53 protein-coding genes (2 of these 53 running past the window's edge) are annotated in these 57,671 nt (G+C 56.0%); 32 read left to right on the top strand and 21 right to left on the bottom strand.

Features of this window, described 5'->3' with window-relative positions; all coding sequences use genetic code 11:
- The 4 genes from VGE55_RS09545 to VGE55_RS09530 all read left to right on the top strand — a co-directional run.
- On the top strand, positions 1-707 hold the 3' portion of the coding sequence (locus VGE55_RS09545; protein WP_331131457.1) for an acetyl-CoA carboxylase carboxyltransferase subunit alpha. The gene continues 262 nt to the left of window position 1, outside the view; the window shows 707 of its 969 coding nt (coding positions 263-969); its start codon lies off the left edge, out of view; the stop codon is at positions 705-707.
- Positions 704-1,705, top strand: coding sequence for a tRNA lysidine(34) synthetase TilS (gene tilS / locus VGE55_RS09540; RefSeq protein WP_331131456.1), 1,002 nt, complete (start codon positions 704-706; stop codon positions 1,703-1,705). Before VGE55_RS09545 ends, tilS begins: the two co-directional genes overlap by 4 nt.
- Positions 1,706-1,805: 100 nt before the next feature.
- A complete protein-coding gene (locus tag VGE55_RS09535; RefSeq protein WP_331131455.1) occupies positions 1,806-2,735 on the top strand; it encodes a 3'-5' exonuclease in 930 nt (309 codons plus the stop codon).
- 3 nt (positions 2,736-2,738) lie between these two features.
- A complete protein-coding gene (locus VGE55_RS09530) occupies positions 2,739-4,439 on the top strand; it encodes an ATP-binding domain-containing protein (RefSeq protein ID WP_331131454.1) in 1,701 nt (566 codons plus the stop codon).
- A gap of 20 nt (positions 4,440-4,459) precedes the next feature.
- Here the strand turns inward: VGE55_RS09530 and VGE55_RS09525 are convergent, their stop codons facing one another.
- Both VGE55_RS09525 and VGE55_RS09520 read right to left on the bottom strand, forming a co-directional pair.
- On the bottom strand, positions 4,460-5,113 hold the full coding sequence (locus VGE55_RS09525) for a DUF3501 family protein (protein WP_331131453.1): 654 nt from the start codon (positions 5,111-5,113) through the stop codon (positions 4,460-4,462).
- Positions 5,067-5,558 (bottom strand): hypothetical protein, encoded by a 492-nt coding sequence (locus VGE55_RS09520; protein WP_331131452.1) that lies wholly within the window; start codon positions 5,556-5,558, stop codon positions 5,067-5,069. Before VGE55_RS09520 ends, VGE55_RS09525 begins: the two co-directional genes overlap by 47 nt.
- A gap of 129 nt (positions 5,559-5,687) precedes the next feature.
- On the opposite strand from VGE55_RS09520, the gene VGE55_RS09515 reads away from it, so the two are divergent.
- Positions 5,688-7,454 (top strand): long-chain-acyl-CoA synthetase, encoded by a 1,767-nt coding sequence (locus tag VGE55_RS09515; protein ID WP_331131451.1) that lies wholly within the window; start codon positions 5,688-5,690, stop codon positions 7,452-7,454.
- Positions 7,455-7,461: 7 nt separating this feature from the next.
- Here VGE55_RS09515 and VGE55_RS09510 read toward each other — a convergent pair whose 3' ends face one another.
- On the bottom strand, positions 7,462-8,310 hold the full coding sequence (locus tag VGE55_RS09510; protein WP_331131450.1) for an esterase/lipase family protein: 849 nt from the start codon (positions 8,308-8,310) through the stop codon (positions 7,462-7,464).
- Between the two features lie 125 nt (positions 8,311-8,435).
- Between VGE55_RS09510 and VGE55_RS09505 the strand changes: the two genes are divergently transcribed.
- Positions 8,436-8,561, top strand: coding sequence for a hypothetical protein (locus VGE55_RS09505; RefSeq protein WP_331131449.1), 126 nt, complete (start codon positions 8,436-8,438; stop codon positions 8,559-8,561).
- A 99-nt stretch (positions 8,562-8,660) separates the two neighbouring features.
- On the opposite strand, the gene VGE55_RS09500 is transcribed toward VGE55_RS09505, so the two are convergent.
- Positions 8,661-9,230, bottom strand: a complete 570-nt coding sequence (locus VGE55_RS09500; protein ID WP_331131448.1) for a hypothetical protein — start codon at positions 9,228-9,230, stop codon at positions 8,661-8,663.
- Positions 9,231-9,481: 251 nt separating this feature from the next.
- On the opposite strand from VGE55_RS09500, the gene VGE55_RS09495 reads away from it, so the two are divergent.
- Positions 9,482-11,083, top strand: a complete 1,602-nt coding sequence (locus VGE55_RS09495; RefSeq protein ID WP_331131447.1) for a peptide chain release factor 3 — start codon at positions 9,482-9,484, stop codon at positions 11,081-11,083.
- Between the two features lie 72 nt (positions 11,084-11,155).
- Entirely contained in the window at positions 11,156-11,506 is a 351-nt protein-coding gene (locus tag VGE55_RS09490) for a metalloregulator ArsR/SmtB family transcription factor (protein ID WP_331131446.1), read from the top strand.
- 64 nt (positions 11,507-11,570) lie between these two features.
- Here VGE55_RS09490 and VGE55_RS09485 read toward each other — a convergent pair whose 3' ends face one another.
- The 4 genes from VGE55_RS09485 to VGE55_RS09470 all read right to left on the bottom strand — a co-directional run bounded on the left by VGE55_RS09485 (position 11,571) and on the right by VGE55_RS09470 (position 14,469).
- Entirely contained in the window at positions 11,571-11,825 is a 255-nt protein-coding gene (locus VGE55_RS09485) for an acyl-CoA-binding protein (RefSeq protein WP_331131445.1), read from the bottom strand.
- Between the two features lie 20 nt (positions 11,826-11,845).
- A complete protein-coding gene (locus VGE55_RS09480) occupies positions 11,846-12,514 on the bottom strand; it encodes a TetR/AcrR family transcriptional regulator (protein ID WP_256764972.1) in 669 nt (222 codons plus the stop codon).
- A gap of 142 nt (positions 12,515-12,656) precedes the next feature.
- On the bottom strand, positions 12,657-13,910 hold the full coding sequence (locus VGE55_RS09475) for a patatin-like phospholipase family protein (protein WP_331131444.1): 1,254 nt from the start codon (positions 13,908-13,910) through the stop codon (positions 12,657-12,659).
- Between the two features lie 103 nt (positions 13,911-14,013).
- Positions 14,014-14,469, bottom strand: a complete 456-nt coding sequence (locus tag VGE55_RS09470) for a phasin family protein (RefSeq protein ID WP_331131443.1) — start codon at positions 14,467-14,469, stop codon at positions 14,014-14,016.
- Positions 14,470-14,624: 155 nt separating this feature from the next.
- On the opposite strand from VGE55_RS09470, the gene VGE55_RS09465 reads away from it, so the two are divergent.
- The gene (locus VGE55_RS09465) at positions 14,625-16,610 is read left to right on the top strand and encodes an SDR family oxidoreductase (protein WP_331131442.1); all 1,986 of its coding nucleotides are present in this window, start codon (positions 14,625-14,627) and stop codon (positions 16,608-16,610) included.
- Here the strand turns inward: VGE55_RS09465 and VGE55_RS09460 are convergent.
- Both VGE55_RS09460 and VGE55_RS09455 read right to left on the bottom strand, forming a co-directional pair.
- Positions 16,601-17,599, bottom strand: coding sequence for a hypothetical protein (locus VGE55_RS09460; protein ID WP_331131441.1), 999 nt, complete (start codon positions 17,597-17,599; stop codon positions 16,601-16,603). The two genes, VGE55_RS09465 and VGE55_RS09460, sit on opposite strands and share 10 nt — an antisense overlap.
- Before the next feature lie 48 nt (positions 17,600-17,647).
- Positions 17,648-19,099 (bottom strand): coniferyl aldehyde dehydrogenase, encoded by a 1,452-nt coding sequence (locus VGE55_RS09455; protein WP_331131440.1) that lies wholly within the window; start codon positions 19,097-19,099, stop codon positions 17,648-17,650.
- Between the two features lie 132 nt (positions 19,100-19,231).
- Between VGE55_RS09455 and VGE55_RS09450 the strand changes: the two genes are divergently transcribed.
- The 7 genes from VGE55_RS09450 to VGE55_RS09420 all read left to right on the top strand — a co-directional run bounded on the left by VGE55_RS09450 (position 19,232) and on the right by VGE55_RS09420 (position 24,972).
- On the top strand, positions 19,232-19,957 hold the full coding sequence (locus tag VGE55_RS09450) for an FFLEELY motif protein (protein ID WP_331131439.1): 726 nt from the start codon (positions 19,232-19,234) through the stop codon (positions 19,955-19,957).
- A gap of 88 nt (positions 19,958-20,045) precedes the next feature.
- The gene (locus tag VGE55_RS09445) at positions 20,046-21,728 is read left to right on the top strand and encodes an AMP-binding protein (protein ID WP_331131438.1); all 1,683 of its coding nucleotides are present in this window, start codon (positions 20,046-20,048) and stop codon (positions 21,726-21,728) included.
- 156 nt (positions 21,729-21,884) lie between these two features.
- The gene (rpsF, locus tag VGE55_RS09440; RefSeq protein ID WP_331131437.1) at positions 21,885-22,295 is read left to right on the top strand and encodes a 30S ribosomal protein S6; all 411 of its coding nucleotides are present in this window, start codon (positions 21,885-21,887) and stop codon (positions 22,293-22,295) included.
- A gap of 23 nt (positions 22,296-22,318) precedes the next feature.
- Entirely contained in the window at positions 22,319-22,648 is a 330-nt protein-coding gene (gene priB, locus VGE55_RS09435) for a primosomal replication protein N (protein ID WP_331131436.1), read from the top strand.
- A gap of 27 nt (positions 22,649-22,675) precedes the next feature.
- Positions 22,676-22,945, top strand: coding sequence for a 30S ribosomal protein S18 (rpsR, locus tag VGE55_RS09430; protein ID WP_256764962.1), 270 nt, complete (start codon positions 22,676-22,678; stop codon positions 22,943-22,945).
- An 18-nt stretch (positions 22,946-22,963) separates the two neighbouring features.
- Positions 22,964-23,416 (top strand): 50S ribosomal protein L9, encoded by a 453-nt coding sequence (rplI, locus tag VGE55_RS09425; protein ID WP_331131435.1) that lies wholly within the window; start codon positions 22,964-22,966, stop codon positions 23,414-23,416.
- Positions 23,417-23,562: 146 nt separating this feature from the next.
- On the top strand, positions 23,563-24,972 hold the full coding sequence (locus VGE55_RS09420; protein ID WP_331131434.1) for a replicative DNA helicase: 1,410 nt from the start codon (positions 23,563-23,565) through the stop codon (positions 24,970-24,972).
- 80 nt (positions 24,973-25,052) lie between these two features.
- Here VGE55_RS09420 and VGE55_RS09415 read toward each other — a convergent pair whose 3' ends face one another.
- The 4 genes from VGE55_RS09415 to VGE55_RS09400 all read right to left on the bottom strand — a co-directional run bounded on the left by VGE55_RS09415 (position 25,053) and on the right by VGE55_RS09400 (position 28,148).
- On the bottom strand, positions 25,053-26,735 hold the full coding sequence (locus tag VGE55_RS09415; RefSeq protein WP_331131433.1) for a PhoH family protein: 1,683 nt from the start codon (positions 26,733-26,735) through the stop codon (positions 25,053-25,055).
- Between the two features lie 66 nt (positions 26,736-26,801).
- Positions 26,802-27,269, bottom strand: a complete 468-nt coding sequence (locus VGE55_RS09410) for a peroxiredoxin (RefSeq protein WP_331131432.1) — start codon at positions 27,267-27,269, stop codon at positions 26,802-26,804.
- Between the two features lie 121 nt (positions 27,270-27,390).
- Positions 27,391-27,762, bottom strand: coding sequence for an SMR family transporter (locus VGE55_RS09405; RefSeq protein WP_331131431.1), 372 nt, complete (start codon positions 27,760-27,762; stop codon positions 27,391-27,393).
- Positions 27,763-27,770: 8 nt separating this feature from the next.
- Entirely contained in the window at positions 27,771-28,148 is a 378-nt protein-coding gene (locus VGE55_RS09400) for an Mth938-like domain-containing protein (RefSeq protein ID WP_331131430.1), read from the bottom strand.
- Between the two features lie 133 nt (positions 28,149-28,281).
- Between VGE55_RS09400 and VGE55_RS09395 the strand changes: the two genes are divergently transcribed.
- The 9 genes from VGE55_RS09395 (at position 28,282) to VGE55_RS09355 (ending at position 38,375) form a co-directional block, all read left to right on the top strand.
- Positions 28,282-29,508: a pyridoxal phosphate-dependent aminotransferase gene (locus tag VGE55_RS09395; protein ID WP_331131429.1), complete on the top strand. Its 1,227-nt coding sequence runs from the start codon at positions 28,282-28,284 to the stop codon at positions 29,506-29,508.
- Positions 29,509-29,513: 5 nt separating this feature from the next.
- A complete protein-coding gene (locus tag VGE55_RS09390) occupies positions 29,514-30,827 on the top strand; it encodes a homoserine dehydrogenase (RefSeq protein WP_331131428.1) in 1,314 nt (437 codons plus the stop codon).
- Position 30,828: 1 nt separating this feature from the next.
- Positions 30,829-32,244, top strand: a complete 1,416-nt coding sequence (gene thrC, locus VGE55_RS09385; protein ID WP_331131427.1) for a threonine synthase — start codon at positions 30,829-30,831, stop codon at positions 32,242-32,244.
- Between the two features lie 111 nt (positions 32,245-32,355).
- Positions 32,356-33,771, top strand: a complete 1,416-nt coding sequence (locus VGE55_RS09380) for a sigma-54 dependent transcriptional regulator (RefSeq protein WP_331131426.1) — start codon at positions 32,356-32,358, stop codon at positions 33,769-33,771.
- Positions 33,756-35,906 carry a sensor histidine kinase gene (locus tag VGE55_RS09375; protein ID WP_331131425.1) on the top strand — a complete coding sequence of 717 codons (2,151 nt, stop codon included), beginning with the start codon at positions 33,756-33,758 and terminating at the stop codon, positions 35,904-35,906. The genes VGE55_RS09380 and VGE55_RS09375 overlap by 16 nt, the downstream gene beginning before the upstream one ends.
- A gap of 11 nt (positions 35,907-35,917) precedes the next feature.
- On the top strand, positions 35,918-36,427 hold the full coding sequence (gene mobB, locus VGE55_RS09370; protein WP_331131424.1) for a molybdopterin-guanine dinucleotide biosynthesis protein B: 510 nt from the start codon (positions 35,918-35,920) through the stop codon (positions 36,425-36,427).
- Complete coding sequence (locus VGE55_RS09365) at positions 36,420-37,640, top strand: molybdopterin molybdotransferase MoeA (RefSeq protein WP_331131423.1); 1,221 nt, start codon at positions 36,420-36,422, stop codon at positions 37,638-37,640. The genes mobB and VGE55_RS09365 overlap by 8 nt, the downstream gene beginning before the upstream one ends.
- On the top strand, positions 37,637-37,894 hold the full coding sequence (gene moaD / locus VGE55_RS09360) for a molybdopterin converting factor subunit 1 (protein ID WP_331131422.1): 258 nt from the start codon (positions 37,637-37,639) through the stop codon (positions 37,892-37,894). Before VGE55_RS09365 ends, moaD begins: the two co-directional genes overlap by 4 nt.
- 1 nt (position 37,895) lies before the next feature.
- Complete coding sequence (locus VGE55_RS09355) at positions 37,896-38,375, top strand: molybdenum cofactor biosynthesis protein MoaE (RefSeq protein ID WP_331131421.1); 480 nt, start codon at positions 37,896-37,898, stop codon at positions 38,373-38,375.
- On the opposite strand, the gene VGE55_RS09350 is transcribed toward VGE55_RS09355, so the two are convergent.
- A complete protein-coding gene (locus VGE55_RS09350) occupies positions 38,372-38,839 on the bottom strand; it encodes a rhodanese-like domain-containing protein (RefSeq protein ID WP_331131420.1) in 468 nt (155 codons plus the stop codon). The genes VGE55_RS09355 and VGE55_RS09350 overlap by 4 nt on opposite strands.
- 330 nt (positions 38,840-39,169) lie before the next feature.
- Between VGE55_RS09350 and glnA the strand changes: the two genes are divergently transcribed.
- The 4 genes from glnA to ntrC all read left to right on the top strand — a co-directional run bounded on the left by glnA (position 39,170) and on the right by ntrC (position 43,982).
- Positions 39,170-40,582, top strand: coding sequence for a type I glutamate--ammonia ligase (gene glnA, locus VGE55_RS09345; RefSeq protein ID WP_256764945.1), 1,413 nt, complete (start codon positions 39,170-39,172; stop codon positions 40,580-40,582).
- 187 nt (positions 40,583-40,769) lie between these two features.
- Positions 40,770-41,288, top strand: coding sequence for a DUF4124 domain-containing protein (locus tag VGE55_RS09340; RefSeq protein ID WP_331131419.1), 519 nt, complete (start codon positions 40,770-40,772; stop codon positions 41,286-41,288).
- 15 nt (positions 41,289-41,303) lie between these two features.
- Complete coding sequence (gene glnL / locus VGE55_RS09335; RefSeq protein ID WP_331131418.1) at positions 41,304-42,380, top strand: nitrogen regulation protein NR(II); 1,077 nt, start codon at positions 41,304-41,306, stop codon at positions 42,378-42,380.
- A 24-nt stretch (positions 42,381-42,404) separates the two neighbouring features.
- Positions 42,405-43,982, top strand: coding sequence for a nitrogen regulation protein NR(I) (gene ntrC, locus VGE55_RS09330; protein WP_331131417.1), 1,578 nt, complete (start codon positions 42,405-42,407; stop codon positions 43,980-43,982).
- Positions 43,983-44,001: 19 nt separating this feature from the next.
- Here the strand turns inward: ntrC and VGE55_RS09325 are convergent, their stop codons facing one another.
- The 6 genes from VGE55_RS09325 to VGE55_RS09300 form a co-directional block, all read right to left on the bottom strand.
- Positions 44,002-46,077 (bottom strand): methyl-accepting chemotaxis protein, encoded by a 2,076-nt coding sequence (locus VGE55_RS09325; RefSeq protein ID WP_331131416.1) that lies wholly within the window; start codon positions 46,075-46,077, stop codon positions 44,002-44,004.
- A gap of 108 nt (positions 46,078-46,185) precedes the next feature.
- The gene (xth, locus tag VGE55_RS09320; protein WP_331131415.1) at positions 46,186-46,974 is read right to left on the bottom strand and encodes an exodeoxyribonuclease III; all 789 of its coding nucleotides are present in this window, start codon (positions 46,972-46,974) and stop codon (positions 46,186-46,188) included.
- 10 nt (positions 46,975-46,984) lie between these two features.
- Positions 46,985-49,030 carry a M3 family metallopeptidase gene (locus VGE55_RS09315; protein WP_331131414.1) on the bottom strand — a complete coding sequence of 682 codons (2,046 nt, stop codon included), beginning with the start codon at positions 49,028-49,030 and terminating at the stop codon, positions 46,985-46,987.
- A gap of 60 nt (positions 49,031-49,090) precedes the next feature.
- Positions 49,091-49,948: a bifunctional methylenetetrahydrofolate dehydrogenase/methenyltetrahydrofolate cyclohydrolase FolD gene (gene folD / locus VGE55_RS09310; protein ID WP_331131413.1), complete on the bottom strand. Its 858-nt coding sequence runs from the start codon at positions 49,946-49,948 to the stop codon at positions 49,091-49,093.
- 98 nt (positions 49,949-50,046) lie between these two features.
- Positions 50,047-50,694, bottom strand: coding sequence for a response regulator transcription factor (locus VGE55_RS09305; RefSeq protein WP_331131412.1), 648 nt, complete (start codon positions 50,692-50,694; stop codon positions 50,047-50,049).
- Positions 50,694-53,033, bottom strand: a complete 2,340-nt coding sequence (locus VGE55_RS09300; RefSeq protein WP_331131411.1) for a PAS domain S-box protein — start codon at positions 53,031-53,033, stop codon at positions 50,694-50,696. The genes VGE55_RS09305 and VGE55_RS09300 overlap by 1 nt, the downstream gene beginning before the upstream one ends.
- Positions 53,034-53,244: 211 nt before the next feature.
- Between VGE55_RS09300 and aceE the strand changes: the two genes are divergently transcribed.
- The 3 genes in view from aceE to lpdA are tightly spaced (at most 31 nt apart) and all read left to right on the top strand, a layout consistent with a single transcriptional unit that may run on beyond the window.
- Complete coding sequence (gene aceE, locus VGE55_RS09295) at positions 53,245-55,944, top strand: pyruvate dehydrogenase (acetyl-transferring), homodimeric type (RefSeq protein ID WP_331131410.1); 2,700 nt, start codon at positions 53,245-53,247, stop codon at positions 55,942-55,944.
- 31 nt (positions 55,945-55,975) lie between these two features.
- On the top strand, positions 55,976-57,331 hold the full coding sequence (aceF, locus tag VGE55_RS09290; protein WP_331131409.1) for a dihydrolipoyllysine-residue acetyltransferase: 1,356 nt from the start codon (positions 55,976-55,978) through the stop codon (positions 57,329-57,331).
- Positions 57,332-57,342: 11 nt separating this feature from the next.
- A protein-coding gene (gene lpdA, locus VGE55_RS09285) for a dihydrolipoyl dehydrogenase (RefSeq protein ID WP_331131408.1) crosses the window boundary here: on the top strand, positions 57,343-57,671 show its start. It continues 1,438 nt past the right edge of the window; 329 of the gene's 1,767 nt are visible here — the first part of the coding sequence; the start codon lies at positions 57,343-57,345; the stop codon falls past the right edge of the window.

Genomic DNA, 57,671 nt, shown 5'->3' with positions numbered 1-57,671 from the left:
GTGATCGCCATTTTGCAGACGACCCATCCATTGTGGGCGGCTTGGCCCGGCTGGATGGCCAATCGGTGATGGTGATTGGTCACCAGAAGGGCCGTGATGTCAAAGAGCGCACCCACCGAAACTTCGGCATGTCACGCCCGGAGGGTTACCGCAAAGCCTTGCGCCTGATGAAAACTGCTGAAAAATTCGGCATTCCGATTGTGACCTTGGTGGATACCCCGGGCGCATACCCCGGCATTGATGCAGAGGAACGTGGGCAGTCGGAGGCCATCGGTCGGAATTTGATTGAAATGGCACAAATTGAAGTCCCGATTGTCAGTGCCATCATTGGTGAAGGCGGCTCGGGCGGTGCTTTGGCCTTGGCAGTGGCCGACCATGTCATCATGCTGGAATACGCCACCTACTCGGTGATTTCGCCCGAAGGATGTGCGTCCATTTTGTGGCGCAGTGCCGAGCGTGCGCCCGATGCAGCCGAGGCTTTGGGTATTACGGCCAAGCGCCTGCGTGACCTCAGCCTGATTCAGGAAATCGTGAAAGAGAGTTTTGGTGGTGCGCACCGTGACCACAAGGAAACGGCGCAAAACCTGAAGGCCTCAATCAAGGCAGCCCTGAATTTGCTCACCACCTACCAAACCAAAACCTTGTTGGATGCCCGGCACGACCGCTTGATGAGTTATGGCCACTTCAAGGTGGTTCAGACATCTTGAGCCAAGCACCGTCGGACACGGCCCACCCGGTTCAACAGGCTGTACAGCGGTTCTTCCTGCTGTATGGTGAGCAACCCGCACTTCGAGAACGCATTGCGGTGGCTTTTTCGGGTGGGCTGGACTCCACCGTGTTGTTGCACGCCCTGCATGCCACGGGCCGACCGTTGCAGGCGCTGCATGTCAACCACGGTTTGCAAGCCGCAGCGCAGGCCTGGCCTGGCCACTGCGCCAATGTATGCAACGCCTGGAATATTCCGTTTGAATGCCTGACCGTGGCGGTTGAAAGCACAGGCCTCGGTTTGGAGGCCGATGCCCGGCAGGCGCGATACGCTTGCCTGCAAGCCTGGATGAGTGCCCATGGTCTGCCTGTGCTGGCCACTGCCCACCACCGGGATGACCAAATCGAAACAGTGTTGCTTCAATTGTTTCGGGGGTCTGGTGTTAAAGGCTTGGCGGGCATGCGGGCTTATGGTCCCATGGGCGTCAACCGTATTCAGGCTCAAGGGTTGAGCCTGATCCGCCCGTTGCTGGACTGCACCCGGGAAGAACTTGAATCGTATGCTGTACAGCATCGGTTGACATGGATTGAAGACCCCAGCAATGCAGACCCCTCTATACGGCGAAACTGGGTGCGGCGGGATTTGCTGCCTGCGTTGCGCACGCATTTTCCGCAGGTGGACCATGGGGTGTTGCAGTTGGCGCGCCACATTGCCGAGGAGGTTCAGGCCGAGGCCGTGGCCCAACAAGCCTTGGTGTTGACTTTGTGCGATGCGTCGCTGCAATTGAAACTGGCACCCTGGCGTCAAGAGACCCAAGCCACTCGGCTTGCGTTCCTCAAGCACTGGTTGGAGCAGGGGGGCGTGCGTTGCGGGCGTGAACCCTTGATTGAACTGGAACGCCAATTGATGGCCACTACACATGGGGGTGTGCGCCAAGTCACCTCTGGTTGGTCTGTGAAGGTGAATCGCGGCTTGGCACGGGTGCAGCGCGCAGCGTAAACCCGCTCAGCGGTGTGCTGCTGTCAGTTATGATGGAGTCATCGCTGGTCTGTCGATCAGGCCCTTTCGCACTTCGCTCCAACGCACGCAGGCTTTTACCATGACTGACCCAGTCGACTGGTCCAACATTGATCCAGAAACCATCGCCCAGTGGCTGGAAAGCACAGGGCAGTACAAAATCCTCCGCCGCATTGCCATGCGCGACACGTTCGGTGGCCTTGTCGAGCACCCGGTGCCTGTGTTGATTGTGGACACCGAGACCACAGGCCTGGAATTGAATAGCGCCGAGTTGATTGAGGTGGGTGCCTTGCTGATTGAGGTGGACCGCGACACCGGTGCCTTGGGCCGGTTGCTGGGCCAGTATGGCGGGTTGGAAGAGCCAGAACAGCCCATCACAGAAGAAAGCACCGCCATTCATGGCATCACCAACGACATGGTCAAAGGCCAGCGCTTTGACGATGGCGCGTTTGCCCGCTTGGTGAAGCAAGCCAGCCTGTGTGTGGCGCACAATGCCGCATTCGACAAACCCTTCCTGATGCGGCGCTTTGATTGCCTGAGCGACACGGTGTGGGCCTGCACCTTCAAAGAGTTGCCTTGGACCCAAGAAGGCTACTCGGGCCGCAAGCTGGAATACCTGTTGTCCGATTGTGGCTACTTTCACGGAGCGCACCGCGCTGTGGAAGACTGCAACGCCTTGGCCCACGTGCTGGCCCAACCGCTGAAAACATCCCACCGCCTGCCGTTTCAGGTGCTGTTTGAAAGTGCCAACGAGTCGATTTATCAAATTGCTGCGTTAAAAGCCCCGTTTGAAAAAAAGGATTTGCTGAAAAACCGGGGCTTTCGCTGGAATGCCGAGGACCGGGTGTGGGAATACCAAGCGCTCGGTTTCGCCGAGGGAAAGGAAATCATTGAGTGGCTGAGGACCCAGGTCTATTCAACCACGCAGAAAATCATGTTGGGTTTTCGGATTGAAAGCGGCACCGAGCGTTATTCCGGCAACACCCTGAAACAGCAATTCAAGGAAGTGTAAGCCGTGACGGCGCGTGTATACCCAAGCGAGTCAGCGCCCGAGCCCGCCAGTGGCTTGCAGGTGCGCGAGCAGGAAGTGTTGCGGCAACTGGAAACCCGCCTGCCCGATGGTTTTGTGGTGTACCACGGTTTGCACTGGACTCGCATAGAGCATGGGCTGACTGTCTTGGGGCAGATTCAGTTTTTGGTGTTGGGCCCCAGTGGATTGCTGGTTGGCCTGGTGATGCGCACTGGCCTGATGAAGTTGCAGGAAGGTCGTTTGCTCAAACAGTTGGGCACTGTGCAGGATGACCCGGTGAATGCTTTGCACAGCCAACTGGCGCAACTGCAAAACAAGTTTTCCCGAAGTCACCCAAAGCAAACCCTGCGAACCGATTGGTTGCTGTACTGTCCGGACTTCTCGGTGCCCAATCCACACGGCCTGGCGGTTGAAAGCAGCCGTGTGGTGGACGCTGCACAGAAAGACACACTGGTGGCCAAACTGCTTGCACTGAATGAATCGTGGGCATCGTCAGGCGCATTGCTTGAGCCCGACCGTGCTGACCCGGCAACCGTGCATCGGTTTTTGTGCAATACCTTGGACTTGGTTCCCGAGGTGGGGGCTCTGTCTGAAGCAGCGGACACCGTGGTGACCCGGCTCGCCCAGGGGCTGGAGCAGTGGGTGGCCCGTCTGGAGTTTGAGCCGTTTCGGTTGCGTGTGGTGGGCACGGCGGGTTGTGGCAAATCCCTCTTGGCGCTGCGCGAGTTGGGGCAGGCTGCACAGGCCAAGTCCCGTGCTTTGTACCTGTGCTACAACCGCCCCTTGGCCGCCCACATGGGTGCTTTGGTGCGACAGGCTCAGCACATGGGCATACAGGTGTTTAACTTTCATGCCCTCTGCGACCGAATGCTGCGGGACGCCGGACGGGAGCCTGATTACAGCCATTCTGGTGCGTTCGCCAAACTACCCCAGGCTGTGTTGGATTTGCCGCCAGACCTGCGTTGGCAATTCGACACAATTGTGGTGGATGAAGGGCAAGACTTTGACCCGGATTGGTGGCCCGTGTTGCAACGCCTGGCCCACCCGAAGACCCGATGGCTTTGGCTGGAAGACCCCGAACAAAACCTGTACGACAAACCCGCCATGGTGCTTCAGGATTGGATCAAGCTGACCGTGCCGGTCAACTACCGCAACCCGCGCCGCATTGTGGACACCTTGCTCACCCTGCAATCGAAATTCGACGGTTTGCAGGACAGCCCGCTGACCATTGAGCCTGCTTGCCCGCTGGATGGCGTGCCAGTGGAGTGTTTGCCCTATGCCAATGACGCTGAATTGCTCACCCAAACGGCCAAGGCCATTACCCATTGTTTGAAGCAGGGTTTTTCCCGCGACCGAATTGTGGTGCTCACCATGCGGGGGCATGAAAAGTCGCTGGTGTTAAAGCAGCATCAGCTTGGGCCATACAGCCTTCGCCATTTTACAGGCCAGTACGACGAGCACGGTGGGCAGGTATTCACACAAGGTGGAGTGCTGGCCGAGTCTGTTTATCGTTTCAAAGGGCAGTCTGCACAGGCGGTGGTGATCACCGAGTTGGTGCTGCAAGCGTATTCCCGGCAGGACTTCCGAAAACTGCTGGTGGCCATGACGCGTGCCACCGTCAGTTTGACCTTGGTGGGTGAACTCGACACCTTGCAGCGACTGGGTTTGATGGCAGATGTCGGCTAGCAACCAGCCAGGTGGCCGACTTAGTTCAGCTTCAAGTCTTCCATCAACACCGATTGGGTTTCCGGTGAAATTTCATCGACGCTGTGGCGGTAGGCTGGATGGTCAATGCCCATGGCCACCGCCTCGCCACAGATGAAGTCTCGCGCAGCCTCAGGACTGAGTTGAAAGCTCAGGAAATAGACCGATGAGGCCCTGTCGGTGTTGCGCTCATCCAGACCCGGTATGGGGCGGCCATGCACCGGTGGGTGACCATCCACTTTCAGCCACACGGCTTGTTCAATGCCCTGGAGTTGCGCCAGCTTGGCATCGCGAATGTCAGCGTCCACAAACTCCAGCATCAGGGTGGCTTTCAGTGCCTGGTTCGTGGGGATCAAGGCGTTGTATACAGCCAGCTCATGCGCCAAGTCGTCCGTTTCCATGGATTTGTCGACCCGAATCATTTCCTGAAGCTGGTAGCGCACAGTGAATTCGTTTTCGAACAACACGGTTGCTTGCTTCCCGATGTGCACTGTGCGCAATTTCTTGAAGGGAATGACACGCTCGCGCCATTCTGCCCGCTGTGCAGCATAGGTGGCGGGTTTCAGTAGGCTGTCTCGGGAAATTTTGGCCATCGCAGTGTTGGCGTGGTCAGGGCTGGATTTTCCAGACCCCGGGTGACGGGGAGCAGGCTTCACCCCTGAATTTGCTTTTTTGACCGCTGCTGGCCAAGACACCAAGGTAACTGCGGCAGGTGTCGGATTTGGCACCAGGTGACAAGTAAACACCGTTGCCAGTGAGCGGGTTGACCCAGCGAACGGCTTGCCCGGTGGGCACCAATTCCAGCGTATGGCCGAAACACTGCGCGTCGAGTTGACGGGCCACGTCATTTTTACCACTGGGCAACAAGGTATCGAATGCAGGGTCTTGTTCAACCACCGCCATCTGGGCGGGCAGGGGTTTCTTGTTTGGTCCAATCAGCGCCTGCACGGTGCATTCGCCTTTCAGCACACCGTAGTCAGACACCCAGCCTTTGCCGGTGTAACCAATAAAATTGCGCGCCAAGGCAATCCCGGTGGCGCTGGCCAGGGCAAGTCCCAACAACAGGGACAGGCAACGGTTTCGACCGAACAGGGATACCATGGATAAATTCGCGTGCGTGCTGCCTGAGGACATTGATAAAAACGGCATCGAGTCGTTAATCGTTGACTCAATGAGTGTATCTTTTTCTCTGAACAAAATGAGCCATCAGAGCCGGAGACAAGACACAAAATGGTTTCTCACACGAAAACCGTATCGCCCCTGGACATTGCTCGCGGGGCCTTGGCCTATTTGCCGGATGTTCCAAGGTTGTTGCCAGGTCTGCTGGGTTTGGCCACGCTGAGACCAAGTGCCCGGCGCTCCATGGGGCTGGTGTTCCAAAATCAGGCCGCCCGCCATGCTGCCCGATGCTTCGTCAACGACGGTCGAACCCGGCTGACCTATGCGCAGGCCAATGCCATGGCCAACCAGATGGCCCGGGGTTTGCAGGGCCTGGGGGTTCAGGCGGGTGACGCAGTCGGCCTTTTGTCGCGCAACCGTGCCGAGTTGTTGGTGGCCGTGATCGCCGTGGCCAAGCTGGGAGCGGTGTCGGCCTTGCTCAATACCAACCAGACCGGCGCAACGCAGGCACACAGCATTGGCCTGGTGAAGCCCAAGGTGATTGTGGCCTGTGAGCATGGCCTTCAAGTGTTGAAAGCCTTGGGCGAGAACGATCCTGGCCTGTTCAAGGGCATCGAACTGCTGGGTTTTGAGGTGGAGTCCAACCACTTGGCCTTCAGCAGTTTCCGTCCGGTGTGGGAAGCACAGGCCAGCCACAACTTGATCCAGACGACTGAGATTGTGGCCAAGTCACCCTGTTTTTACATTTTCACCTCAGGCACCACCGGTTTGCCCAAGGCCTCTGTGATGAGCCACTACCGTTGGTTGCAGGCCATGTGCGGCATGAATTCGGCCACACGCCTGCGCGAAACCGATGTGTTTTATTGCTGCCTGCCGCTGTATCACAACAACGCCTTAACAGTGTCGCTGGGCATGGTGGTGGCTGCGGGCGCTTGCTTTGCCATGGACGAAAAATTCAGCGCGTCCCGTTTTTGGGGTCGCATTCGGCACTATCAAGCAACCGCCTTCTGCTACATCGGCGAGTTGTTGAGGTACCTGATCAATCAGCCTGGCAGTTGCGAAGACCAAAATCACGAGGTTCGGTTTATTGTCGGCAATGGACTCAGGCCCGAGATTTGGCGTCACTTTGAAGACCGCTTTGGCATTCATCAAATTTTTGAGTTTTATGGGGCCAGCGAATCCAATTTGGGCTTTATGAATGCCTTTGGCTTGCGCGAAACGGTGGGCTTTTCGCCCATGCCCTATCAGATTGTGGCTTGCGACACCGACACCGAGCAGGTTGTTCGGAACAGCAAGGGCCGGTGCCTGAAGGTTGGCCTCGGTGAGGTTGGTTTGCTCATCAGTGAGGTGACCACCTTGCGCCCCTTTGACGGTTACACAGACCCCAAAGCCAATGAAGCGAAATTGTTGCGGGATGTCTTTCGCAAAGGCGATTGCTGGTTCAACTCGGGCGATTTGGTTCGTCGACAGGGCTTCCACCACATTCAGTTTGTGGACCGTTTGGGCGACACATTCCGCTGGAAAGGTGAAAACGTGGCGACCTCGGAAGTTGAGGGGGTGTTGGCCAAATACCCTGCTTTGGCCCATGCGGTGGTGTACGGTGTCCAAGTGCCCGGTGCCGATGGTCGGGCTGGCATGGCGGCCATTTCATTCAAGGACGGTGTGGAACCAGACTGGTCGGCACTGGCCGAGTTTTTAAGGGCCGAGTTGCCCGCCTATGCGGTGCCGCAATACATTCGGGTGGTGCAACAACCCGAGACCACCGGGACATTCAAATACCAAAAGTCCGCGTTGAAGAAAGCAGGTTTTGATCAAAGCCAGGTTGCCGACCCACTGTTTCGACTGGACAGTGCAACCTGCACTTACCTGCCCCTGTGATGCCAGCCTATCGACGGCCCAGAACCAAGTTTGTGATCAGGTTCAGGCTGTCGTCGTCATACAACATGCCGCTGTGGCTCACGGTTTTGCCGGGATACACATCCTGGATGTACAGGTTTTGTACACCAGGTTCTCGAACAAATTGCGACTCCACCGGCAGCACCACCACATCATTTTTGCTGGCCAGCACCGTGTAGTGAACGCCGGGTACGGTAATCCCGCCTTGTTTCAAGGATTGGACAATGTCGGATTTGGGATGCTGATCTGCACAGGCCAAACAGTAGTCCACCTGTGCTCGATTGGGTGTTTTGGCAATCCGGGTGCCCTGAACGCTGGGTGCCAGTGCCACAAAACGGTCGACGTCCTGTGCAGCGCCTAAAAACTTCAGGCTGTAGAAACCCACCAACCCCCCTTGTGAATGCCCAACCAAGGTGACCTTTTGGGCACCCGTGGCCGCTTTCACCAAGCCGATAAAGCGCGTGACTTCTAGCGCCGATTGATCCACCGCTGCAACGCCTTGAAACCAGTCTGAGTCGGCCTTTCCACCGTAATTCAGGGTGAATACGCACGCGCCAGTGTTGGCCAGCCTGGGGGCCAATGCACCAAACGACAATGCACTGCTCGAAAATGTGCCGTGAACCAGCACCACCGGGTTTTGTTCAGGTTCGGGCCGGCAAGACCATTGATTCACACCAGCCGGCAAGGTTTTCCCACCCAACATTCTGGACAGCAGCGATCGTGTCCACGATCCCGATTCCTCGTAGCGGGGTCGAGCACTGTCGGGGGTGTTTTGTGCGTCTGCAGAACTGGCCAGCAAGGCCATCAACAGGCCCATCCAACGTACAAACGGTCGCATGGAGTTCCTTCAAATAGGTGGGGGCACCCTTTTCCAGTGGCCCCATTCGCGGGAAAGACAACAGCCGCAGCGCTGCCTACACTTCAACCCAATGCCCACTGGAATAGATGCACAGGAGCACTCTCATGGACCATTCCAACAACGCAATGTTTTCCCTGCCACAATTGACTGAACTTCAAGCCAAACGCGAATGGCTGGTGGGTTTGGTGGGTGGTGGCGTGTGTTACGGCCTCATTCTGTGGTTGTGTTAACACTGCAGCGTAACCCATGAAAAAAGCCCTCGGCCACAGTGTGGCGAGGGCTTTTTTTACCGCCCGACGATTGCTGGGCGGGCGGTACGGGCGCTGTAATTAAACAGAGGCCTTGGGCGCAGCTGCGGCCTTCTTGGCGCGGGGAGCAGCCTTCTTGGCAGCAGGCTTTTTGGCAGCCTTGGCGCTTACTTCACCTTTCACACCGATTTTCTTGAACAGTTGCTCGGCGATTTGCTCTGCTTGCTCAATGGCGGGCTTCAGGGTTTCGTTTTTTTTGGCTTGTTCAAGGGCAGACACGCTCAGGGTCACCACGTTTTCAGTCACGGACTCAACTTGTGACAGGGCCAGCGCAGCGTAAGAAAAACCTTTGTCGATCACAACGGGCAGTTGTGTTTCGAACAGTTCAACGCCTTTCTGTGTGTAAGCCTGGCTAACGCCAACCACTTTTTCCAGACCTTGCTTCAGTTCTGTGCGAGTGGAGGCCACCAGGGGCTTGTCGGCCAGGGGCAGCTTTTCAGCAGCGGTGAATGCAGTGCCCAGGCCTTGGGACAACAGGCTGAATTGGGACTCAACCAGGCTGTTCAGGGCTTTGGCAGCCACTTGGTGCTGGGCTTTCAGTTCAGAATTGGTTTTGCTCAACAGCTCAGCAGTTTTTTCGAATGCGTACATAGTGATCTCCTTGGGTAGCGGTGGTCTGTAGTCGTGACAGGTGCCACTATAGGCAAATCAATTTGTCATTGAAAGGGTTTGAACCTGAGGCTCTATACTAAAAAAGGCTGTGGAAGGCCGGTGGACGGGGCTTTTGACACACCCTTGTCACAGACAACGATGGAAGTGACCCAAGCGATTACTTGAATTGCCTGAATCGATTTGCAACGCCGTAAGCGTGTAAAATCGCAGGTTTTGTTGCGGGGCAAGCTGTGTCCATTCCATCCGAAGTCAAACGCCGCAGAACGTTTGCAATCATCTCCCACCCCGATGCCGGTAAAACAACGCTCACGGAAAAGCTGTTGCTGTTTGCGGGTGCCATTCAAATTGCCGGCAGTGTGAAGGCCCGAAAGGCCTCGCGCCATGCCACGTCTGACTGGATGGAAATCGAAAAGCAACGGGGCATTTCGGTGGCTTCCTCGGTGATGCAGATGGAGTACCGTGATTGCGTCATTAACCTGCTCGACACCCCAGGCCACCAAGACTTTTCCGAAGACACTTACCGTGTGTTGACGGCCGTGGACGCCGCATTGATGGTGATTGATGCGGCCAATGGTGTGGAACCCCAAACCTTGCGCCTGATTGAAGTGTGCCGCGCCCGCAACACGCCCATCATTACCTTTGTGAACAAGCTGGACCGTGAGGTGCGCGAGCCCCTGGTGCTGATGGATGAAATTGAAAGCACGCTGGGCATTCCTTGTGTGCCTTTTGCCTGGCCCGTGGGGCAGGGCAAGTTGTTCCATGGCATTTTTGACATCCGAAAAAACCACATGCGCGTGTTTACGCCGGGCGAAGACCGCCGCCGGGAAGATGATGAGGTGATTGCTGGCGACAACCGCCCGCTGTTGCGCGAGCGTTTTGGTGCAGAGTTTCAGGTGGCCGAGCAGGAAATCGACCTCGTGACCACCGCGGCCCCAGCGTTTGATCACGATGCTTTCCTGGCTGGTCAGCAAACCCCGATGTTCTTCGGTTCCGCCGTGAACAACTTCGGCGTGCAAGAGGTGCTGGACGCGCTGGTGGACGTGGCCCCCAGCCCTGGTCCGCGCAAGGCCCTGGAGCGCGAGGTTCAGCCCGATGAGAACAAGTTCACGGGCGTGGTGTTCAAGATTCAGGCCAACATGGACCCATCACACCGCGACCGCATTGCCTTTGTGCGTGTGCTGTCTGGCAAGTTTGAGCAGGGCATGCGCTTCAAGGTGCTGCGCACGGGCAAAGACTTTCGACCCACCAGTGTGGTGACGTTTTTGTCCCAACGGCGCGATCGGGTTGATGAAGCCTTTGCCGGCGACATCATCGGCCTGACCACGCATGGTGGTTTGCAATTGGGCGACTCATTGAGTGAGGGCGAGTCCTTGCAGTTCACGGGTTTGCCGTTTTTTGCGCCCGAGCTGTTTGCCGCTGTGGAATTGAAAGACCCGATGCGCAGCAAGCAACTGCAGAAAGGTTTGACCGAGTTGGGCGAGGAGGGCGCCATCCAGGTGTTTAAACCCATGGTGGGTTCTGACATGTTGCTGGGTGCTGTGGGCCAGCTTCAGTTCGAAGTGGTGCAGGCCCGTTTGAAGGCGGAATACGGTGTGGATGTGCGTCTGGCCCCCAGCCGTTACAGCTGCGCCCGTTGGGTCACCAGCAAGAATCCGACCGATTTGCGGCGTTTCATGGACGCCAATGTGGGTCGAATGGTGACGGACGCGGCCGACACAGTGGCTTTTTTGGCCACCTCTCGGTTTGACCTGGATGTGATGCAAAAGCGCTGGGAAAGCATTGAATTTCACCCAATGCGGGAGCATGCAGGCCTCTTGCTTGCCAAGCATTGAAGCTTCCGATTTAATGAAGGCACTGTTGATGCAACATGCGCTGCCTTGAACGGCACCCTTTGGAACAGATTTATGAGCGAATTGGATTCCCTGCTGGAGCAAGTGTCTGGTTATTTCTCGGTGTTGTCCGAGCCAACCCGGTTAAAAATCATCCGAGTGTTGTGCGACGGTGAAAAGTCCGTCAACGACATTGTGGAGGGTGTGGAGTCCACGCAGTCCAATGTGTCCCGTCATTTGAACCTGATGTACCGGGCTGGCGTGTTGTCCCGCCGCAAAGAGGGCACGCTGGTGATGTATCACGTCAAAGAACCTACGGTGGTCGAGCTTTGCCGCACGGTGTGCGTGCATGTCGCGGCCAAAATGGACAGCGCACCTGTTGAGACAGCGCATGCTGCTGCAGTGTTTCGACAGGGTGGTGCGTAAGTGCAAACGGGCTCACTGTGTGAGCCCGCTCTGTTTGATCAAGTCAGTGACTTATTTCAGTGACTTATTTCAGTGATTCAATCAAATCGATGTAGTTCTGCATCGCCTGGTCTTTGCTCGTACCCTCCAGCCCCTTCCATGCATCGTATTTCGCACGGCCGACAATGTCTGTAAAGCCTGGGCGTTTTCCGGTGTTGTCGCCTTCAGATGCCTGCTTGAACAAGGCATAAATCTTCAACAGGGTCTGGTTGTCGGGCCGCGAGGGCAGGGACTTTGATTCGGCAACAGCTTTTTCAAAACGGGCTTTCAAATCGCTCATTGGGGTCTCTCTCCATGTTGTTATGTGTTGTCTTCAGTCAAGAATGACTGGGCAAGGCTTTCAAACAATTCCTTGGCATTGCCTTGCAGGTAAGGGGCCAGCAGGCACATCACCTGGTAAACGCCATTGGCCAATGCGGCACTCATGGTTGCTTCGTCGTTGAAGTGGCGTGGGTCGCGCACATATTCGTAGCTCAGCCAGTAGGTGGCGACCACCACCATGTTGGTGGCCAGTGCGTTGATTTGTGTCTGGCTGGCCATCATGTCGCCACTTTCAACCAAGCCTTCGCACAGGCGGCGGGCCACATCCACCTTGTGTTTCAGGATGCGCTTGAAGTGAATTTCAAGGGTGCGGTTGCGCGACAGCAAGTCGTTCAGGTCCCGGTACAAAAACCGGTAGCGCCAGATGAGCTCAAAGGAGACTTGCAAGTACAGCCATGCATCCTCGATGTTGGCTTGCCGGTTGCCAGGCACATCGAGCAAGCCATCGATTTCCTTCTCGAAGCCCGCGAAAATGCTGTTGACAATGTCGTCTTTGTTTCGGAAATGGTAATAGAGGTTGCCCGGGCTAATGTTCATTTCATCGGCAATCACCGTGGTGGTGATGTTCGGTTCGCCGAATTCATTGAACAGCCGCAGCGACAAATCGAGAATTCGTTCTCTTGTTCTTCTTGGAGGCTTGCGTTCCATTCTCAGGTCGTCTCCTGTCGAGCCCGGCGACCACACGTGTTTAAGCCGGGTGGGCAGTTTTTATTGGTTTTATTCAAGCTGTAAGCATACGTGGTTTTCGCAGCGCCGACAAAAGGGAATCCGCAAAAACCCTGCGATTGTGTCATGCAACTTGACGTGTTTTTGCAATTCGAAGGTAACGGTCGAGCTCGTTGAGCGAATCTTCGAGCTGATCGAACTTGGCAACCACGGAACCAGCGCGGGCAGGGCGTTTGGCGGGTTTGTTGGCCAACCGCATGGTGGGGTCTTTTAACACCTCCAGGTTCAGTTCAAGCCCGTGGCGAGCCAGTTTTTCTGACAGGTCATGGCGGCGGTTCCAGAGCTCTTCGCGTGTGCGCTGGTAGGCATGCTCGCACAGACGCCGGCGACTGGCATAACTGAACGGGTTGGTGAAGAAAAACTCGCCATCCCCATGCTGCGGTTCAAAGAGCACAATGTCGGCGTTGGGGTACAGGTGTGCATACCGCTCCATGCCGATGTCCATTCGGGAATGGATGATGGAGCGGAACGTTTGCGACAGGACCAGCGGCAGACCCCCTTCATACAGCCGTGAACCAGGCTGGAAAGCCTTGCCCTTGGCCCTGCGGCGATGGTTGCGCGGGTTCATGCGGTCATCATAGGGCACCAGCGGGTTGAGGCAAATCAGCAGCTCAACGCCTTCTTTGAGCGCGGTCGATGCATGCAAAGTTTTCTTCAAGGCACCGTCCACATAGTGCCGGTTGCCAATTCGCACAGGCGGAAACAGCCCAGGCAGTGAAGCCGACGCCTGAACCGCTTTTGAAATGGGCACATCGTCGTGCCCGGGCATGCCAAAGGGAATGGACTCACCGGAATCCAGGTCGGTGGCCACCAAAATGAGCCTGTTTTTCAGGCTGCGGAAGTCGTTGGTGCCGCCACCTTTGGCAATCAAGTCAGCCATCCACTCGTGCAGTTCGTCGCCGTTGAACAGGCCTGTGGGGATGGCTGCACCCAAACGTTCAATGCAGCTGACCCATGTGGCATCGTCTCGCAGAAAATAATCGGACACGGCGGTGGCCAGAAGACTGGGGATTTTCCGCAAGCGGGTCCAGTATTCCTTGAAGGCAGGCTTGAGCAAAATCGATGGGTCGAATGCAAAGTCCGCTGGCTCGCCTTCGATGAACAACTTGTAGATCTGGATGGGTGTCAGGTTGTGGGCCAAACCGGTGGCCACAATACCGCCAGCCGATACGCCGACGTACACCCGCATGTCGTTCAGGTCCAGGCCTTCAATGGCTTCCGACAATGCCACCAAAGCGCCCACTTCATAAATGGCACCCAGTGGTCCGCCACCGGCCAGCGCCAGTCCGATCTTCGGTTGTTTGGGTTCGTTCGTCATGGAGAGGGCACCGGTGGAAGAGGTGTTGCAGGTTCAAAAAAACCGGCCCTTCGTGGGCCGGTTTTGTTCGAAACCGGGGGTGTTCGACACGTGTGCCGGGCGCTTATTCGCCCTTTTTGCCCTTGGCGGGTTTTTTGGCGGCAGCCTCAGGCTTTTGGCCAGTCAGTTGTGCAATGGCGGCAGACAGTTGCTCAATGCGGTCAGACAACTGCTGAACATCTTTGTTGGTGGGTACACCCAAGCGGCCCAGCGCGCGAGCAACGCGTTCTTCGAAGACTTGCTCCAGCTTGTCCCAGTGTTGAGTGGCTTTGCTGGACACGGAGCCGGCGAGCTTGCTGACCTTGCCGGTGACTTCACCGGTGACTTCAACCACTTTTTGATTGGCAAATTTCACTGTGCGCTCCTGAATTTCCTGCCCTTCCTTGACCAGGTTTTCCAACACCCGATTGCTTTCTTCCTGTGCCTTGGTGATGGCACCCAGGCCCGCGTTCAGCAATTGTTGTGCGCTGTCCACGGCACCTTTGATCGGGTTTTCAATGGATTTTTTCTTGCCGGTCATTGTTTGTCTCTCCTGGTGGTGTGTTCGCCGCTTTCTCAGCGAACCCTTTCATTTTTGTCTATTCTAATAGTTTATTCATGCGGGACTAGAGAAGGCATACTAAACCCCACGAGAGTTTTCACCCACAAACCACCAGAACAGCGAGGGATTCCACCATGAACTATTTCGTAACCGGCGCAACCGGTTTCATCGGGAAACGCTTGGTCAAACGCCTTGTTCACAACAAGCGGAAAGGCACCATCTATTTCTTGATTCGGGAAGGTAGTCTCGACAAGGTGCCCGAACTGCAAAAATACTGGGGTGCCAAAAAAGGCCAGTGTGTTCCGGTGGTGGGTGATTTGAATCAGCCCAAGCTTGGGTTGAAGGCAGCAGATGTCAAGGCATTGACCAAACAAGTGGAGCATTTCTTTCACCTGGCAGCCATTTACGATTTGGCTGCCGATGCCGAAAGCCAAATCCAGACCAACATCCAAGGCACCAAAAATGCGATTGACCTGGCCAATGCGCTGGGCGTCGGTTGTTTCCAGCATGTCTCCTCGATTGCCGCAGCAGGCCTGTACGAGGGTATTTTCCGAGAGGACATGTTTGAAGAGGCCGAGAACCTTGATCACCCGTATTTCCGCACCAAGCACGATGCGGAGGCCTTGGTTCGCAAGCACTGCAAAGGGGCCTGGCGTGTGTATCGCCCATCCTTTGTGGTGGGCGATTCCAAAACCGGCGAGATGGACAAAATTGATGGCCCATACTACTTCTTCAAATTGATCCAGAAAATGCGCAAGTTGTTGCCGGCCTGGGTGCCCACCATTGGGCTGGAAGGGGGGCGCATCAACCTGGTGCCTGTGGATTTTGTGGTGAATGCGATGGATCACATTGCACACAAACCGGGTTTGGACGGCAAGGCATTCCATTTGGTGGACCCCAATGCCAAGCGCATCGGCGATGTCATGAATATTTTTGCCAAGGCAGCCCATGCACCGAAAATGGAATTGCGGGTCAATGCGGCCATGTTTGGTTTTATCCCGGGCGCGGTGAAGAAGGGCTTGATGAGCCTGACGCCGGTGCGTCGCATTCGCAATGCAGTGCTGAAAGACCTGGCTTTGCCCGAGGAGGTTTTTGGCTACATCAACTGGCCAACCCGCTACGATTGCCGCGATACCCTGGCTGCGCTGGAAGGCAGCGGCATTGAATGCCCGAAGCTGGAGGACTACGCCTGGGTGATTTGGGATTACTGGGAGCGCAACCTGGATCCCGATTTGTTTGTGGACCGCAGCTTGAGCGGAACCGTGAAGGACAAAGTGGTATTGATCACGGGTGGTTCATCGGGCATTGGTTTGGCCACGGCGCAAAAATTTGCTGCAGCGGGCGCCATCACCATCATATGCGGTCGTGACGCCGACAAGCTCGCCGAGGCCAAGGCGCTGATCGAAGGGGAGGGCAACAAGGTCCACACCTATGCGGTGGACATTGCGGACATGGACGACTGCGACCGCTTTGTCGCCCTGCTGTTGAAAGACTTTGGCCACGTGGACGTGCTGGTGAACAACGCAGGCCGCTCCATTCGCCGGGGCATTGAAAACAGTTTTGACCGCTTCCATGACCTTGAGCGCACCATGCAGCTGAATTACTTTGGCGCCTTGCGGGTGACTTACGGTTTGCTGCCCAAAATGATGGAGCGACGCAAAGGCCATGTGGTGAATATTTCATCGATTGGTGTGCTGACCAACGCGCCCCGCTTTTCAGCCTATGTGGCCTCCAAGGGCGCGCTGGATGCCTGGACCCGCTGTGCCGCGTCCGAGTTTGCCGACCTGAACATTCATTTCACCACCATCAACATGCCGCTGGTGCGCACACCCATGATTGCACCGACCAAGCTGTACAACAATGTGCCCACGTTGACACCGGAGCAAGCGGCCGACATGGTGGCCAAGGCGGTTATTCACAGACCCGTGCGCATTGCGACCCGGCTGGGTGTTCTTGGGCAAGTGATGCATGCCCTGGTGCCGCGCCCAGCGCAAATCCTGATGAACACCTCATTCAGGATGTTCCCTGACTCGGAGTCGGCTGCCAAGGGCAAGAAGAGCGGTGGGCCCACAGCAGACCAGGTGGCTTTCACCACCCTGCTGCAGGGTATTCACTTCTGACAGTACTCCTGGGCGTCTTCGGCCAGCCAGTTGAGGATGAGGTCTTCGGTGGTGGAATCTGTGACCAGGCTCACATGGCCACAACCGGGGACCGCAATGTTCCGCCCAAATTCCAGTTTGCTGGAGGAGGGCGGGCAGACAATGTTGTCCTGGGGGGTCCACAGCGAGATTGTTTTTTCCTGAAACTCCCGGTCCGTGGGGTGCTCACGCAGTGTTTTGAGAAAATAACTGCCCCAGGCCATTTGCCGAACATTTTTACCCACACCCAAGGAGGACAGGGCGGTGCCGAAATGCGGGCTACCCAGGGTCATCATGCCCGCAATTCGGTGGTGGCCAAATTCTGTTGCATGGTAGCGTGCGGCCACGCCGCCCATGCTGTGCGCCAGTATTTTCACCTTCGGTGCGCCGGTGGCCTTCAGCAAGTCTTCAATCGCCTCATGAATTTGCGTGGAGTAACGTCGAATGGAACCGATGGCTGGCTCCAGAGTGATGGCATGGGTGGTAACGTTGGCTTTTTCCAGCATGTTCCGGGTGTGTGACCACACGCCTGCGTTGCACAGGTAGCCATGAATCAGCAGCACAGGCAGCGGTTTTTTCTTTTTCCAGGCTTTTGGTGCCAGTCGAATGCCTTCGTCAATCTTGAACCAGGGTTGCTGCAGCATGATGAGCTTGAAGCTCGCCAAGCTTTCGGCTGCAACCGCCTTCACCCATCGAAGCACGCTCAGGCTGTGGAACCCCTCACCCTCGGTGCTGTGAAAGGGCATGCCTTTGTCTCGCACTTGGGGCAATTGCCGGACACTGAATGACAAGGCAAAGCCCGAAATGTTGAAGCCCACATGCGCCAGAAACAATAGGCCCATGGTCAAGCTGATGGACAGGGTCAATGCGTTGTCGATGGACAGGTGCACCCAAACCCGCATGACAAAGTACAGGGTGTAAGCGAACAAAAAATAACCGACCCAGTAGAGTCGGTTGAGGGTTCTAATCACGGTCTTTCCTTGTGTTCATTCCAACCCGGCCGAGGCCGGGTTTTGACTTCACACCTTGCGGGTCAGAATGCCGAGCAATGTCTGAATGGTTTTGCCGTAGGGCGGTGCCAGCATTTCAGCACTGTTGAAGCGGGCTTGTTTAAAGATGGGTTTCAGTTTGGTCATGGTGTCAAAACCAAACTTGCCATGGTAGTGGCCCATGCCAGAGTCGCCCACGCCGCCAAATGGCAGGTTTTCCTGGGCGATGTGGAACAGTGTTTCATTGATGCAAACACCACCCGCGATGGTTTGCTGCATTACCAGTTCTTGGGTTTTGCTGTTGTCGTCGAACAGATACAGGGCCAGTGGTCGTGGGCGTGCATTCACATAAGCCAATGCGTCGTCCAGTCGTTTGTAGGTCACAATCGGCAAAACCGGGCCAAAAATTTCTTCCTGCATCAAGCCGGTGTCGTCTTTTGCATTCAACACAAAGGTCAGCGGTACTTTGCGGCCTGGGTTGTCACCGGTTTTCATCAGGTTCACCACCCGTGCGCCTGTTTCAGCGGCTTCGTCCAGTAAACGTTGCAGGCGGGTGGCATGGCGGTCCGACACAATCCCGGTAAAGTCCTTGGAGAGAATGCCGTCGGGAAAGCGCTTGCTCACGATGTCTTTGGCGTGGGCCAGCACTCGGTCCTCGCAGCCTTCCGGCACCATCAGGTAGTCCGGCGCGATGCAGGTTTGGCCTGCATTGATGGACTTGCCCGAAATAACCCGGCCCACTGCATTCTTCAGGCGTGCATCGTTGGCCGCTGTTTCGGCGGTTACGATGGCCGGGCTTTTGCCACCCAGTTCCAGGGTGACAGGCACCAGGTTTTCTGCAGCAGCTTTCATGACCATCTTGCCCACGGGTGTGGACCCGGTGAACAAAATATGGTCAAAGGGCAGGCGGGAGAATTCGGCGGCCACTTCCGGTCCACCATTAACCACCTGCACCACGTCCCGACCCAAATACTGTGTCAGCTTTTGGTCCAGCAAGGCTGAAAACCGGGGTGTGTATTCGCTCATTTTGATGAATGTGCGGTTACCAGCGGCCAGCGCTGCCACCAGTGGGCCTGCCGACAGAAACAGCGGGTAGTTCCACGGCACAATCACGCCGATCACACCCAAAGGCTGGGGCATCAGGGCAGTGGAACCGGGCTTGAACCAGATGCTGGCGCCCTGTTTGCGCACTTTCATCCACGATTTTCCGTGCTTGATCGCGTGGCGAATGCCTTCCAGGCTGGGGAACACTTCAGCCAGCAATGTGTCCGTGGCCGAGCGGTAGCCAAAATCTGCCGAAATGGCCTCTGCAAAGGCCATTTTGTTTTCATAAATCATGTCGCTGAGTTTTTGTAGCCACTCTCGACGTTGATTCCAGCTCGGGTAGGGGTTGATGCGGTAGGCTTGACGCAGTGATTCCAAGGTCGCTTTCAGTTCTGCTGCTGAGAGTTCTTGACCGATGTGTGTGGAAGGGGCATTCATGGTGGTGTCTCTGTCTCCGGGTTTGCCATTAACGAATGTAAACATACTTTGGGGCGTTTGACCACGGGCTTTGAGTGCTGCGCTGCAGCACAGTGAGCCGCCAAAAGCCTCACTTTTCAATCATCCAAATTCATGAATTCAACACCTGCCAGCCCACTGGCGTTGCAACAGGCCATTCGCCAAATGCGAAGCTCAACCTTGGAAAATCCTGATCTGTCAGATTGTTTGATGAAAATAAAGCTATTTCAAAACAATCGCTTGAAGATCACTTATCAGGATTTACTTGAGAAAAAAGACACGCAGGCTGCCTGCCGCTTCTTTTTGGATTATCTGTACACACCCAGAGACCTTCGAGAGCGCGACCAACAAGTCGAGCGGGTGCTGCCCAAAGCCGAGAAATACCTGCCACAGGCTGCCATCCAAGTGCTGACCAAGGTGATTTACATGGATTATTTGGCTGAAGACATGGACTTAAAAATGTCCATCAATATGAATAAGTTAAAAATAAATAGTGGCATTTCACTTGAAGAGCAGGTCTACGTTGCCTTGTTTCGGGAGACGGGTGAACAGGCTGTTCGACGACAACAGGTTTTGTTGATTCCCGATGTGGGCAGGTCACTGATCAAGCTCACGCGGGTGCCCTTGTTGGCATCGGTACTGCGGATGACGCGTGGTGCGGCGCGCAAGGCGGGATTAGAAGATTTCCACGATTTTCTACGGGCAGGTTTGTCCGCGTTTGCCAGTTTGAAGCGCCCGGAGGACTTCTTCCAAACCATTGTGGACCGCGAGTTGGCCCTGATGGACGCAATATTCAATGGCGAATTTCAGGGATTTCAACCGCAGCACACCGCAGGCTAGGCCGGTGGATTAGAATTCATCATCATTTGCTTATTCACAAAACCGGCGGCTGCTTGATCAAAAAGCCGGTTCCAGTCAGGAGACACCTGTGACAGACAAGGCATGGATCCAGAGTTATCCACCCGGCGTGCCCGAGGACGTTGATTTGAACCAGTACGGTTCAATTCGCGACATTTTTGAAGAATCTTGCCGAAAGTTCGGCGGAAATACAGCATTCAGCAACCTGGGCACGGCATTGACTTATGCCCGCATGGACGAACTCACCCGCGATTTTGGGGCCTACCTGCAATCGTTGCCGGGCATGCGAAAGGGTGACCGCGTTGCCCTCATGATGCCCAACATGCTTCAGTACCCGGTGGCCATGCTGGGTGCCCTGCGGGCTGGCTTTGTGGTGGTGAATGTGAACCCGCTGTACACCCCCACTGAACTGGAACATCAGCTGCGCGATTCTGGCGCCAAAGTGATCGTCATTTTCGAAAATGTGGCGCACACGCTGGAGAAAGTGATCAAAAACACACCGGTGGAGCACCTGGTGGTGACCTCCATTGGTGAAATGCACGGTTTCTTCAAGCGCACCTTGCTGAATGTCGTTGTGCGGTACATCAAAAAATTGGTGCCGAAATTTACATTGTCCGGTTCGATCAACTTCCGCAAGGCGTTGGCCAGCGGCCGGGGCAAAGAGCTGCGAGCCGTTGGTCTGACCCATGACGACCTGGCCTTCCTGCAGTACACCGGCGGAACCACCGGCGTGTCCAAAGGGGCCATGCTGACCCACGGCAACATTGTGTCCAACCTTCAGCAGGCGTCCAGCTGGTTGAATCAGGACATTGAAGAGGGCAAGGAGATCGCGATCACGGCCCTGCCGATGTACCACATCTTCTGTTTGACGGCCAACATCCTGGTTTTCATGAAAGTGGGCGGGCATTGCCTGTTGATCACCGACCCCCGCAACATGCAGGCTTTTGTCAAAACACTGGCGTCGGTGCCGTTTACAGCGCTAACGGGCGTTAACACATTGTTCAACGGCTTGTTGAATGCGCCGGGCTTTGCACAGGTTGACTTTTCCCATGTCAAGCTGGTGCTGGGTGGCGGTGCTGCCATAGAGCCTTCCGTGGCCGAGCGCTGGAAGAAAACCACCGGCACGCGGCTTTCTGAGGCCTATGGTTTGACCGAGGCCTCGCCAGCCGTGTGCATTAACCCATTGCACGAGGAATACAACGGCTCTATTGGCTTGCCGGTGCCGTCCACGCAGGTGTCCATTCGGGACGATGACTTCAATGAGCTGCCCGTGGGCAAGGAAGGGGAGCTGTGCGTGAAAGGTCCACAAGTGATGCGTGGCTACTGGAACAAGCCCCGTGAAACCGCCGAAATCCTGACGCAAGATGGCTGGTTGAAGACCGGCGACATTGCCTACATGGATCAAAACGGCTACTTCTACATCACAGACCGCAAGAAGGACATGATCCTCGTCTCGGGCTTTAATGTGTACCCCAAGGAAATTGAAGCCGTGGCCACGTTGCACCCTGGTGTGTTTGAAGCGGCCGCTGTTGGCGTGCCGGATTCCAAAACTGGCGAGGCGGTGAAGCTGTTTGTGGTCAAAAAAGACGATGAGTTGACTTCCGAGGCCATGATTGAACATTGCCGCAAGCACATGACCGCCTACAAAATTCCCCGCCATGTGGAGTTTATGAAGGAGTTGCCCAAGAGCCCGGTCGGCAAGGTGTTGCGCCGTGAGCTGCGGGACATGGAAAAGAAACGCCTCGCGCAGTAATCGCGACGCAAACCTTCATTGAACAAGCCCAACGGTCGAATTCGGCCTTTGGGCTTGTTGCCTTCTGAAAACTGACCTATAATCTTGGGTTACCTGCTTTCATGCCACGGGGGTGTGAAAGCTTTTCCAATTTTGGAAAATCCACAGGAGCTATCCATGCGTCACTATGAAATTGCTTTCATCGTGCATCCCGACCAGAGCGAACAAGTTCCCGCCATGGTTGAGAAGTACCGAGGAATCATCGAATCCAACGGCGGCAAAGTACACCGCCATGAAGACTGGGGCCGCCGCCAATTGGCCTATCCCATTCAGAAGCTGGCCAAAGCCCACTATGTTCTGTTGAACATTGAGTGCAGCCAGGCTGTTCTGGAAGAGCTCGAAACCGCATTCAAATTCAACGATGCTGTTCTGCGTCACCTGACCATTCAAATGAAGAAAGCCGAAACAGCGCCTTCTCCAATGATGAAAGAAGTTCAGCGTGAACAGGAACGCAAAGCCGCCGCCGCCACAGCTTCCGCCAGTGACGACAGCGCCGATTCAGACGACGATGCAGACGACAACGAGTAATCGTTGACGCGCATCCACACTGAATGAATTTGGAGGAAGAGCAGGCAAGTCGAGAACCCCAGGGCGTGAATGAGTTCACGCTGAGTGCAAAGCTGATTGCGAAGTCGGTGCTGCGCTACACCCCTGCAGGGCTCCCGGTGTGTGATTTCGAGTTGGAACACGACAGTGTCCAACTGGAGGCCACCAAACCCAGACAGGTTCGTTGCACGGTCCGCGCAGTTGCGTTGGGTGCAGCAGCCAACCAGGTTGAGGGTTTGTCACTGGGTGTTGAGCGGGTTTGGGTCGGTTTCATGGCTCTTCGTTCGCATACATCAAAAAGTCTTCGCTTCCACGTTTGCGCAGTGCGCACGTGAAGAGGGCTTAAACCGTTGGAGAACATTATGGCTTTTGGTCGTAAGAATGATCGCAAAGGACGTCGTCCACAGCAGAACCCCTTGTTCAAGCGCAAGAAGTTTTGCCGTTTCACAGTAGGCAAGGTTGAGCAGATCGATTACAAAGACATCGAGACCCTCAAGGATTTCATCAGCGAAAACGGCAAGATCATGCCTGCTCGCATCACAGGCACCAAGGCGCACTATCAGCGCCAGCTGGACACAGCCATCAAGCGCGCTCGCTTCCTGGCTCTGCTGCCTTACACCGACAACCACTAAGCAGCACGGGAGAACACCATGCAAGTTATTCTTCTTGAAAAGATGCCCAACCTGGGTCAACTGGGTGACGTGGTTCGCGTGAAAGACGGCTACGCCCGCAACTTCCTGATTCCCTACGGCAAAGCCAAGCGCGCCACCGAATCAGCCATCGCTGAATTCGCCGCACGCCGCGCCGAACTGGAAAAAGCCGCTGCTGAAAAGCTGGCTGAAGCCCAAGCCTTGGGTACAAAGCTGGCCAGCCATGTGGTTCAACTGAGCGAAAAGGCTGCCGTGGACGGTCGTCTGTTCGGCTCCGTGACCAACCACAACATTGCCGCAGCACTGCAAGCCACCGGTTTGCAAGTCAGCAAGGCGCAGGTCCGCATGCCCAACGGCGCCCTGAAAATTGCTGGCGAGCACACAGTGACCGTTGCACTGCACCCTGATGTGGTTGTAGACGTGAAGGTTGTTGTGGCTGGCGAAGCTGCATAAAGCTCCTGCCCTTAACCACACGGTCAAGGGTAAAAAAACAAAGGCTGGTCTCGGTTATACTGAAGTCAGCCCAAGTTTTGAGAAGGTCACCTGCGGGTGGCCTTTTCTTATTGTGATGTCTCTGTTTCCCTTCCCAACGGTTGTCCATGAACGCTTATTTGTCTGACACGTCGCCCAATCCGTCCAACATGGCCAGTGAGTTGGGCAGTTTGCGGGTTCCGCCGCATTCGCTGGAGGCCGAACAGTCCGTGGTGGGTGGTCTGTTGTTGGACAACCAGGCCTGGGACCGCATTGGCGATGTTATCCGCGCGGATGATTTTTATCGTTACGACCATCGCCTCATTTTTGAGCACATCGCCAAGCTCATCGACAACTCCAGGCCGGCCGACGTGATCACGGTGTACGAGGCCTTGCAGTCCTCCGGCAAGGCGGACGATGTGGGTGGCCTGGCATACCTCAACACACTGGCGACCAACACGCCCTCAGCTGCCAACATTCGCCGCTACGCTGAAATTGTGCGAGACCGCGCGGTGCTGCGCCGTTTGATCACCATTGCCGACGAAATTTGTACCTCAGCGCTTAACCCGCAAGGCAAAGACACGAAGGCCATTCTGGACGAAGCGGAAAGCAAGATTTTCAAGATTGCGGAAGACGGGGCAAGGGGCGCTGGGGGTTTTCAGGAGCTTCAACCGGTGTTGGGTAAGGTCGTTGAGCGCATTGACGAGCTGTATCACCGGGACAATCAGGATGACATCACCGGGATTTCAACCGGGTTTGCCGACCTGGATGCCAAAACATCGGGCCTTCAGCCTGGCGACCTGATCATTGTGGCGGGGCGCCCATCGATGGGTAAAACCGCATTCAGCTTGAACATTGGCGAGCACGTGGCAGTGGAAGAGGGCCATGCAGTGGCTGTGTTCTCCATGGAAATGGCGGCCACACAGTTGGCCATGCGTTTGCTGGGCTCGGTGGGCCGTTTGGACCAACACCGCTTGCGCACCGGGCGCTTGAACGATGAGGACTGGCCCCGCCTGACCTACGCGGTCGAAAAGATGCAAAATGCGCAACTGTTCATTGACGAAACACCGGCCCTGTCACCCATGGAAGTGCGGGCCCGCTGCCGCCGCTTGGCGCGGCAATGCGGTCAGTTGGGTTTGATCATCATCGACTACTTGCAGTTGATGGGGTCTTCATCGCCCGGGGAAAACCGCGCCACGGAAATTTCGGAAATTTCCCGGTCCTTGAAAGGCTTGGCCAAGGAGTTGGGCTGCCCGGTGATCGCACTGTCGCAGTTGAACCGTGGTTTGGAACAGCGCCCCAACAAACGGCCTGTGATGAGTGACTTGCGGGAATCTGGCGCGATTGAGCAGGATGCGGACGTGATTCTGTTCATTTATCGAGATGAGGTGTACAACCCCGATTCACCCGACAAAGGCACTGCTGAGATCATCATCGGCAAGCAGCGTAACGGCCCCATCGGTGCGGTTCGCGTAACCTTCCTGGGGCAGTACACCAAGTTTGAAAATTACGCTGGTCCACAACCCGAAAGCGAGTAACCGGGTCCGCACAACCGGGTGCATGGCATCATGAAAAAAGGCAGTCTCGGCTGCCTTTTTTGTCGTTCCATGCTTGGCGCTTACAGGTTGTCCGACGCGAAGTCGGCCAACCGCGAACGCTCCCCACGTTGAAGGGTGATGTGCCCGGCATGCGGCCAACCTTTGAAGCGGTCCACCACATAGGTCAATCCCGATGAACCTTCGGTGAGGTAGGGCGTGTCAATCTGCGCCAGGTTGCCCAGGCACACCACTTTCGTTCCAGGGCCTGCGCGGGTGATGAGTGTCTTCATTTGCTTGGGCGACAGGTTCTGTGCTTCATCAATGATCAAAAACTTGTTGATGAAGGTGCGCCCGCGCATGAAGTTCATCGACTTAATCCGGATTTTGGTGCGAATGAGGTCTGCTGTGGCGGACCTTCCCCAATCGCCCGCACTGGGGTCGGGTTTGTTCAGCACTTCCAGATTGTCCTCAAATGCGCCCATCCACGGGGCCATCTTTTCTTCCTCGGTGCCTGGCAAAAAGCCGATGTCTTCGCCCACCGGCACCGTGGCGCGCGTCACGATGATTTCAGAATATTGTTTGCTCTCCAGCACTTGTGACAGCCCGGCAGCCAAGGCCAGCAGGGTTTTTCCGGTACCCGCCTGGCCCAGCAGCGTCACAAAGTCGCACTCGGGGTTCATCAGCAGGTTGAGCGCAAAGTTCTGTTCCCGGTTGCGGGCCGTGATGCCCCACACGCTGTTTTTGTTGTGGCTGAAATCGCGCAGTGTTTTAAGCACTGCAGTGCGGCCGGCCAGTTCAATGACTTGCGCAATCAAGGGCATGCCGGTGTCGCAGTACACAAACTGGTTCACCATCATGTCTTTCACTGCAGGGCCGCTGATCCGATAGTAAGTCGAACCAGCCTGTTGCCAGCTTTCTATGCCCTTGCTGTTTTTTTCCCAGAAGTCTGCGGGCAGTTCCAGGTGGCCCGAGTACAGCAGGTCGCGGTCTTCCAGCACCTGGTCGTTAAAGTAGTCCTCTGCCAACAGGCCCAAAGCGCGGGCCTTGATGCGCATGTTGATGTCCTTGGACACCAAGGCGACTTCTTTGTCGGGGTGCTGACGAGCCAACGCAAACACCACACCCAAAATCTGGTTGTCGGCTTTGCCCACTGGCAGTGTTTTTGGCAATTCTGCGGTCAGCTCGGTGGTTTGCACCAACAGCCGGCCCAACGCATCCGTGTTGCCCAGCTTGCTCAAGGGCACGCCCTGTTCAATGCTGTCCACGTTCTCCATCAAGGCATCCAGAGAGCGGCTCACTTGGCGGGCGTGGCGGGCCACTTCGGACATGCCTTTCTTGTGGTTGTCCAGCTCCTCGAGCGTGATCAAGGGCAAGAACACATCATGCTCCTCGAAGCGGAACATGGATGTGGGGTCGTGCATCAACACATTGGTGTCGAGGACATAAATTTTCTTTCCTGCCCCCGACACTTGTCGCTTGGACCGATTCACCTCGGTGCCCTTGCGGGTTTTGGACTGGGTGCTGTGCGCGGTGCTGCTGGATTTACCGGTCGATGCGGGCTTTTCGTCGCGGGCTACCACGGTGTTGCTGCTGGCCAGTTTCAAGGCGGGTGTGCTTGCCTTGGCAGTCACAACGGCTGTGTTGGCAGGGGGCTGCACCAGGGCAGATTTTTTCGTGTCGCGTTTGTTCGCCTTGGTGGCGGGTATCGGTGGAATGTCGGTCAGTGTGGTGGCGAGTTTGCTGGGTTCTTTGGGCAGAGGCATGTCAACGATCAGAAGAGAGGGAAGCCTAGTTTTGCGCAGGGTCGTCACGCCTGCGCCCATGTGGTATTAGTCCTTCATTGTGCTCACAAAGTCAAGCACGGCTTGCGCGTGGCCAGGCACCTTCACGCCGCGCCATTCCTGTGCCAGTGCGCCTTTCTTGTTGATAACAAAGGTACTTCTTTCAACGCCACGCACTTGTTTGCCGTACATGTTTTTCATTTTCATGACATCAAACAAATTGCACAGTGTTTCGTCAGGGTCGGAGATCAACTCAAACGGAAATTCCATTTTGGCCTTGAAGTTTTCGTGACTTTTCAAGGAGTCACGCGATACCCCCACAACATCGCAACCTGCTGCCTGAAACTGCGCATACAGATCACGGAAATTTTCACCCTCGGTGGTGCAGCCCGGTGTGTTGTCTTTGGGGTAAAAGTAAAGAACCAGCGATTTGCCCTTGTGGGCAGACAGCTTGAATTCACCGCCCGTGCTGGCGGCTGTGAAGTCGGGTACTTTGCTGTTCAGTTCGATCGACACGTCAAAACTCCTGGTGGTCGTGCACGCTTGATGGATCAAGCGGGTTGGTTTAAAACACCAACTCAGTATAACCACAGGTTTTGCGGTGTCGATCGCAACTGGGGCGACAATTGCCGGGAAATCAGCTTCTGGCCAACAGCGCCACGCCCACCAAAATAATGCCGATGGCCAACCACCGCTGAAGGCTGACCACTTCACCCAAGTAATACTGAGCGGCCACTGCGTTGACCACGTAGCCAATGGCCAGCATGGGGTAAGCCAGGGTCACGTCCACGCGCGACAGGGCCATTAACCACACCAGCAGTGAAACACCGTAGCAAAGAAGCCCGAGAACCATGGGCCATTGAAAAAACAGGGCTGACAGGGCTGACAGGCTGACGGCACTGCTCACCTCGATGACGCCCACTTTGTTGGTGGCCATTTTCAACAGGAACTGGGCAACGGCGTTGAGCAATACACCGGTGATTACCAAGCCAAAGGCATGCAGGGTCATGAGTGGCCTTAAAGAAGAAGGGCGGCCACGACCTGTCGGCCCTCGCCGACGAGAATGTTGTAGGTGCGGGCGGCCGCTTGGCTGTCCATGAATTCCACGGGGCAGCGCTTGTTCAGGAAGTGACGGCGGACATCGACTGGCGGGAAAACCTGCTTTGGCCCGGTGCCCAAGAGCAACACCTCCATGCCCGGTGGGCATTGACCCAATATCCACTCGGCGTCATCGAGGTTGATGGGCTCTGCACCTGTTTTGGGCCAAGCCAATGGCGCCCTGTCCACACCAAACACCACGCTGTGCTGGTATTGCACGCCGCTAATGACCACACCCTGTTCGTCGTACGCTTGAACCACCAGCGCGGCGCCCAAGGCTTCGGGTTGAAATTTCATTCGAAAGATGCTCCGGGAACAGGCCCAGCCTTGTCGCGGCGGGCCTTAAACGGTTAAATTATAAGACTTTGCTTCCCGCAATAGGTGGGCCGCAAAGCCTTTCACCACCCAACCACGGAAATAACAGGTCAACATGAAACCCATCCTCAAATCGGCCAAATTGGCGAACGTGTGCTACGACATCCGCGGTCCGGTGATGCAGCGAGCGCGCCAGCTGGAAGAGGAGGGGCATCGCATCCTGAAGCTCAACATCGGTAACCTTGCGCCGTTCGGTTTTGAAGCGCCGGATGAAGTCCGTCAAGACGTGATCTTGAACCTCGGCGCAGCCAGTGGTTACAGCGACAGCAAGGGGTTGTTCGCGGCACGCAAGGCCATCATGCACTACTGCCAGCAAAAGAACATCAAGGGCGTTACGCTGGACGACATCATTGTGGGCAATGGCGTGTCCGAACTCATTGTGATGAGCATGCAAGGTTTGCTCAACAATGGCGACGAAGTGTTGTTGCCCGCGCCCGATTACCCCCTGTGGACGGCTGCAGTCAGCCTGGCCGGTGGAACGCCACGCCATTACCTGTGCGATGAGCAGTCCGACTGGTACCCTGACCTGAACCACCTGCGTGCACAAATCACGGAAAAGACCAAGGCCTTGGTCATCATCAACCCCAACAACCCAACCGGTGCGTTGTATCCGGAAAGCCTGTTGAAGGAGATGATCGAGATTGCCCGTCAGCATCAACTCATTGTTTTTGCGGATGAGATTTACGACAAGATGCTGTACGACGGTGCGGAACACACCTCGATTGCTTCGCTGGCCGATGATGTGCTGTTCATCACCATGAATGGTTTGTCCAAAAATTACCGTGCTTGTGGTTACCGTGCGGGCTGGATGGTCATTTCGGGCGACAAGCGCCACGCCACCGATTACATCGATGGTTTGAACATCATGGCCTCCATGCGCCTGTGTGCCAACGTGCCTGGCCAATACGCCATTCAGACCTCGCTGGGTGGCTATCAAAGCGTCAACGACCTGGTTGGCCCTGGTGGACGTTTGGCCCGTCAGCGTGACCTGGCTTACGACCTCATCACCTCGATCCCCGGCGTGAGCTGCGTAAAACCCAAAGCAGCTTTGTACCTGTTTCCAAGGTTGGACCCCAAGGTGTACCCCATCCAGAACGACCAGCGCTTTGTGCTGGAGTTGCTGGAGGCCGAAAAGGTGTTGGTGGTGCAGGGCACAGGCTTTAATTGGCCAACGCCCGATCATTTCCGGGTTGTTTTCCTGCCCAACACCGATGACCTGACCGATGCAATGGGTAGAATTGCACGTTTCCTGGACAGTTACCGTAAAAAACACGCTGGTTGAACACTATGACAACACCTCTCCGAGTGGCCCTGGTCGGCCTGGGCACCGTGGGCTCAGGCACTTTCAATGTGCTGAACATGAACGCGGACGAAATCACGCGCCGCGTGGGTTTTCCCATTGAAATCAAGGCCATTGCCGACCTGAATGTGGACAAGGCCCGTGAACTGGCCGGTCCGGGTGTGGAGGTGTCCAACGATGCGTTCGCCTTGGTGAGCCGCCCCGACATCGATGTGGTGGTTGAACTCATCGGCGGCTACACCATTGCCAAAAAGGTGGTGCTGGCTGCGATTGAAGCGGGCAAGCATGTGGTGACGGCCAACAAGGCTTTGCTGGCTGTGCATGGCGACGAAATTTTCGCAGCGGCCGAAAAAGCCCGCGTGATGGTGGCCTTCGAAGCCGCAGTGGCGGGCGGTATTCCCGTGATCAAGGCCATCAAGGAAGGTTTGGCCGCCAACCAGATTGAATACGTGGCTGGCATCATCAACGGCACTTGCAATTTCATTTTGTCTGAAATGCGGGACAAGGGCCTGCCTTTTGCCGACGTGCTGGCGCAAGCCCAAGCCTTGGGTTATGCCGAGGCCGACCCCACGTTTGACATTGAAGGCATCGATGCCGCCCACAAAATCACCTTGCTATCCAGCTTGGCCTTTGGTGTGCCTGTGAGTTTTAGCAAAGCCTATGTGGAAGGCATTACAAAGCTGACCAAGGAAGACATTGAATTTGCGGAGCAACTGGGCTACCGCGTGAAGCTTTTGGGGATCAGCAAACGCACCGCCGCGGGTGTGGAACTGCGCGTGCATCCAACGCTGATCCCCGCCCGACGCCTTATCGCCAACGTGGAAGGTGTCATGAACGCTGTGCTGGTGAAAAGCAATGCCGTGGGCCCGACGCTGTTTTACGGCCCGGGTGCCGGCAGCTTGCCGACCGCATCGGCGGTGGTGGCCGATTTGATCGAAATTGCTCGCCTGAAGGACGCTCCGTTGGACAGCCGCACACCAGTGCTGGCCTTCCAGAAAGACCGCATTGCCCAATCCGACGTGTTGTCGATGGACAAGGTGGAAACAGCGTTTTACATGCGCTTGAAAGTGGATGACAAGCCGGGTGTTCTGGCCGAACTCACGCAGATTTTGGCGAAGGGCCACATCTCGATTGAAGCGATGATTCAGCGTCAGGCCAATGATGAAAGCAACACCGCGGAAATTGTGCTGTTGACCCACCGCTGCATTGAGGGCGATGTGAACAAAGCCATTGCGGCCATTGAGGCCCTGCCCACCGTTCATGGGTCGGTGGCCCGCATTCGTGTAGAGGATTTGAGCTGAAATGAAATACTTCAGCAGCCGTGGGGGCATGCAACCCCAATCTTTTTCTGAAATTTTGCTGGAAGGCCTGGCGCCGGATGGCGGTTTGGCCGTGCCCGAACACTATCCGCAGGTTAGCCTTGCGACGCTGGAAAGCTGGAAGGGCCTGAGCTACGGTGAGCTGGCTTTTGAAGTGCTCAAGCACTACGCCACCGACATTCCTGAAGCCGACTTGAAGGCCCTGACTGGTAAAACCTACACCGAGGCAGTTTACGGCAGCAAGGCCATCACGCCCGTGCGCGAGTTGTTTGACGGCATGAAGGTGCTGGAGCTGTCCAACGGCCCCACGCTGGCTTTTAAAGACATGGCCATGCAGTTGCTGGGCAATCTATTTGAATACCAGTTGGCACGCGTTGGCCAGGAACTCAATATTTTGGGTGCCACCAGCGGCGACACAGGCTCCGCGGCTGAATACGCCATGCGCGGTAAAAAAGGCGTGCGCGTGTTCATGTTGAGCCCAGCAGGAAAAATGAGTGCATTTCAGCGTGCGCAAATGTACAGCCTGCAGGACCCCAACATTTTCAACATCGCTGTTGAGGGGTTGTTTGACGATTGCCAAGACATCGTCAAAGCCGTGTCAGAAGACCTGAGCTTCAAAAATCGTCAAAAAATTGGCACGGTGAACTCCATCAACTGGGGCCGCATTTCTGCCCAGGTGGTGTACTACTTCAACGCCTATTTGCGCGTGGCTGCCAAGGTGGGCGACCCAGTGTCGTTCGCAGTGCCTTCGGGCAACTTCGGCAACGTGTTGGCGGGGCACATTGCCCGAATGATGGGTTTGCCCATTCGCAAGCTGGTGGTGGCCACCAACGAAAACAACGTGCTGGACGAGTTTTTCAAAACGGGTGTGTACAGGCCCCGCACGTCGAAGGAAACCTACATCACGTCCAGCCCGTCCATGGACATTTCCAAGGCGTCCAATTTTGAACGCTTTGTATACGACTTGGTGGGCCGTGACCCCAAGGCTCTGAAAGCCTTGTGGGACCAGTTGGCCAAAGACGGGAAGTTCGATCTGTCGGCAGACCCACGGTTCAAGGAAGTGGAGTCCAAGTACGGGTTTGTGTCGGGTAGCTCCAGTCATGCCGACCGTCTGAATACCATTCGCGAGGTGTACCAGCGCACTGGCACATTGATTGACACGCACACCGCCGATGCAGTCAAAGTGGCCAAGCCATTTGTAGAAGCGGGTGTGCCCATGGTCGTTTTGGAGACCGCACTGGCGGTGAAGTTTGCTGAAACCATCGAAGAGGCCACCGGGCAGGTTCCGCCGGTCCCCAAGGCGTTTGAGGGCATCGAACAGTTGCCGCAGCGGGTGGTGAACATGCCGATTTCCGTGGATGCTGTGAAGCAGTTCATTGCGACGCACACCCAGTTGTAAGCAATTGTTGTAAATCGCTTTCAAACGATTGATAGGATTTCCCTAACTTGCGGGTGACACCGCATTGGTGAACAATAAGGCCATCGTGAACCCTTTGATTCTCCAATCGTTTTGAGCAGCATCCCCATCACGCTTGACAGCATAGCCTCCATCGACGAACACGGCAGCCCCTTGGCCCCGCGCAAGGGCCTGTCGGCGTTGGCTGTCGATGATGAACCGGGCATGCGGCATTTTCTTGAGAAGGCGCTGGAGACCCGTTTTGCACGGGTCGACACCGCAGGCTCTGTTGAAATGGCCAAAGCCCTGTTTGAACAGAATGACTACAGCACCATCGTGTTGGATGTCAGCTTGCCGGGTCGCAGCGGTTTGGATTGGCTCAACGAGCTGCGTCAGGGTGGGTATGAAGGCGACGTCATCCTCATCACCGGTTATGCCGACATGGACACTGCCATCGGCGCACTTCGAGCTGGCGCGCAGGACTTCCTTCAAAAACCCTTTCGCATCGACCAGCTTTGGTATGCGCTGGACCGTGCGGCCGACCAAAACCGCTTGAAGCGCGAAAACTTCGTCTTGAAACGTGCTGTCTCGAGCCTTCAGCAGAACGATCAAGTCATGGTGGGTGAAAGCCCCATGATCCGGCAATTGCGAAAGCTGGTGGCCAAGGTTGCCCCCACCGATTCAACCGTGTTGCTCACTGGTGAATCAGGTTCAGGGAAAGAGGTGTTGGCCAGAACCCTGCACAGCATGAGCCGGCGCAGTGACCGGCCTTTTGTGCCCGTTAATTGTGGTGCCATTTCCCCCGAGTTGATTGAAAGCGAATTGTTTGGGCATGTGAAAGGCTCGTTCACCGGTGCAACCGATGCGCACCAAGGCCTGTTTTACTATGCACAGGGCGGCACCTTGTTTCTGGATGAAATTGGTGAACTGCCCCTGAGCATGCAAACCAAATTGTTGCGAGTGTTGGAAGACCGCCGCATACGGCCAGTGGGCAGCAATCGGGAAGTCGATGTGGATGTGCGCATTGTCGCGGCCACCAATGTGAACCTGGACATCGAGGTGAAGCGTGGGCGCTTCCGTCAGGACCTGTACTACCGCCTGCAAGTACTGCCGATTGAAATGCCGCCGCTTCGCACACGCCCCGATGATGTGGGTTTGCTCGCCAATTATTTCATTCAGATTTTTTCAAGAAAGCTGCGCATCGATCCGTTGCCCATCAGTGCGGATTTGATGGCGCGCATGCAAGCCTACGAGTGGCCAGGCAACGTGCGTGAACTGAGAAACTTCATTGAGCGGTCTCTTATCCTTGGGTATTTCCCCAAAGAAGATTTGCCATTGAACCTCAACATGGACGATGCACCCGAGCTCAGTGAATTGTCCGTGTCCAACGAGTCGCTGGAGCAAGTGGAAAAGACGCACATTCTCAAGGTGCTGAGTGCCTGCCAGGGCAACAAGTCGGAAGCGGCGCGCAGGCTGGGTGTGTCCCGCAAAACCCTTGAACGCAAGTGCATGGCGTGGAGTCAAGAATAGAAACCCGCCCAAGCCCAGCCCGAGGCCATTTCTGGCCAAGCCACTGGACCGTCAAAACCAAATTGCTGGTGACTGCCGGCATCCCCCTGTTGGTATTGATTCCAGTGGTGGCCATGTTGGTGTGGTCGGCTGGACAAGCGGCTTACAACAAAATACTGATTTCCAAAGTTCGCAGCGACTTGGTGTTGGCCGAAAAGGTGTTTGTGGATTTACAAGACACGAAACTCTTGGCGCTGAAAGCGTGGGCCGACAGTGCCTACGTGCGCAACGTGCTGCAAAAAAATGCCGGGCGTCTGGAGGATGCAGACCTGGATGGGCTTCGCAAACAACAAGAATTCTCGTACGTTCGCTTCATCGGTTTGAATGGTGAGGTGTCAGCCTCGTCGCCTGCACACTCGGTCTACTCGGTCGACTCGACAACCTTGAAGGAAATTCGGCGTCGGGATTCCAGCCGTCAGGTGGTTCTCATGAGCGAGGACGAGATGCAGCGCATTTCACCAGCGCTGGCCCAGTTGGCGGCACAGCCCGTGGTGGACACACCCAATGCCAAACCCTCGGACAAAACGGTGGAGCACCGTGGCTTGATGCTTCAATTTCACCACCCGCAGTACATGGATGGACGGCTGATGGGTTACATCGAGGCAGGCATTTTGGTGAACAAAAACCTGGCGATGGTGGACAACCTCAACAACCTGATTTATTCCCCAGACACTTTGCTCGAAGGCTCCTTTGGAACAGCCACCATTTTTCTGGAAGATGTTCGGGTGGCCACCACCGTTCGTCGTTCAGACCAAACCCGTGCGCTGGGCACCCGTGTGTCTGAGGAAGTGCGGGAAACCGTGCTGGGGCGCGGCCAGGTGTGGCTGGAAAGAGCTTTCGTGGTCAACGATTGGTATTTGGCGGCGTATGCGCCGCTGGTTAGCCCGGATGGTTCACGCATTGGCATGCTGTATGTGGGCTTTTTGGAAGCACCTTATGCAGCCATTCGAAAGCAGCTTGCTGTGCTGTTTTTTCTGGCCGTGCTGTCGGCCATGGGGGTGGGCAGCGTCATGGTGGCCCGTTTGGTTTCGGGCATTTTCTACCCGCTGCGGCGCATGAACTACATCATGAGTCGGCAAGAGCAGGGCGACACTCAGGCCCGTGTGGGCGACCTGAAGCGGGCCGACGAATTTGCGGATTTGGCAGAGCACTTTGATGCATTGCTGGACCAGTTGGAGCAACGACGCCGGGAATTGGAAAGCTTGAATGCCGATCTGGATGCGCGGGTGAATGAGCGGACTGCGGACCTGCATGCCGCCAACCAGAAACTGCACCAGGCCGTGGAGCAGTTGTTGGCCGCTGAAAAATTGGCTGTGATGGGCCAACTCACGGCGGGTATTGCACATGAATTCAACAACCCGCTGGCCATCATGATGGGGCATCTGGATTTGTTGCGAATGTCGGCCACCCCAGAGGACACCCAGAAAACGCTGCGCATGCTGGATGAACAGATTCAGCGCATGCGCCAGATCGTCCAAAAGTTGTTGCAGTTTTGTCGGCCCGATGAATTTGCTTCCTACACGGCCAGTCTGGATGTGCGGGAAGTGATTCAGGACAGTGTGCTGTTTGCCAAATCCGAATTGAGCAATGCCCGTGCACAGGTCAATGTCGATTTCCAAGCCACGCGGTGGGTGCAAATCAGCAAAACCGAATTGCAGCAAATCATGGTGAACCTGCTCATCAATGCGGCACATGCGCTGGAAACAGTGGATGACTCCACGCCGGAGGCGGGCACACGCCGTATTGACATTCAAACCCGCGACCAGGATTGGGCCGATGGGTCAGAGGGCATTGTGGTGTCGGTGTGCAACAACGGACAAGCCATTGAGCCAGAGCGTCTGCCACTGATTTTTCAGATGTTCTACACCACCAAGCTGGCAGGGCGGGGCAGTGGCATTGGTTTGCCCGTGTCGCGCATGCTGGTGCAGCGTTATGGGGGCGATTTGCTGGCCACCAGCCCGGCATGGCCCGCCGAGGCACCACAATGCGGTGCGCGCTTTGATGTGTTGATTCGTTGCAATGCCCGCCCCACAGCCGACATCCTCAAGGAGTCGGGGCAGCAACGGGCACTTTTGATTGAAAGACAGTTTTATTGAAGGATGCAGACGTGCCCAAGGTTTTTGGATTTGCCGGATTTTCCGGCGTTGGCAAAACGACACTGATCGAACAACTCATTCCACTCATCACGAGCCGAGGCGTGAGAACGTCCGTCATCAAACATGCCCACCATGATTTCGACATTGATCGACCGGGCAAGGACTCTTATCGCCATCGCGAGGCTGGTGCGTATGAGGTGTTGATCACTGCCGATCGCCGCTGGGTGTTGATGCACGAATTGCGTGACGAAGCTGAGCCCACACTGGAAGAGCAGTTAACGAGGCTGTCGCCTTGTGATTTGGTGATTGTCGAAGGGTTTAAACGCGCCAGCATTCCCAAAATTGAGGTGTACCGCGCTGCAAACGGCAAACCGCTGTTGTATCCTCAAGACCCCAATATCATTGCTGTGGCGTCGGATCAAGCCATGGACTGCAAAGGGCTGCCGGTGTTGCCCCTGAATGATCCGCCAGCCATTGCGCAATTCATTCTGGCCCGCATTGTGGGTAAAACGCATGATTGAGCTTGACGAACTGTTGATGCAACTGTGGCCGCTGGCCCAGCAGCACGAAGCGCTGGTTGAAACACTGCCGTTGAAGCAGGTGTATGGCCGTGTATTGGCCGCCTCACAGCGGTCGGCCATTGCCGTGCCGCAGCACGACAATTCCGGCATGGACGGTTATGCCGTTCGTTGCGCCGACTTTTTGCAGGGCTTGGAGTTCTCGGTATCCCAGCGCATTCCCGCTGGCCAGACACCAGAACCGTTGGAGCCGGGCACTGTGGCCCGCATTTTCACGGGTGCGCCCATTCCGCTTGGCGCTGACGCCATCGTGATGCAAGAGGACACTGAATTGCTGGACGATGGTCGGGTGCGCTTCAAGGGTCTGCCCAAGTTGAACGACTGGATACGGCGCGCGGGTGAAGACATTGCCCGTGACCAGGTGGTGGTGGAGGCCGGCGCAGTGTTGAATGCAGTCCGAGTGGCGCTGCTGGCATCCATTGGCATTGCAGAAGTGCCGGTGTACCGCCCGCTTCAGGCTGGGGTCATGGTCACTGGCAGTGAGCTGAAAAACCCAGGCTCACCGCTTGAGCCTGGTCAAATTTACAACTCCAACGAATTTGTGTGGTTGGGCTTGTTGAAACAACTGGGGTGTGAAGTGCGCTCCGTGGGCATTGTTCCGGACAACCTACCCGACACCGTGGCGGCTCTAAAATCCCTGTCCGATTGCGATCTCATCATCAGCTCGGGCGGTGTGTCCGTGGGTGAAGAGGACCATGTAAAGCCTGCAGTCGAGCAGGTGGGCGAGCTTCGTGCCTGGAAGGTTGCCATGAAGCCGGGCAAGCCCATGGCTTTCGGAAAAATCGAACGGGCTGGGCGAAGTCCCTGCTGGTTTTTCGGGCTTCCTGGCAACCCTGTGTCCAGCGCCCTGGCTTTTCAATTGGTGGTCAAGCCTTTTGCAGATTTGCTGTCTGGTCGGCCCTTGCAAACCGCGGATTGGCGTGCCCGCATGGTGCCTGTTACGGCCCAGTTCGATTGGTTGCGGCCCGACACCCGGCGTGAGGAGTTTTTGCGGGTCCGGGTAGAATCGGGTGTTGCCCACTTATTTGCCAATCAAAGTTCGGGGGTGTTGACCTCCCTGGACCAGTCCACCGGTGTGGTGCGTTTGATGGCCGGGCAAACCGTGGCACCCGGTGATGTGTTGCCCTACGTGTCTTATCAGGAATTGATGAAATGACCATCCATGTGCGCTTGTTTGCCAGCCTTCGGGAGCAGACCGGCATTGAAACCTTGCAAGTGAAAGAGGCTTTTGAGCCAGCGACTGTGGCCGGCCTGAAAGCCCATTTGTGCGCCATGAACCCTGTGTTCGCCCAAGCCGTGAAGGATGTGGGCCGCTTGCGTGCAGCCGTGAATCACGACATGGCCGATGAGGCCACGCCCATTCCGCCGGCTGCCGAGGTTGCTTTCTTCCCGCCGGTTACCGGAGGTTGAGATGGTCAAAACCGGGCAACTTCAACGCAGCATGGTGAAAGTGCAAGAGGCCGATTTTGATGTGTCGGCGTGTTTGTTGGCCCTGCGCCAAGGCCTTCCGCAAATTGGCGCGGTGGCAGCCTTTGTCGGCACGGTGCGCGACCTCAATGACGGCAGCACCATCCACACCATGACCCTGGAGCATTACCCGGGCATGACGGAAAAGTCGCTGGAGAACATCGTGGCGGTGGCCAATAGCCGGTTCGAGATACTCTCTGCAATGATCATTCACCGGGTGGGGCCTTTGAAACCGGAAGACCAGATTGTGCTGGCCGCCTGCACCAGCCCGCATCGGCAGCAAGCCTTTCTGGCCTGCGAGTTCATCATGGACTACCTGAAAACCGAAGCCCCCTTCTGGAAAAAGGAAGAAACACCAGCCGGTGGGCGCTGGGTGTCGGCGCGGGACAGTGACGACTCAGCCAAGGCGCGCTGGGAATCTTAATGCTGCTCCCAAGGCAAACCCCGGAAGCGCCAGCCGTTTTGGCTTGAACGTTGGTGATGTTCGTTTTTGTCGCCTTCAAACCCCTCCAGAATATTGATGGCATGGGTGTACCCCTGCTCAGCCGCTGCCGCTGCTGCATGGTGTGACCGAACACCGCTTCTGCACAGAAACAGCACGATCTGATGGGGTTGAACCCGGGCTTTCAACTCGGCCACAAAATCAGGGTTGCGGGTACCATCCGGGTAGGTGCTCCATTCCACATGGCAACTGCGGTCATAGGACAAACTCACCTGGCCAACCCAGTCCGCTTCGGCGTGGGTGCGCACGTCGACCAACACGGCTGTGTCGTCTGTTTGCAGCAACTGCCAGGATTCATCGGGTGTGAGTGCCCCCAGGTAGGGCAAGTCTCGCTCTTGGGCACGTTGTTTGGCGCGCTCAAGCAATTCGTGGACAACGGGATTCATGATGCATGGCTTGTTTTGTAAAACATTGCATGATTGTATTTCAATATAGTCATTCAATACCAGTGCATCAAAAGCACCGAAATAGTGCATTACGCACCAAAATAATGCGTTCTATTGTGGTGCGTCGCTGTGGGCTTGAAGCCTGGTCTTGATGTTGCGGGGGTACTGTCTTGGCATAGTGATTGCTTTAGCTGCCACGTCGTTGAGCGAATTCAACCGGCAACCGGCGATAGCCAAGGCGGCGCATGCTATTGTTTCGCCTGTTGCGACAGAGTTCCCTCTTCAGAGCAATTTTCAGATCACTATCCACCCTCGTACCAGGAGATTTCAATGGCGACCGCCCAAGACGTAATGAAGATGGTTGCGGAAAACGAAGTCAAGTTTGTTGATTTCCGCTTCACCGACACCCGCGGCAAAGAACACCACGTGTCTGTTCCCGTTAAACAATTTGACGAGGGCAAGTTTGAACACGGCCACGCATTTGACGGTTCATCCATTGCTGGCTGGAAAGGCATTGAAGCCTCCGACATGCTGCTGGTTCCGGACGCCGAGTCCGCTCGCATGGACCCATTCCGCGAAGAGCCCACACTGATCCTGACCTGTGATGTGATTGAACCCACAGACGGCAAGGGATACGACCGTGATCCACGTTCCATCGCTCGCCGCGCTGAGTCCTACCTCAAGTCTTCCGGCCTGGGCGACACCGCTTACTTTGGTCCAGAACCCGAATTCTTCATTTTCGACTCCATCACTTGGGGCGATTCCATGCAGGGTTCCTTCGTGAAGATTAATTCCGAAGAAGCCTCCTGGTCCACAGGCATCGACTACGAGCACGGCAACCTGGGCCACCGTCCAACCGTGAAGGGTGGTTACTTCCCCGTGCCCCCAGTAGACTCTTTCCAGGACATCCGTTCCGAAATGTGTCTGTTGCTGGAGCAGCAGGGTGTGCCCGTTGAAGTGCACCACCACGAAGTGGCTGGCGCCGGTCAAAACGAAATCGGTACCATGTTCTCCACACTGACCAAGCGTGCCGACTGGACCCAAATTCTGAAGTACACCGTGTGGAACGTTGCTGCCAGCTATGGCAAAACAGCCACCTTCATGCCCAAGCCCATGTGGGGTGACAACGGTTCCGGTATGCACGTTCACCAGTCCGTCTGGAAAGACGGTGTGAACCTGTTTGCAGGCAACGGCTACGCTGGCCTGTCCGATTTTGCCCTGTACTACATCGGCGGTATCATTAAGCACGCTCGCGCACTGAACGCCATCACCAACCCGTCCACCAACTCCTACAAGCGTTTGGTGCCCGGTTACGAAGCACCCGTGAAGTTGGCTTACTCCGCCAAGAACCGTTCTGCTTCCATCCGCATTCCTCACGTGGCCAACCCCAAGGGTCGCCGCATTGAGGCTCGCTTCCCGGACCCCATGGCCAACCCCTACCTGGCATTCTCTGCCATGTTGATGGCTGGTCTGGACGGTGTTCAGAACAAGATTCACCCTGGCGAAGCTGCGACCAAGAACCTGTACGATCTGCCCCCCGAGGAAGACGCATTGGTTCCAACCGTGTGCCACAGCCTGGAACAAGCGCTGGAATGCCTGCAAAACGACCACGAGTTCCTGACTCGCGGTGGTGTGTTCAGCAAGGAAATGATCGACGCTTACATCGCCCTGAAGATGGAAGAAGTTCAGCGTTTCCGCATGACACCACACCCCATCGAGTTCGATCTGTACTACGCCCTGTAATCGGCGAGGTTCATCGAAATCGGTGTGCAAAAAAGCCCTGCCTTGTGCAGGGCTTTTTTCTGCGCCATGGTTCAGGACAAGCGGTTTGCCCCCCAAATGGCATCATCCTTCGCCCCGGTGAGGGAGTGACGCCTTGGGTGCATGATTTATCATGGCAGGGTCAAAGCAACAAGATCGGGGTTGAATCATGAGAGGTTTTGCTGATGCCTTTTGTAAACCATGGTGTTTGGCGGGTGGCGCCTTGTTGATGGCCACGGCTGTACACGGCAAGGGCACTGAGATGTTTGTGTGCACGGCCGCGGATGGGGTTCGAACCTATCAGAACTCGGACAGTGGGCAAGGGTGTGTGCCATTGAACCTTAACCCGATCACCGTGGTTCCAGCCCCCAAGTCGGCCTCGAAAACCGGGGTGGGCAACGGTGGTGGCTCTTCAGCGCGCAAAACAGCCAGCCTCGACGCTCGAACCTCGGCAGACTTTAATGCCAAAGACGATCGCATGAAAATTTTGCAGGAAGAACTGCGGTTGGAAGAAGGCAAGCTCAAGTCCCTGCAAGACGAATACAAAGGTGGCCAGCCAGACCGGCTGGGCAATGAAAAGAACTACCAAAAGTACCTTGACCGCACAGCAAGGCTTGAAAAAGACATTAAAACAACCAATGAAAACATCGACATTCTGAAAGCGGAGCTGATTCGACTTTCCGATTGACGACCATGAGGGCGCATGAGCAAAGAGCGATTTCAAGGACTGGACCTGCTGGCCACTGCGGTGGTGGTGATTGATCCCCAAGGGGTCGTGGTGTATGCAAACTCGGGCGCGGAATCCCTGTTGGACATGTCTCGCCGCAGCCTGGATGGGCAGGCCATGCTGGCCTTGTTTTCAGACAGCATGGGTTTCCGTGAGTTTTTGTCCCGCTTTAAAGCCGACCCATTCGACATCAAACGTCAAATTTTTGAGTTGGTTCGTGCCAATGGCTCCACTGAGCACGTGCACGTGACCTTGTCTCGCCCAGATACCCTGGGTGATCTCACCTTGATGGAACTGCGGGAAATCGAGCAGCAAATGAAGGTGGATCGCGAAGCCCGCATGATGGACCAATCCATCGCCAACAAAGAGTTGATTCGTAACCTGGCCCATGAAATCAAGAACCCCTTGGGTGGAATCCGTGGTGCAGCACAGTTGCTTGAAATCGAATTGAATTCAGCCGATCTCAAGGAATACACACAAGTCATCATCAAAGAGTCGGACCGGCTGCAAACCTTGGTTGATCGGCTTCTGGCCCCCCACCGCAAACCCCACATCGCCGTGATGATGAATATCCATGAGGTGTGTGAACGGGTGCGTTCAGTCATTCTGGCCGAGCATCCCAAAGGCCTGCGGATTGTCCGCGATTACGACACCTCCATTCCCGAGTTTCTGGGCGACTTTGAACAGCTGATTCAGACGGTGCTGAACATTGTGCGCAATGCTGCTCAGGCGTTGGCGCCACAGATTGCTGAAGGTACCGCGGAAATCCGTTTGTGCACCAGAGTGGTGCGTCGTGTTACCCTAAACCGCAAACAACACCGCTTGGCATTAGATTTGCAAGTGGTGGACAACGGACCCGGTATTCCGGCGGACATTGTGGACAGAATTTTTTATCCGCTGGTGTCGGGACGTGAAGGCGGAAGCGGACTGGGTTTGACTCTGGCGCAAACATTTGTGCAACAACATGAAGGCACCATTGAATGTGCCTCACAACCCGGCCGAACATTATTCAAAGTCATATTGCCACTGCAATTTGAAAACGCGTCAAATTGAGGTGGCCTAAAAGAGGCAAAATTGATGCGTCCTATCTGGGTTGTAGACGACGACCATTCCATTCGTTGGGTTTTGCAGAAAGCCATTTCGCGCGAAGGCATCCCTTGCGAAATCTTTGCCTCGGCAGCCGAGGTGTTGAGTCGTCTTGAACAGGAAACGCCCCAGGTGTTGGTGTCTGATATCCGGATGCCCGGTCAAAGTGGCCTGAACCTGTTGAACAAGGTGCGTGAAAGTCACCCGGATTTGCCCGTCATCATCATGACGGCATACTCCGACCTGGACAGTGCTGTCGCCGCTTTTCAGGGCGGGGCCTTTGAGTATTTGCCCAAACCCTTTGACATTGAAAAAGCGGTGGAGTTGATTCTGCGCGCGGTGCGGGAGTCCCAAACCGAAACTTTTTCGGAAGAGCCCGCTGTGGCGGCGCAGGAAATACTGGGCCAGGCACCTGCCATGCAGGAGGTGTTTCGCGCCATTGGTCGCCTGTCACAGTCCAACGTCACGGTGTTGATCACCGGTGAGTCGGGGTCCGGCAAAGAGCTGGTTGCCAGGGCCTTGCACAGACACAGTCCAAGAGCTTCCCAGCCTTTCATCGCCTTGAATACGGCGGCCATTCCCAAAGACTTGCTTGAGTCAGAGTTGTTTGGCCATGAGCGGGGCTCTTTCACCGGTGCACAAGCCCAGCGCCGGGGGCGTTTTGAACAAGCCGAAGGCGGCACGCTGTTTCTCGATGAAATTGGGGATATGCCAGCCGAGTTGCAAACACGCTTGCTTCGGGTGCTGTCTGATGGTCATTTTTACCGGGTGGGTGGTCAACAGCCCATCAAGGCCAATGTGCGGGTGATTGCCGCCACACATCAAAATCTGGACGAGCGCGTGAAGCAGGGGCTGTTCCGGGAAGACTTGTACCATCGACTGAATGTGATTCGTTTGCGCTTGCCCCCCTTGCGTGAACGGCCTGAGGACATTCCACTGTTGGCCCGCCATTTTTTGAGTGTTTCGGCCAAAGAACTGGGCACAGAGACCAAGCGCCTATCGGATGCCGCTTTGCTCAGTTTGCAATCGTTTCCGTTTCCGGGCAACGTGCGCCAACTGGAAAACGTGTGCCGCTGGATTACGGTCATGGCGCCAGCCCAACTGGTGGAAGTGCGGGACTTGCCGCCAGAAATCAAGCCAGGCACATCACCGGGCTCAACGCCTGAGCTTGCTGTACCCGGGCGAACAGCAGAGCTTTATCGGGGCTCGGACCTGGGTGCGCCCGGATTGTCGTCACCCGAGGTTGCGTTGTCAGCCGCTGAACCACCCCTAAGCGGTTATTCGGCGGGTCGGTACCCAGTGGTCGAGCCTACAGAAAACCCAATCGCTTCATCGGCCAGTGGTGGTTGGCTGGACCTGTTGTTTGCAGAAGCGGAAAAGGCGTTGGAGCGGGGCGAACCCCAAGTCATGGATATCCTGACTGCCCAATTTGAAACCACCGTGATTCAGGCTGCGCTGAAGGCCACGCATGGCAAGCGGATTGAAGCTGCACAAAGGCTGGGTATTGGTCGAAACACCATCACCCGGAAAATCCAGGACCTGCACATTGATGTGAAGGACCTGGACTGATCGGGGTTGATGGTTGCACTTACTGTGACGATCCGCCTTTGACCTGGAATCGCTTCAAAATCGCTGACAGGTCACTGGCCACACCCTTCAAGCCGTCCACCGCGCTTTTGGCTTGGCGGGCCATGTCCAAATTGCTCTCAGAGAGCCGGGCCACCACTTCAACCTGTTGACCAATGCTGTTGGACGCTTGGTTTTGGTGTTGAAGCGCTGCGTGAATGTTTTCCACGGCATGCGCCACGGACGAGGAATCGGTGGTGATTTGCTGCATGGCGCTTCCTGCCCGGTCCACCAGTTGAACACCTTTTTCTACACTGTCGACAGCCATTTCCATGTTGTTCACCGCCACTTCAGAGCTCTTCTGGATGGCTTCAATCATGCCGTGAATGTCATCGGTGGATTTGCGAGTGCGCTCCGCCAGTTTGCGAACTTCATCGGCCACCACAGAGAATCCTCGCCCCTGTTCACCCGCCCGCGCTGCTTCAATCGCCGCATTCAGCGCCAACAAATTGGTCTGCTCGGCAATGCCCTTGATGATGAGCGCAATTTCCGAGATTTCACGGGACTGTTCACCCAACTGCTGAATCACCGATGCAGTGCTTTGTACATTGTCAGAAATTTGGTGCATTTGTTGGTTGGCCGAGTTGATGGCCCCCAGGCCGTCGTTGGCGAGTTGACGTGCTTTGTAGGTCACGTCTTTGGCTTCGGTTGCAGAGTCGCCCACACTGGCGATTGAAGAGGACATTTCTTCCACAGCCGCAGCCATGCCTGACGCCGCATCGCTTTCCGAAGCTGCGCCTTTGCTCAACTCATCACTGGTCTGTACCAGGTTTTCAGAGGCCGATTGCACGCGCTCGGTGCTTTCTTTGACGGCCGCCAAGGCTTGTTCCATACTGTCAGCCATGCGGTTCATGCTGCGCGCCAGCAGACTGATTTCGTTTTTGGTTGCAGCGGTGCCGTTGGTCACCTGCTCATCGGCACGGGCGGTCATGTCGCCGTTGCCCAGTCGCAATGCCAATGCGGTCAAGCCTTTGGTGGATGCGGTGAGGGTGTTGGTGACCCAATACAAGGCCACTGCAATGCCAATGCTGGCAATCAATCCCAAGGCAATCAGCAGGCCACTCAGTTTGTAAATCGGGCCGAAAATTTCGGATTTGACCGCTGGTGCAATCACTGTGGCGCCGGCCCACATCGGGCTTTTGCTGTAGGCCACAAAGAGGCTTTCGGCTTTGTTGCTCACCGGGTTGGTCCAGTCCATGTCCAGTGTGCCGCTGCTGTCCTGTTTGATCCGCTCCATCAAGGCGGCCACCGCTGGTTGGCTTTCAGCTTGTTTCAGGAGGGCATTGCCTTGCAGGTTTTCATGAATCAACAACTCACCGGCTTTGGACCCTTCGGTGTACAACACGAAGGGAACGCCGCTGTCGCCCACGCGGGTGGACAGCACGGTGTTCTTCAATTGGCCAAACAGCTTGTCCATGTCAAAGCCAATGAACAGGATGAAATCCGTCTTGCCATCGCTGCTTTTTACAGGCAGGTATTTGGTCATGTAGCGTTTGCCAAACAGCACCGCTTCGCCAATGTAGGTCTTGCCCGCTTTCACCGCTGCATAACCGGGGTGTTTGCGGTCCAGCATGGTGCCCACCGCGCGCGAGCCGTCTTCCTTTTTCAGGCTGGTGGATGCACGCAGATAATCTTCACCCACCTTGACGAACACAGTGGCAATACCGCCCGTGGTGTCGGTGAAGTTGTCAACGAAGCTGTATTGACCGGTGATGGTTTGGCCGTTAACAATGATCTGTGGAATTTCTTTACCGCCCAGGGTCACCGTCTGCGTTGGGTTGGCCACAAACTCGCCTTTGAAGCGGGACTCAAAAAGGTCGGCCAGCCGGGTGGTTGACTCCTCAGACAGTTGATACGCGATCTCCATGGACCGGCGCAAATTGTCGGCCTGTCCGGCCAGGGTTCGCTCAGCCGTTAATTCCGCTTGGTGACTGCTGAACCAGGCTGCCGTGGCAACCAATCCGAAAACGATGAGCGCAACCAAGGCAGCGCCTGCAATGCTGATTTGTTTCGCCAGTGGCAAGGTTTTCAAGTTCATGATGCGTGGGGGGGGAGGGTCAACAACTCCATCATGCTCCCACGCGTTAACTCGAACTAATCCCTCGAATAAGGGGTAAATCCTTGTGTATTCAAGGCGCTTGAACTGCTATGCGCCCAAGGTGGCGATGGCCGGCGCATGGTCGGAGGGTTTCTCCCACTTTCGAGGGGTACGGTCAATCACGCTGGCTGTGCACCGCTTGGCAAGTTGCTCGGACAGCAGAACATGGTCAATTCGCAGGCCTTTGTTCTTCTGGAAACCCAGCATGCGGTAGTCCCACCAGGAAAAAGTTTTTTCAGGCTGTTCAAACAGGCGAAAGCTATCGGTTAAACCCAGGCTTAACAAAGCCTTCCATCGGTTTCGCTCGTCGTCCGAGCAGAGCACTTGACCTGCCCATGCACTGGGGTCGTGCACATCACGGTCGTCTGGTGCAATGTTAAAATCGCCAACCAGGGCCAACTGTGGGTAGAGGCTCATCCAGTGGGTGCAATCCTTGATCAGCGCATCGAGCCAAGCTTTTTTGTATTCAAACTTGTCGGATCCAACTTCCGAACCATTGACCACATAAGCGCTGATGAACCGCAGGTCTCCGAATGTGGCGGCAATCACGCGCCGTTGTTCATCGGGGTAGGAGGGCAGGTTCACCTCAACATCCATCGGTGCCGGCATGGTGGACTTTTTGTACAGGATGGCCACACCGTTGTAGGTTTTTTGACCGGCAAACACCGCACCGTAACCCGCTTCTTCCAGTGCCTGAATCGGGAATACATCGTCGGTCAATTTGAGTTCCTGAAGGCCGAGCAGGTCCACCGGATTGCTCTGTAGCCATTGCAGCAAATGCGGCAAACGCACCTTGAGCGAATTGACATTCCAGGTGGCCAGTTGGAGCGTGGTCATCGTGTTGGCCTCACGCTGTTTCAGGTTGTTCAATCATGCCGGTGTGGCGCAACAGTGCGTCCATGCTGGGTTCACGGCCACGGAAAGCCTTGAACGACTCGGCCGCAGGGCGACTACCGCCCACCGCCAAAATTTCATTCAGAAATTTCTGCCCCGTGGCTGGGTTGGTAACCCCTGTCTCTTCAAACAAGGCAAAGGCATCGGCCGACAATACCTCCGCCCATTTGTAGCTGTAATAGCCCGCTGCATAACCCCCGGCAAAAATATGCGAGAAAGAGTTGGCAAACCGGTTGTAAGCCGGTGGCGTGACCACAGCCACTTCTTTGCGCACGGTGTTGAGCAGGTCAAGTACGGTTTGCTCTCCCTGAGGATCAAATTCGGTGTGAATCAGCATGTCAAACAACGAAAACTCGATCTGTCGCAGGGTTTGCAAGCCACTCTGGAAGTTTTTCGCAGCCACCATTTTGTCAAACAGGGCTTTGGGCATGGGGGCGCCAGTGTCTTCGTGGGCCGTTAGGCTTTCCACCACGCTCCATTCCCAGGCAAAGTTTTCCATGAACTGGGAGGGCAGTTCAACCGCGTCCCACTCCACGCCGTTGATACCCGCCACATCGAGTTCATCCACGCGGGTCAGCATGTGGTGTATGCCATGACCAAATTCATGGAACAGGGTTTGTACGTCGTCGTGGGACAACTGGGCCTGCTTGCCGGGTGCCGGCTTGGTGTAATTGCAGGTGAGGTAGGCCACCGGTGTTTGTACGCCGTTGGCGGTTTGCTTGCGGCCCCGGGCATCGTCCATCCAGGCGCCAGACCGCTTGCTGCTGCGCGCGTAAGGGTCCAGGTAAAAATGGGCGATCGGGCTGCCCGCTTTGCGGACTTCAAAAAAGCGAACATCCGGGTGCCACAATTGGGCCTGCGCCGGAACAATGGACACTTCAAACAGGCGCTCAGTCAGCTTGAACAGGCCTTCAAGCACACGGTCTTCCTGAAAATACTGGCGCACCTCGAGGTCGCTGAATGCGTATTTTTTCTCCTTCAGCTTTTCGGAGGCGTAACTCATGTCCCAGCTTTGAAGGTCATGAAGATTCAGTTCCTCGGCCGCAAATTGGCGAACTTCGGCCAAGTCGCGTTCAGCAAATGGTTTGGCCTTCACGGCCAACTCACGCAAAAACTTCACCACCTGCTCGGGGCTTTCCGCCATTTTCGGCACGAGTGACAAATCACCAAAGTGCCGGTAGCCCAACGTGTTGGCTTCCTCCAGGCGAAGTTGCAGCAATTCTCGAATCAGGGCCGTGTTATCCAGCTCGGCAGGGCCAAATTCGGACGCACGCTTGGCATAGGCTTCGTACAGTTGCTCGCGCAGTTCGCGTTTGTGAGCGTATTGCAGCACTGGAAAGTAAGACGGAAATTGCAAGGTGAACTTGAAGCCGGTTTTTCCTTCGGCTTGTGCAGCAGCCCGAGCAGCCTCCAGCGCGTAGCTGGGCAGACCGTCCAGGTCGGCTTCGTCGGTTACCAACAATTCAAATGCGTTGGTGGCATCCAGCACATTTTCAGAAAATTTCGCCGTGATGGCTGCTTGCCGGTCTTGTATGTCAGCAAAACGGGGTTTTTGGTCGGCAGGCAACTCGGCGCCCCCCAATTTGAAACCGCGCAGCGAATTGTGCAGCACGCGCTGGCGTGCGGCTGAAAATGTTTGGGCTTCAGCACTGTTGGCAATTGCCTTGGTGATGCCGTAGAGCCGCTCGTCTTGGCCCAGCTTGGTCCAGAACTCAGTGATTTTTGGCAGGCAGGCGTTGTAAGCGGCACGAAGTTCTTCCGTGTCGGCCACGGCGTGCAAATGTCCGACAATGCCCCAGGCGCGGCTCAGTTGCTCGCAGGCCAAATCCAGTGGTGCCAGTGTGCCGTCCCAGGTGGCCTTTTCCGGGTCCGTACTGGCCGTGGTTTCCAGTTGCTGGCTGGCCACTCTGAGCAGGTGGTCAATCGCCGGTTCCATGTGCTCGGTTCGAATGTCCTCAAACCGAGGAAGACCGCTGAAATCCAACAGAGGGTTGTTCATGCTGCACATTCCTTCAAATATTTGCGTACTGCGAAATCAACAGTGGATGAGCGCGTTGGCCTATTGCTGATTCAGGCTTCTTTCCACGGCTTCCAGGGTGTTTTGAAGTAGCATGGTGATGGTCATGGGCCCCACACCCCCGGGCACCGGTGTAATCCAGCCGGCCACGTTTTTGGCACTGTCAAAATCAACGTCACCACACAATTGACCACTGGGCAGGCGATTGATTCCCACATCAATCACCACGGCACCGGGTTTGATCATGTCCCCGGTGATCATGTTGGGTCGGCCAACGGCCACCACCAGCACATCGGCACGTTGGCAGTGTGCTTTCAGGTCCTTGGTTTTGCTGTTGCAAAGGGTGACGGTGGCCCCCTGTTGCAACAACAGCATGGCCTGGGGCTTGCCCACAATGTTGCTGGCGCCAATCACCACGGCCTCTGCACCCCGCAGGTTGATGCCGGTCAATTCCAGCATTTTCATGACGCCATAGGGTGTGCAGGGGCGAAACAGGGGTTTGCCCGTCATGAGCAGGCCTGCGTTGCTCACATGGAATCCATCCACATCTTTGTGGGCTGCAATCGCTTCGATCACTGCATGGCTGTCCATGTGTGGGGGCAGGGGCAGCTGGACCAGAATGCCGTGGATGGTGGCATCGTTGTTCAGCGTGTTTACCAATGACAGCAACTCAGCCTGAGTCGTTTCCGCCGGAAGGCGGTGCATGGCTGACTTGAAGCCTGCTTTTTCGCAGGCGGCCACCTTGTTGCGAACATACACTTGCGAGGCTGGGTCTTCGCCCACCAGCACCACGGCCAGGCCAGGTTGGTGACCCAGTTGGGTCAGTTCGGCTGCGCGACGGCCAATTTGTTCGCGAATGGTGGCGGCCAGTTCGGTGCCGCTGATGAGTTGTGCAGACATGGAAATTTGATTCAAGGGTTGGGGGTGTGCAGCGCATGCCCTAAAGCATCACCGCAGCCAGATGCTCCATTTTACAGGAGCATCCGTGTCGAGGAAGTTCAGGATTGGGCCAGTTCGGGCGATTTGCGCAGGGCAATTTTCAGGAGGTCGGCCACGGTGGTGACCTGCAGCTTGTCCATGATGTTGGCGCGGTGCGCCTCCACGGTTTTGATGCTGATGTTGAGGTCATCGGCAATCTGTTTGTTCAAGCGGCCAGACACAATTCGCTCCAGCACTTGCAGCTCGCGGGCTGTCAGTTTGGAGTACAGCCGGTTGATGTGTTCATCCAGCCGGGCATTTTCGGCCACTTCCTTGGCCTTGGCCATGTGCTGGTGAATCAGCGACTTGATCTTCGCTTCATCAAAAGGTTTTTCCAGAAAGTCGACGGCACCGCTTTTCATGGTTTCCACGGCCAGTGTGACATCCCCATGCCCGGTGATGAACACGGTTGGAATCGGAATGCCCCGGTCGTTCAGAATTTTCTGAACCTCAAGCCCCGACAGTTTGGGCATCCGGATGTCCAGCAGCAACACGCTGACTTGCGGCCATTGGAGCTGCTGCAGAAATTGTTCAGGGTCTTCGAAGCAGCGCACCTGGTAGCCCTCGGTTTCAATCAGCCACTGCAGGGAGTCCCGCACTGCCTCATCGTCATCCACAATGAAAACCGTTTCGGGCAGCTCGTCGTTTCGGGTATTGGTGTGCAGCATTATGGTTTTTCCGTAACGTGTTCGATGTGTGACAGGGCGTCAGTCTGGGTGGCCATGGGCAATGTGAACTTGAACACGCTGCCTCGCTCCGGGGCTGGATCCACCCACAACTGACCTTGATGATACTCAATAATTGTTCTGCAAATGTTCAAGCCCATTCCCATGCCTTCGCTTTTGGTCGTGAAAAAGGATTCGAACAGGCGTTGCCGAATGTCCTCTGGCACCCCAGTGCCATAGTCTCGCACTTCAACGCGGACCGGGTTCTGGTGCGCGTGGACCTCGATTTCAATCACCCGTTCCTCTTTGGGCAGGTGCTCCATGGCTTCCAAGCCATTCTTGATCAAGTTCATCAGCACCTGTTCAATCAGAATGGGGTCAGCCATCACCTGGATCGACGAATCCGGCAGGGTGCACTCGATCCGGGCGCCACGGTGGCTGGCTTCCAGTTGAGAAAAGCCAATTGCATCGTCCACAATTTTGCTAAGCAAGCACGGGCTGCGTTTGGGTTCCTGTTGCTTGACGAATTCCCGAATCCGTCGGATCACATCGCCTGCACGTTGTGCCTGCATATTCACTTTCTCCAGCACTGGCAGCAACTCCTCCGGGCTCACACGGCCCGATTTCAGCCGGTTCACGCTGCCCATGTTGTAATTGCTGATGGCGGCCAAAGGCTGATTGATTTCATGCGCAAGGCTGGAAGCCAATTCACCCAGTGTCACCAAGCGTGAGGTGAACTGCAGCTTTTCCTGCTGCTGGCGTGTCATGTTCTCCGCCTCTTTGCGCGATGTAATGTCAGTGGCCACTTGCATAACCACCGTTGCACCATCGACCCAGGAAATGGAGCGCCGTCGAACCTCATACCACCGGGTGCTCACCGGGTTGAACCACTCAAAAGGTTCGAAAGAGGGCTGCTTGATTCGGCCTGATTTCGGATACTTGGGCGGGTAAGCCTTGGCAAACCATTCTCGGTGAAGTTTGTTGACGAAAATGAATTCATCCTCTGCAGACTCGGCTGAACGGATGCTAACCGCTGCATCCAGCTCTTCCAGAATGCGCACGAAACGCCGGTGGGCAGCGGCCAGTTCATCCCGAATGCGCCGTGGCTCCGTGATGTCCGTCATGGAGGTCATCCAGCCACTCTGGTTGCCCTCACTGTCCACCAATGGGGAGACATACATGCGCGCATCAAACACGGTGTTGTCACGTCGACGAACCTGCACCTCGATCCCCTTGGTGGGCGCTTTGCCGGTCAGTATCAATTCTAGGTGGCGACGTTGCTCTTGGGAATTTTCTGGCCAGTAGGGGAAGGGTGGCGTCATGCCGACCAACTCGGTTTCGGTGTAGCCGGTCATTTTGCAAAACGCCGGGTTGACATAGGTGATTCGTCCCTGCAAATCAATGGCCCGCATGCCAGTCATCACCGAGTTTTCCATGGCGCGACGGAACTTGGTCTCATCCAGCAGGCGCTTTTCAGCTCGGCTGCGCAATTTGGCATGGCGAAACAGCAGTCCAAAACTCCAGATGATGACGACCGACAGCCCCAGCACCGTCCAGGCCAACATGTTGGAGAACAGTTCGCTGCTGGTCTTGTACAGCACGGCGCGCAGCTTGAGACCGTGGCCAGGTGGCTCCAGTGGAACCTCGTGACTCAGTTTGGCGTTGTCCACCGAGCGGCTCACATTGGAGGCAATGGGGTTGCCACCGCCGTCCACAATGCTGACCGAGTAAAGTTTCACGAAGGTGTCTGGAAAAGCGTCGGCCAACAGGTCGTTGAGCGGAATGGTGGCCACCACAGTACCCTTGAACTCGCCATCCTCTGTAACCGGGCTGTGAATCTCCATGTAAACCGCATTGGATTCGGCCAAGAATGGCCGCGAAAACACCGGTAGACGGGTTTCGCGGGCCGTGTTGAAAGCCCAGTAGCTTTCAGCATCCTCCACCGTTTGGTACAGCGGGTGGATGGTGTCGGAGGCGCGAAGCGGCGGCAATGCAAGTTGGGTCACCCGTCGTTCGACGTCAATCACCATCACGGAATTGATTTCCGGATACTCCGCCAACAGCGCATTGGCCGCTGTTTTAAAGGTGTCGGGCCCGCCTTTCAAACGGTGCTCCACCCCTCTTGCGATCTGCGTGACACGGTCTTGGGTGGCCAGCAATCGAGACCGAATGTTGTTGCGGGCATTTTCAACGTCGCGCGTCACCCGCAGCTGGGCCTGGCTTTGGTCTTCCGCGTAAAGGTTGTAGAAAAACGCGCCCATGGCCAGGATGAACAGGATCATCCCCACCAGTGGGGTGGCCCACACCAACGGGCTGGTACGCGGTTGATCGATTAGACGCACGGGAACATCATCAGAAGTGGTTATACGTCAGTGTACAAAACAAGACAGGGCTCGTGCCAAGAATTGTGGATAACCCTAAATCATTCCACAATATGAAAATCAACATCGCGATTTGAAAAATTTGGAATTAGACATGTTACTCTAATTGGAACATGATGGCCGAGCCACAAGCCTGAGCCATCCAAACAGGAGAATCCCCAAGGAGGAAGGAATGTCTGCACTGCCCAATTTTCCACAATCAAACGATCCTGACTTTCAGGAAACACAAGAGTGGCTGGACGCCCTCGAGGCCGTTTTGGAGCGGGAAGGCCCCGAACGCGCGCATTTCTTGCTTGAGCAGCTGATTGACAAGGCCCGCCGCAGCGGCGCTTACATTCCTTTTTCAGCGAATACTGCCTACGTGAACACCATTCCGGTTCATCTGGAAGAGCGCTGTCCGGGCAACATCGAATATGAAGAACGCCTCCGTAGCTGGATGCGCTGGAATGCGATGGCCATGGTTGTCCGGGCCAACCGCAAAGAGCCTGCCGATGGTGGCGACCTTGGTGGACACATTGCATCGTTCGCCTCTTTGGCAACCATGCTGGGTGTTGGTTTCAACCACTTTTGGCATGCAGAAGACGAAAGCCATGGCGGCGACCTGTTGTATCTTCAGGGCCACGTGTCCCCCGGCATTTATGCCCGTGCTTTCCTTGAAGGCCGGTTGACGGAAGAGCAGCTGAACAACTTCCGCCAAGAGGTCGATGGCAAAGGCCTGTCGAGCTATCCACATCCCAAGCTGATGCCCGACTTCTGGCAGTTTCCCACTGTGTCCATGGGCTTGGGCCCCTTGATGGCCATTTACCAGGCCCGGTTCCTGAAGTACCTGCACGCCCGCGGCATTGCCGACACTTCCAAGCGCAAGGTCTGGGTGTTCTGTGGCGACGGCGAAATGGACGAACCCGAGTCCCTGGGTGCCATCGGCCTGGCTGCCCGGGAAAAGCTCGACAACCTGGTGTTTGTCGTGAACTGTAACCTCCAGCGTCTGGATGGCCCTGTGCGCGGCAACGGAAAAATCATTCAGGAGTTGGAAGGTGAGTTCCGTGGCGCTGGCTGGAATGTCTTGAAAGTGATTTGGGGCGGCTACTGGGACCCGCTGCTGGCACGCGACAAAGATGGCCTGCTTCGCAAGGTCATGGAAGAAATGGTGGACGGCGAGTACCAGAACTGCAAAGCCAATGACGGTGCCTACGTTCGCAAAAACTTCTTCGGCAAACACCCCAAACTGCTGGAAATGGTAGCCCGCCTGACCGATGAGGACATTTGGCGCCTCAACCGCGGTGGTCATGACCCCCACAAGGTGTATGCGGCTTACAAGGCCGCCACTGAACACCAAGGCCAGCCCACGGTGATTCTTGCCAAAACTGTGAAAGGTTTTGGCATGGGCAAGATTGGTGAAGGCAAAAACACCACCCACCAGCAGAAAAAACTGGACGATCAGTCCATTCGTGAGTTCCGGGATCGCTTCAACATTCCAATTCCCGACGACAAGCTGGCTGAAGTGCCTTTTTACAAGCCATCCGACGACACACCCGAAATTCAGTATCTGCACGAGCGCCGCAAAGCTTTGGGGGGCTATTTGCCCAAGCGTCGCCGTGAGGCCGATGAAAAGCTCAAGGTGCCTGGCCTGGATGCATTCCAGGCGGTGCTGGAGCCAACCAAAGAAGGCCGCGAGATTTCCACCACACAAGCCTTTGTGCGTGTGTTGACTGCCTTGGTGCGCGACAAGGAAATTGGCTCCCGTGTGGTGCCGATTGTGCCGGATGAAGCCCGCACCTTCGGCATGGAAGGCATGTTCCGCCAATTGGGTATTTATTCGTCCCAAGGCCAACTGTACGAACCAGTCGACAAAGACCAGGTGATGTACTACCGGGAAGACAAAGCGGGGCAGATTCTGGAAGAGGGCATCAACGAAGCTGGCGCCATGAGCAGCTGGATTGCCGCTGCCACGTCCTACTCCACCAACAACCGGGTGATGATTCCGTTCTACATTTATTACTCGATGTTCGGTTTCCAGCGGATTGGTGACCTGGCTTGGGCGGCTGGCGACATGCAGGCCCGCGGCTTCATGCTGGGCGGCACTGCCGGGCGCACCACGCTGAACGGCGAAGGTTTGCAACATGAAGATGGCCACAGCCATATTCTGTCCTCCACCATTCCAAACTGCGTGAGCTACGACCCCACCTTTGCGCACGAGCTGGCTGTCATCATCCAGCACGGTTTGAAGCGCATGGTCGAAGACCAGGAAAACGTCTTCTATTACCTTACAGTAATGAACGAAAACTATGCTCAACCTGGCCTGAAGCCCGGTACCGAAGAGGGCATCATCAAGGGCATGTATGTGTGCCGTGAAGCGGGCATCAAGAGCGACAAGCGCGTTCAGTTGATGGGTTCTGGCACCATTTTGCGTGAATCACTGGCTGCGGCTGAGTTGCTGGAGCAAGACTGGGGTGTGGCTGCCGATGTGTGGTCTGTGACCAGCTTCACCGAACTGCGCCGTGAAGGTCTGGATGTTGAGCGCCACAACTTGCTCAATCCCGAGCAACCCGCCAAGAAGGCTTATGTCACAGCTCAACTGGAGAAGCATGCAGGCCCAGTGATTGCATCCACCGATTACATGAAGTTGTTTGCGGACCAGATTCGCCCCTTCATGCCCAAAGGCCGTGAATACAAGGTGCTGGGTACGGATGGCTTTGGTCGTTCCGATTTCCGCTACAAGTTACGCGAGCACTTTGAGGTGAACAAGCATTTCGTGGTGCTGGCCGCTTTGAAGGCCCTGGCCGATGAAGGCAAAGTACCCGCCACAGCGCCTGCTGAAGCCATCAAGAAATACGGAATCAACCCCAACAAGGTCAACCCGGCTTACGCATAAGCCTGGGCAACAAGACAGCGAGAGGAATGCCATGACCATTGAAATACAAGTGCCCGACATTGGTGACTTTGACGGGGTTGAAGTGATCGAAGTGTTGGTGAAAGTGGGTGACACCGTGCAGGCTGAGCAGTCCATCATCACGGTGGAGTCTGACAAGGCCAGCATGGAGATTCCAAGCCCGCAGGCGGGTGTCATCAAGGAATTGAAGGTGAAGCTGGGCGACAAGGTGAAACAAGGCACCTTGATGATGTTGCTGGAACCAGCGTCTGGCGCAGGCTCAACGGTTGAGCCTGCCAAAGCAGAGCCTGCGAAGGCAGATGCACCTGCTGTGGTTGCAGCGTCCGTTGCCGCACCCGCTCAGCAGGCAGCCCCAGTGGTTGCTGCTGCTGTGGCACCGGCCTTGTCCACACCCGCCGCCGTCGTTGAAGCGCATGTGCCCATGCCCCCATCGGCCAATGCGCCGCATGCCAGCCCCTCGGTTCGCAAATTCGCCCGTGAGTTGGGTGTGGATTTGCAGCGTGTGGGTGGTACAGGCCCCAAAGGCCGGATCACGCCCGATGACGTTCGCAATTTTGTCAAAGCGGCTGTCGCCGGCTTGTCGGCTGGTGGCGCTGTATCGGGTTCGACACAGCGCGGCGGTGGGGCAGGCCTCGATTTGCTGCCTTGGCCGAAACTGGATTTCGCCAAATTCGGTGAAACCGAAGAACTGGAATTGTCGCGAATCAAGAAATTGTCGGGCCCTAATTTGCACCGCAACTGGGTCATGATTCCGCACGTCACACAGTTTGATGAAGCCGACATCACAGACCTTGAAAAATTCCGGGTTGACACCAATGCGGCCCTGGCCAAGCAGGGTGTGAAGTTGACCATGCTGGCTTTTGTGATGAAAGCCTGTGTGGCGGTGCTCAAGAAATACCCCGCTTTTAACAGCTCTTTGTCAGAAGACGGCAGCAAACTCATTCTGAAGAAGTTCTGGAACATTGGCTTTGCAGCGGACACCCCGCAAGGGCTCGTGGTCCCCGTGGTCAAGAATGTGGACCAAAAAGGCTTCTCTCAAATTGCGGCTGAGCTGGGTGAGTTGTCTGCACAAGCGCGGGACGGCAAGTTGAAGGGCGGTGACATGCAGGGCGCAACCTTCACGATCTCGTCGTTGGGTGGTGTTGGTGGCACGTTGTTTACCCCCATCATCAACGCACCCGAGGTGGCCATCCTGGGCTTGTCCAAGTCGGCCATGAAGCCGGTGTGGAATGGTAAAGAGTTTGTCCCACGCCTCATGTTGCCGCTGAGTTTGAGCTATGACCACCGTGTCATTGATGGTGCGCAAGCAGCGCGTTTCACCACTGAGCTGGCGGCCGTATTGGCCGACATGCGCAAAGTGCTGCTGTAAGGGGGGCCACCATGAGCAAACTGATTGTTCCCGATATTGGCGATTTCGACTCGGTGGAAATCATCGAGGTGTTGGTGAAAGAGGGCGATGTGGTCAGCAAAGAGCAGTCGCTGATCACCGTTGAATCCGACAAAGCCAGCATGGAAATTCCCGCCTCACACAGCGGAAAAATTACCCGCTTGTTGGTGAAGCTGGGTGACAAGGTCAGCACTGGTTCTGAAATTGCGGAAATTGAAGCGGACGCGGGATCAGTAGATGCCGCTGCAGCACCAGCAACCCATACACCTGCTCCTGCTGCAACTGCAACACCCGCTGCTGTTGCGCCTGTTGCGGCTGTTGC

The organism is Limnobacter sp. (assembly GCF_036405155.1).
Lineage (GTDB): Bacteria > Pseudomonadota > Gammaproteobacteria > Burkholderiales > Burkholderiaceae_B > Limnobacter.
Note: the sequence above shows the minus strand (reverse complement) of the source record. Positions and strands in the feature narration are given on the sequence as shown.

What these genes read in the sequence shown, in the direction of transcription:
- VGE55_RS09535 (WP_331131455.1), top strand. Translation starts at nt 1,806, where the DNA reads ATGACTGACCCAGTCGACTGGTCCAACATTGATCCAGAAACCATCGCC.
- VGE55_RS09520 (WP_331131452.1), bottom strand. Translation starts at nt 5,558, where the DNA reads ATGGTATCCCTGTTCGGTCGAAACCGTTGCCTGTCCCTGTTGTTGGGA.
- VGE55_RS09365 (WP_331131423.1), top strand. Translation starts at nt 36,420, where the DNA reads ATGATTGAGCTTGACGAACTGTTGATGCAACTGTGGCCGCTGGCCCAG.
- ntrC (WP_331131417.1), top strand. Translation starts at nt 42,405, where the DNA reads ATGCGTCCTATCTGGGTTGTAGACGACGACCATTCCATTCGTTGGGTT.
- VGE55_RS09470 (WP_331131443.1), bottom strand. Translation starts at nt 14,469, where the DNA reads ATGACCGGCAAGAAAAAATCCATTGAAAACCCGATCAAAGGTGCCGTG.
- VGE55_RS09415 (WP_331131433.1), bottom strand. Translation starts at nt 26,735, where the DNA reads ATGCCTCTGCCCAAAGAACCCAGCAAACTCGCCACCACACTGACCGAC.
- VGE55_RS09400 (WP_331131430.1), bottom strand. Translation starts at nt 28,148, where the DNA reads ATGAAATTTCAACCCGAAGCCTTGGGCGCCGCGCTGGTGGTTCAAGCG.
- glnL (WP_331131418.1), top strand. Translation starts at nt 41,304, where the DNA reads ATGAGCAAAGAGCGATTTCAAGGACTGGACCTGCTGGCCACTGCGGTG.
- aceE (WP_331131410.1), top strand. Translation starts at nt 53,245, where the DNA reads ATGTCTGCACTGCCCAATTTTCCACAATCAAACGATCCTGACTTTCAG.
- xth (WP_331131415.1), bottom strand. Translation starts at nt 46,974, where the DNA reads ATGACCACGCTCCAACTGGCCACCTGGAATGTCAATTCGCTCAAGGTG.
- VGE55_RS09485 (WP_331131445.1), bottom strand. Translation starts at nt 11,825, where the DNA reads ATGAGCGATTTGAAAGCCCGTTTTGAAAAAGCTGTTGCCGAATCAAAG.
- VGE55_RS09305 (WP_331131412.1), bottom strand. Translation starts at nt 50,694, where the DNA reads ATGCTGCACACCAATACCCGAAACGACGAGCTGCCCGAAACGGTTTTC.
- glnA (WP_256764945.1), top strand. Translation starts at nt 39,170, where the DNA reads ATGGCGACCGCCCAAGACGTAATGAAGATGGTTGCGGAAAACGAAGTC.
- VGE55_RS09455 (WP_331131440.1), bottom strand. Translation starts at nt 19,099, where the DNA reads ATGAATGCCCCTTCCACACACATCGGTCAAGAACTCTCAGCAGCAGAA.
- rplI (WP_331131435.1), top strand. Translation starts at nt 22,964, where the DNA reads ATGCAAGTTATTCTTCTTGAAAAGATGCCCAACCTGGGTCAACTGGGT.
- VGE55_RS09405 (WP_331131431.1), bottom strand. Translation starts at nt 27,762, where the DNA reads ATGACCCTGCATGCCTTTGGCTTGGTAATCACCGGTGTATTGCTCAAC.
- VGE55_RS09475 (WP_331131444.1), bottom strand. Translation starts at nt 13,910, where the DNA reads ATGACGAACGAACCCAAACAACCGAAGATCGGACTGGCGCTGGCCGGT.
- VGE55_RS09480 (WP_256764972.1), bottom strand. Translation starts at nt 12,514, where the DNA reads ATGGAACGCAAGCCTCCAAGAAGAACAAGAGAACGAATTCTCGATTTG.
- rpsF (WP_331131437.1), top strand. Translation starts at nt 21,885, where the DNA reads ATGCGTCACTATGAAATTGCTTTCATCGTGCATCCCGACCAGAGCGAA.
- VGE55_RS09315 (WP_331131414.1), bottom strand. Translation starts at nt 49,030, where the DNA reads ATGAACAACCCTCTGTTGGATTTCAGCGGTCTTCCTCGGTTTGAGGAC.
- VGE55_RS09390 (WP_331131428.1), top strand. Translation starts at nt 29,514, where the DNA reads ATGACAACACCTCTCCGAGTGGCCCTGGTCGGCCTGGGCACCGTGGGC.
- VGE55_RS09505 (WP_331131449.1), top strand. Translation starts at nt 8,436, where the DNA reads ATGGACCATTCCAACAACGCAATGTTTTCCCTGCCACAATTGACTGAA.
- VGE55_RS09340 (WP_331131419.1), top strand. Translation starts at nt 40,770, where the DNA reads ATGAGAGGTTTTGCTGATGCCTTTTGTAAACCATGGTGTTTGGCGGGT.
- thrC (WP_331131427.1), top strand. Translation starts at nt 30,829, where the DNA reads ATGAAATACTTCAGCAGCCGTGGGGGCATGCAACCCCAATCTTTTTCT.
- VGE55_RS09325 (WP_331131416.1), bottom strand. Translation starts at nt 46,077, where the DNA reads ATGAACTTGAAAACCTTGCCACTGGCGAAACAAATCAGCATTGCAGGC.
- aceF (WP_331131409.1), top strand. Translation starts at nt 55,976, where the DNA reads ATGACCATTGAAATACAAGTGCCCGACATTGGTGACTTTGACGGGGTT.
- VGE55_RS09500 (WP_331131448.1), bottom strand. Translation starts at nt 9,230, where the DNA reads ATGTACGCATTCGAAAAAACTGCTGAGCTGTTGAGCAAAACCAATTCT.
- VGE55_RS09465 (WP_331131442.1), top strand. Translation starts at nt 14,625, where the DNA reads ATGAACTATTTCGTAACCGGCGCAACCGGTTTCATCGGGAAACGCTTG.
- VGE55_RS09490 (WP_331131446.1), top strand. Translation starts at nt 11,156, where the DNA reads ATGAGCGAATTGGATTCCCTGCTGGAGCAAGTGTCTGGTTATTTCTCG.
- VGE55_RS09355 (WP_331131421.1), top strand. Translation starts at nt 37,896, where the DNA reads ATGGTCAAAACCGGGCAACTTCAACGCAGCATGGTGAAAGTGCAAGAG.
- VGE55_RS09395 (WP_331131429.1), top strand. Translation starts at nt 28,282, where the DNA reads ATGAAACCCATCCTCAAATCGGCCAAATTGGCGAACGTGTGCTACGAC.
- VGE55_RS09350 (WP_331131420.1), bottom strand. Translation starts at nt 38,839, where the DNA reads ATGAATCCCGTTGTCCACGAATTGCTTGAGCGCGCCAAACAACGTGCC.
- VGE55_RS09515 (WP_331131451.1), top strand. Translation starts at nt 5,688, where the DNA reads ATGGTTTCTCACACGAAAACCGTATCGCCCCTGGACATTGCTCGCGGG.
- VGE55_RS09510 (WP_331131450.1), bottom strand. Translation starts at nt 8,310, where the DNA reads ATGCGACCGTTTGTACGTTGGATGGGCCTGTTGATGGCCTTGCTGGCC.
- rpsR (WP_256764962.1), top strand. Translation starts at nt 22,676, where the DNA reads ATGGCTTTTGGTCGTAAGAATGATCGCAAAGGACGTCGTCCACAGCAG.
- VGE55_RS09450 (WP_331131439.1), top strand. Translation starts at nt 19,232, where the DNA reads ATGAATTCAACACCTGCCAGCCCACTGGCGTTGCAACAGGCCATTCGC.
- VGE55_RS09420 (WP_331131434.1), top strand. Translation starts at nt 23,563, where the DNA reads ATGAACGCTTATTTGTCTGACACGTCGCCCAATCCGTCCAACATGGCC.
- moaD (WP_331131422.1), top strand. Translation starts at nt 37,637, where the DNA reads ATGACCATCCATGTGCGCTTGTTTGCCAGCCTTCGGGAGCAGACCGGC.
- priB (WP_331131436.1), top strand. Translation starts at nt 22,319, where the DNA reads ATGAATTTGGAGGAAGAGCAGGCAAGTCGAGAACCCCAGGGCGTGAAT.
- folD (WP_331131413.1), bottom strand. Translation starts at nt 49,948, where the DNA reads ATGTCTGCACAACTCATCAGCGGCACCGAACTGGCCGCCACCATTCGC.